Origin of the sequence: Bacteroides pyogenes DSM 20611 = JCM 6294 (assembly GCF_000428105.1) — a bacterium.
Lineage (GTDB): Bacteria > Bacteroidota > Bacteroidia > Bacteroidales > Bacteroidaceae > Bacteroides > Bacteroides pyogenes.
This window is the reverse complement of the sequence record NZ_ATZH01000009.1, coordinates 1-57,671: the sequence shown is the minus strand read 5'-3', so window position 1 is coordinate 57,671 and position 57,671 is coordinate 1. Positions and strand designations below refer to the sequence as shown.

At 47.9% G+C, this 57,671-nt stretch carries 41 protein-coding genes and 3 pseudogenes (1 of these 44 running past the window's edge); 13 read left to right on the top strand and 31 right to left on the bottom strand.

Annotation, left to right across the window (positions count from 1 at the left end; genetic code table 11):
• Both C234_RS0102105 and C234_RS0102095 read right to left on the bottom strand, forming a co-directional pair.
• On the bottom strand, positions 1-680 hold the beginning of the coding sequence (locus C234_RS0102105; RefSeq protein ID WP_027324407.1) for a butyryl-CoA:acetate CoA transferase. The gene continues 823 nt to the left of window position 1, outside the view; only the first 680 of its 1,503 coding nucleotides appear in the window; it begins with the start codon at positions 678-680; its stop codon lies off the left edge, out of view.
• Positions 681-914: 234 nt separating this feature from the next.
• Positions 915-1,556, bottom strand: coding sequence for a hypothetical protein (locus tag C234_RS0102095; RefSeq protein WP_027324406.1), 642 nt, complete (start codon positions 1,554-1,556; stop codon positions 915-917).
• A 459-nt stretch (positions 1,557-2,015) separates the two neighbouring features.
• On the opposite strand from C234_RS0102095, the gene miaB reads away from it, so the two are divergent.
• The 5 genes from miaB (at position 2,016) to C234_RS0102055 (ending at position 11,024) form a co-directional block, all read left to right on the top strand.
• A complete protein-coding gene (gene miaB, locus C234_RS0102085) occupies positions 2,016-3,383 on the top strand; it encodes a tRNA (N6-isopentenyl adenosine(37)-C2)-methylthiotransferase MiaB (protein ID WP_027324404.1) in 1,368 nt (455 codons plus the stop codon).
• Between the two features lie 506 nt (positions 3,384-3,889).
• A complete protein-coding gene (mutS, locus tag C234_RS0102075) occupies positions 3,890-6,532 on the top strand; it encodes a DNA mismatch repair protein MutS (protein ID WP_200865069.1) in 2,643 nt (880 codons plus the stop codon).
• 245 nt (positions 6,533-6,777) lie between these two features.
• On the top strand, positions 6,778-8,121 hold the full coding sequence (locus C234_RS0102070) for a histidine-type phosphatase (RefSeq protein WP_051290122.1): 1,344 nt from the start codon (positions 6,778-6,780) through the stop codon (positions 8,119-8,121).
• 267 nt (positions 8,122-8,388) lie between these two features.
• Positions 8,389-9,627, top strand: a complete 1,239-nt coding sequence (locus C234_RS0102065) for a porin (RefSeq protein ID WP_027324401.1) — start codon at positions 8,389-8,391, stop codon at positions 9,625-9,627.
• A gap of 602 nt (positions 9,628-10,229) precedes the next feature.
• Entirely contained in the window at positions 10,230-11,024 is a 795-nt protein-coding gene (locus C234_RS0102055) for a gluconate 5-dehydrogenase (protein WP_027324400.1), read from the top strand.
• Here C234_RS0102055 and C234_RS17330 read toward each other — a convergent pair.
• A complete protein-coding gene (locus C234_RS17330) occupies positions 11,000-11,188 on the bottom strand; it encodes a hypothetical protein (protein ID WP_148295105.1) in 189 nt (62 codons plus the stop codon). The genes C234_RS0102055 and C234_RS17330 overlap by 25 nt on opposite strands.
• Positions 11,189-11,600: 412 nt before the next feature.
• Here C234_RS17330 and C234_RS0102045 point away from each other — a divergent pair, with 412 nt between their 5' ends.
• Positions 11,601-12,842 carry a DUF4861 domain-containing protein gene (locus C234_RS0102045; protein WP_027324399.1) on the top strand — a complete coding sequence of 414 codons (1,242 nt, stop codon included), beginning with the start codon at positions 11,601-11,603 and terminating at the stop codon, positions 12,840-12,842.
• Positions 12,843-12,845: 3 nt separating this feature from the next.
• On the opposite strand, the gene C234_RS0102040 is transcribed toward C234_RS0102045, so the two are convergent.
• From C234_RS0102040 to C234_RS18175, 3 genes and pseudogenes are all read right to left on the bottom strand, one after another.
• Positions 12,846-13,463, bottom strand: coding sequence for a polysaccharide deacetylase family protein (locus C234_RS0102040; RefSeq protein WP_021644190.1), 618 nt, complete (start codon positions 13,461-13,463; stop codon positions 12,846-12,848).
• A 49-nt stretch (positions 13,464-13,512) separates the two neighbouring features.
• Positions 13,513-14,892: pseudogene (locus C234_RS18180) on the bottom strand (tetratricopeptide repeat protein); the annotation flags it as partial.
• A gap of 186 nt (positions 14,893-15,078) precedes the next feature.
• A pseudogene (locus C234_RS18175) lies at positions 15,079-17,034 on the bottom strand (glycosyltransferase family 117 protein); the annotation flags it as partial.
• Positions 17,035-17,417: 383 nt separating this feature from the next.
• Between C234_RS18175 and C234_RS15715 the strand changes: the two are divergent.
• Positions 17,418-18,962: an alpha-galactosidase D gene (locus tag C234_RS15715; protein ID WP_034538108.1), complete on the top strand. Its 1,545-nt coding sequence runs from the start codon at positions 17,418-17,420 to the stop codon at positions 18,960-18,962.
• A 74-nt stretch (positions 18,963-19,036) separates the two neighbouring features.
• On the opposite strand, the gene C234_RS0102020 is transcribed toward C234_RS15715, so the two are convergent.
• The 13 genes from C234_RS0102020 to polA all read right to left on the bottom strand — a co-directional run bounded on the left by C234_RS0102020 (position 19,037) and on the right by polA (position 37,044).
• Positions 19,037-21,064, bottom strand: coding sequence for a glycoside hydrolase family 97 protein (locus C234_RS0102020; protein ID WP_034538101.1), 2,028 nt, complete (start codon positions 21,062-21,064; stop codon positions 19,037-19,039).
• 226 nt (positions 21,065-21,290) lie between these two features.
• Positions 21,291-21,674 carry a hypothetical protein gene (locus C234_RS0102015; RefSeq protein WP_027324396.1) on the bottom strand — a complete coding sequence of 128 codons (384 nt, stop codon included), beginning with the start codon at positions 21,672-21,674 and terminating at the stop codon, positions 21,291-21,293.
• 498 nt (positions 21,675-22,172) lie between these two features.
• The gene (locus tag C234_RS0102010; RefSeq protein ID WP_027324395.1) at positions 22,173-22,925 is read right to left on the bottom strand and encodes a metal ABC transporter ATP-binding protein; all 753 of its coding nucleotides are present in this window, start codon (positions 22,923-22,925) and stop codon (positions 22,173-22,175) included.
• Positions 22,922-23,863 carry a metal ABC transporter solute-binding protein, Zn/Mn family gene (locus C234_RS0102005; protein WP_027324394.1) on the bottom strand — a complete coding sequence of 314 codons (942 nt, stop codon included), beginning with the start codon at positions 23,861-23,863 and terminating at the stop codon, positions 22,922-22,924. Before C234_RS0102005 ends, C234_RS0102010 begins: the two co-directional genes overlap by 4 nt.
• An 80-nt stretch (positions 23,864-23,943) precedes the next feature.
• The gene (mnmC2, locus tag C234_RS0102000; RefSeq protein ID WP_027324393.1) at positions 23,944-24,639 is read right to left on the bottom strand and encodes a tRNA (5-methylaminomethyl-2-thiouridine)(34)-methyltransferase MnmC2; all 696 of its coding nucleotides are present in this window, start codon (positions 24,637-24,639) and stop codon (positions 23,944-23,946) included.
• Between the two features lie 27 nt (positions 24,640-24,666).
• On the bottom strand, positions 24,667-25,146 hold the full coding sequence (locus tag C234_RS0101995) for a YqaA family protein (protein ID WP_027324392.1): 480 nt from the start codon (positions 25,144-25,146) through the stop codon (positions 24,667-24,669).
• Entirely contained in the window at positions 25,131-26,141 is a 1,011-nt protein-coding gene (locus C234_RS0101990) for a hypothetical protein (protein WP_027324391.1), read from the bottom strand. The genes C234_RS0101995 and C234_RS0101990 overlap by 16 nt, the downstream gene beginning before the upstream one ends.
• 7 nt (positions 26,142-26,148) lie before the next feature.
• On the bottom strand, positions 26,149-27,426 hold the full coding sequence (gene purD, locus C234_RS0101985) for a phosphoribosylamine--glycine ligase (protein ID WP_027324390.1): 1,278 nt from the start codon (positions 27,424-27,426) through the stop codon (positions 26,149-26,151).
• 66 nt (positions 27,427-27,492) lie between these two features.
• Entirely contained in the window at positions 27,493-29,685 is a 2,193-nt protein-coding gene (locus tag C234_RS0101980; protein ID WP_027324389.1) for a S9 family peptidase, read from the bottom strand.
• A 470-nt stretch (positions 29,686-30,155) separates the two neighbouring features.
• Entirely contained in the window at positions 30,156-31,808 is a 1,653-nt protein-coding gene (locus C234_RS0101975; RefSeq protein WP_027324388.1) for a THUMP domain-containing protein, read from the bottom strand.
• Positions 31,809-31,878: 70 nt separating this feature from the next.
• Positions 31,879-32,781 carry a serine O-acetyltransferase gene (locus C234_RS0101970; RefSeq protein ID WP_027324387.1) on the bottom strand — a complete coding sequence of 301 codons (903 nt, stop codon included), beginning with the start codon at positions 32,779-32,781 and terminating at the stop codon, positions 31,879-31,881.
• Between the two features lie 363 nt (positions 32,782-33,144).
• Complete coding sequence (locus tag C234_RS0101965) at positions 33,145-33,537, bottom strand: DUF3836 domain-containing protein (RefSeq protein ID WP_027324386.1); 393 nt, start codon at positions 33,535-33,537, stop codon at positions 33,145-33,147.
• 342 nt (positions 33,538-33,879) lie between these two features.
• Complete coding sequence (polA, locus tag C234_RS16960) at positions 33,880-37,044, bottom strand: DNA polymerase I (RefSeq protein ID WP_081688093.1); 3,165 nt, start codon at positions 37,042-37,044, stop codon at positions 33,880-33,882.
• 88 nt (positions 37,045-37,132) lie between these two features.
• Here polA and C234_RS0101950 point away from each other — a divergent pair, with 88 nt between their 5' ends.
• On the top strand, positions 37,133-38,110 hold the full coding sequence (locus C234_RS0101950; protein WP_027324385.1) for a polyprenyl synthetase family protein: 978 nt from the start codon (positions 37,133-37,135) through the stop codon (positions 38,108-38,110).
• Between the two features lie 195 nt (positions 38,111-38,305).
• Here the strand turns inward: C234_RS0101950 and deoC are convergent, their stop codons facing one another.
• The 3 genes from deoC to dtd are packed head-to-tail and all read right to left on the bottom strand — an operon-like array spanning position 38,306 to position 39,988.
• Complete coding sequence (gene deoC / locus C234_RS0101945; protein WP_027324384.1) at positions 38,306-39,208, bottom strand: deoxyribose-phosphate aldolase; 903 nt, start codon at positions 39,206-39,208, stop codon at positions 38,306-38,308.
• Entirely contained in the window at positions 39,195-39,533 is a 339-nt protein-coding gene (locus C234_RS0101940) for a nucleotide pyrophosphohydrolase (protein WP_027324383.1), read from the bottom strand. Before C234_RS0101940 ends, deoC begins: the two co-directional genes overlap by 14 nt.
• A 2-nt stretch (positions 39,534-39,535) precedes the next feature.
• Positions 39,536-39,988, bottom strand: a complete 453-nt coding sequence (dtd, locus tag C234_RS0101935; protein WP_027324382.1) for a D-aminoacyl-tRNA deacylase — start codon at positions 39,986-39,988, stop codon at positions 39,536-39,538.
• A gap of 27 nt (positions 39,989-40,015) precedes the next feature.
• Between dtd and C234_RS0101930 the strand changes: the two genes are divergently transcribed.
• Positions 40,016-40,228, top strand: a complete 213-nt coding sequence (locus C234_RS0101930; RefSeq protein WP_027324381.1) for a hypothetical protein — start codon at positions 40,016-40,018, stop codon at positions 40,226-40,228.
• A 191-nt stretch (positions 40,229-40,419) separates the two neighbouring features.
• Here the strand turns inward: C234_RS0101930 and C234_RS0101925 are convergent, their stop codons facing one another.
• The 9 genes from C234_RS0101925 to C234_RS0101870 all read right to left on the bottom strand — a co-directional run bounded on the left by C234_RS0101925 (position 40,420) and on the right by C234_RS0101870 (position 52,533).
• The gene (locus tag C234_RS0101925) at positions 40,420-41,265 is read right to left on the bottom strand and encodes a PepSY-like domain-containing protein (RefSeq protein ID WP_027324380.1); all 846 of its coding nucleotides are present in this window, start codon (positions 41,263-41,265) and stop codon (positions 40,420-40,422) included.
• A gap of 84 nt (positions 41,266-41,349) precedes the next feature.
• On the bottom strand, positions 41,350-41,796 hold the full coding sequence (locus tag C234_RS0101920) for a PepSY-like domain-containing protein (RefSeq protein ID WP_027324379.1): 447 nt from the start codon (positions 41,794-41,796) through the stop codon (positions 41,350-41,352).
• Between the two features lie 95 nt (positions 41,797-41,891).
• Positions 41,892-43,184: a sensor histidine kinase gene (locus tag C234_RS0101915; protein ID WP_027324378.1), complete on the bottom strand. Its 1,293-nt coding sequence runs from the start codon at positions 43,182-43,184 to the stop codon at positions 41,892-41,894.
• Positions 43,181-43,858 (bottom strand): response regulator transcription factor, encoded by a 678-nt coding sequence (locus C234_RS0101910; RefSeq protein ID WP_027324377.1) that lies wholly within the window; start codon positions 43,856-43,858, stop codon positions 43,181-43,183. The genes C234_RS0101915 and C234_RS0101910 overlap by 4 nt, the downstream gene beginning before the upstream one ends.
• Before the next feature lie 1,285 nt (positions 43,859-45,143).
• Entirely contained in the window at positions 45,144-47,009 is a 1,866-nt protein-coding gene (gene uvrC / locus C234_RS0101900) for an excinuclease ABC subunit UvrC (RefSeq protein ID WP_034538097.1), read from the bottom strand.
• A gap of 460 nt (positions 47,010-47,469) precedes the next feature.
• On the bottom strand, positions 47,470-48,000 hold the full coding sequence (locus tag C234_RS0101890) for an adenine phosphoribosyltransferase (RefSeq protein WP_148295100.1): 531 nt from the start codon (positions 47,998-48,000) through the stop codon (positions 47,470-47,472).
• Positions 48,001-48,050: 50 nt separating this feature from the next.
• The gene (mnmG, locus tag C234_RS0101885) at positions 48,051-49,937 is read right to left on the bottom strand and encodes a tRNA uridine-5-carboxymethylaminomethyl(34) synthesis enzyme MnmG (protein ID WP_027324373.1); all 1,887 of its coding nucleotides are present in this window, start codon (positions 49,935-49,937) and stop codon (positions 48,051-48,053) included.
• Between the two features lie 898 nt (positions 49,938-50,835).
• Positions 50,836-51,282, bottom strand: coding sequence for an rRNA maturation RNase YbeY (gene ybeY / locus C234_RS0101875; RefSeq protein WP_027324371.1), 447 nt, complete (start codon positions 51,280-51,282; stop codon positions 50,836-50,838).
• A gap of 18 nt (positions 51,283-51,300) precedes the next feature.
• On the bottom strand, positions 51,301-52,533 hold the full coding sequence (locus C234_RS0101870; protein WP_027324370.1) for a nucleoside recognition domain-containing protein: 1,233 nt from the start codon (positions 52,531-52,533) through the stop codon (positions 51,301-51,303).
• A gap of 402 nt (positions 52,534-52,935) precedes the next feature.
• Here C234_RS0101870 and ruvB point away from each other — a divergent pair, with 402 nt between their 5' ends.
• From ruvB to C234_RS17935, 4 genes and pseudogenes are all read left to right on the top strand, one after another.
• Positions 52,936-53,964: a Holliday junction branch migration DNA helicase RuvB gene (ruvB, locus tag C234_RS0101865; RefSeq protein ID WP_021646678.1), complete on the top strand. Its 1,029-nt coding sequence runs from the start codon at positions 52,936-52,938 to the stop codon at positions 53,962-53,964.
• A 300-nt stretch (positions 53,965-54,264) separates the two neighbouring features.
• Positions 54,265-55,713: a lipopolysaccharide biosynthesis protein gene (locus C234_RS0101855; RefSeq protein ID WP_027324368.1), complete on the top strand. Its 1,449-nt coding sequence runs from the start codon at positions 54,265-54,267 to the stop codon at positions 55,711-55,713.
• Positions 55,714-55,715: 2 nt separating this feature from the next.
• Positions 55,716-57,077 carry a TIGR00341 family protein gene (locus C234_RS0101850; protein WP_027324367.1) on the top strand — a complete coding sequence of 454 codons (1,362 nt, stop codon included), beginning with the start codon at positions 55,716-55,718 and terminating at the stop codon, positions 57,075-57,077.
• 350 nt (positions 57,078-57,427) lie between these two features.
• A pseudogene (locus C234_RS17935) lies at positions 57,428-57,671 on the top strand (IS982 family transposase); the annotation flags it as partial.

Below are 57,671 nucleotides of genomic sequence, written 5' to 3'. Positions count from 1 at the left end.
AACGGATCGGAATCAGCAAAAGAACGCGCCTCATCGGGCCAATCGGTTTCCACTACCGCCACTATTTTTTTTGGATCTACTTGTATATAAGGCAAACCGATACGGTCGCTCGGCTTATAAATAGGAATTTCCCGGCGATAAGGCGGGTCGAGAGGTTCGTATACATCGTGAAGCCCCATGCCTGCTTTGCTATGCGCGCTGTTGAGTTCTACGATAATCCGATCGGCCAAACGGCAAATGGTAGGAGAGATACCTCCGGCGGCAGTCAGATAAATCTTTCCGTCGGGAGTCAGTTCGCAAGCCTCAATAATAGCTACGTCTACTTTTCCCATGAATCCATATCTCACCTCCTGCGCCATCTGCGACAAATGGATATCGTTATAAGCTATTTCTCCATTATTCACCGCTTTGCGGAAGTCGGGGTTGGTAGTATAAGGGGCGCGGTATCGGATGGCTTTGGCACGTGCCAAAATACCGTCGCATGAGTCGCCCGTAGAAGCTCCCGTGAATATTCCCACTTGAAAAGGATTTCCTTTGGCATGTTCTGCTACCGCTATTTTTGCAAGTTCGGCTGTAACAGCCTTAGCTGTCCCTGCAGGAGTAAATCCGCTCAGACCGATGTTATAGCCATGTTTAATGAGGCTTGCAGCTTCTGCTGCCGAGATACGATTGAATGACATAGTTTGTTAGTTTTTGAAGTTATTAGTTTTTTGAGGTTGTTTATTTCTTAAGCTTTCTTTTTTATTTGGATACGGAAGTTGCTACTCTCAAGAAAAACTTTCCGCATTCTGTCAAAAGAATGCGGATGAAAGCAAAACGGAGGTTCGGGTAACCGCTTTGCCTGTAAATGGAATGTGTTTCCGGATTTATAGAAGCAGCTGTATGAAGCATGTTCATATAATAGCTTTTAAAGATTAAAAATGTTTCCTTTGCAGAATTTCTCCCCAGACAATCGCTTTCCGTACTTCTTCCACAGTGCGAATGACAAAGTTCTCGTCTTCGGTCTTTGCATCGGCAAACGGGTGGTTGCGGTCGTACAATTCATGTGTATCCTTGCTTACGCGTTCGCCCTCTTGCCTGAAACGGCTTTCTTCTTCCCAACGAGAACTCTTCTGGCTTTCTAATATTTTTCTATCAGTCGTTCGCCTTGAAGTCTCTCTTTGCACTTGAGGAAATCTCTTGTCTCTTTTCGGATTGTAAAGGTCCCTGCCTTTTCCCGCATGCCTCTTTGCCTGGCTTCTCTCTGTTTCAAAGGGGGAGGGACCTGCCGGACGATAACCTCTTCCGCTTCTATCCGCTTCGCGTTCCGCCAAATCCCTTTGTTCTCGCACAGATTCTTTTTTCACTTCGGTTTCATAAGGAATAGGATTTAGAAGATCATCTAAAGAAGAAGTTTGTCCCCATGGTTCGGACACAGGAGAGGCATCGGGAGATATCTCCGGTTCCGGAGGAACGGAAAGGTTGCGACGGCTGTCCGCCTCGCTGTTCTTTTGAGCTTGCCGAATTACCCAATAAGCGATTCCGCCAACAAAAAGAAGAAAAGTTACGACATTCATAACAATGTTTTCATTTCTGATAAAGTTGTTCGCCAAAGGTATGATTTAATCTTATTTTACCCAACTTTTTGGCACGAAAAAAGGGCAGCTTCACAGCTCCCCTTAATTTTTTTAACCTAAACCTTAACTATGAAAAAATCTAATGTTTCTTTCACCATGCAAAATTGTAAATTAAACTCAGATTTACCAAGAAATGAAGAGTAAATATGTCTATCGTTAACAATTATTATAAGTATTGGCATTTTACTGCAACTTTTTTCTGTGTTTTTTATCATTCCATCTCCGTCATTCGCAAGAAGAAAGCAATCGTTTGAATTCACCCTTTGCCTGCCTTCTGACTCTATGTCAGAAAAAAGCGCTGTATTTATACCTTTTATTCACATTTAAACTTCTTCCAATCACTCGCATTTCCCGATTTTCTGTTATATCTTTGCAGCCTAATTTTAAAAGAAACTGAATATGAATGAATTGACGGGAGCGGACTTTAAATCCGCAACTGCCGATAACAACAAAAAGTTGTTTATCGAAACCTACGGCTGTCAGATGAACGTGGCCGACAGTGAGGTGATAGCCTCTGTAATGCAAATGGCTGGGTATTCTCCGGCCGAATCGCTTGAAGAAGCCGATGCGGTATTTATGAATACCTGCTCCATCCGCGACAATGCCGAGCAGAAGATTCTGAACCGCCTTGAGTTTTTCCACTCGCTGAAGAAAAAGAAGAAGAATTTCATTGTGGGCGTATTGGGCTGTATGGCCGAACGGGTGAAAGATGACCTCATCACCAACCATCACGTCGATTTGGTAGTAGGCCCCGATGCTTATCTCACCTTGCCCGAACTTATCGCTTCGGTAGAGGCAGGAGAGAAAGCCATCAACGTGGAGCTTTCCACTACCGAAACTTATCGCGATGTGATTCCCTCGCGTATCTGTGGAAACCACATCTCGGGTTTTGTTTCCATCATGCGCGGCTGCAACAATTTTTGTACTTACTGTATCGTGCCCTATACCCGTGGACGCGAACGGAGCCGCGATGTGGAAAGCATCCTGAACGAGGTATCTGATCTGGTAAGCAAAGGCTACAAAGAGATTACGCTGTTGGGCCAGAACGTCAACTCCTACCGCTTCGAGAAGTCTTCGGGTGAAGTGATTACTTTTCCGGTATTGCTGCGCACAGTGGCGGAAGCCGCTCCGGGCGTTCGGGTTCGTTTTACCACTTCGCATCCTAAAGATATGAGCGACGAAACGCTGGAAGTCATCGCTCAAGTGCCAAATGTGTGCAAACATATCCACCTGCCTGTGCAGAGCGGAAGTTCGCGCATCCTGAAACTAATGAACCGCAAATACACCCGCGAATGGTATCTGGAACGGGTAGCGGCTATTAAGCGCATCGTCCCCGATTGCGGTCTGAGCACCGATATATTCTCTGGTTTTCACTCAGAGACGGAGGAAGACCATCGGATGTCTCTCTCGCTCATGGAAGAGTGCGGATACGACGCAGCTTTTATGTTCAAGTATTCCGAACGTCCCGGTACGTATGCGTCGAAACATCTCGAAGATAATGTTCCCGAAGAAGTGAAGGTGCGCCGACTTAATGAGATTATCGCTCTGCAGAATCGTCTTTCCGCAGAATCGAATGCCCGCTGCATTGGAAAAACGTACGAAGTCTTGGTGGAGGGTGTTTCCAAACGTTCGCGTGAGCAACTTTTCGGACGCACGGAACAGAATCGTGTCGTAGTATTCGACCGTGGCAGTCACCACGTGGGTGATTTCGTAAATGTCTGTATCACTGAATCCAGCTCTGCCACATTAAAAGGTGTGCTTGTCTGATGCGCGTTAATACTTTTCGAAAGAAGGTTTATCGAGGTCGTAAATGTAATCAAAGTGAATCTTTCAATTATGAACCGAAGTCACTGATAATTCCTTTGTATGGGGTTGAGAGTCGCTTACCGTTTATCTGGTATAGATAAGCCTCTTTAAGAAATAGGTATATACCGTCCACAAGGTTGTTGGATTGACTCAAAAAAATAGCGTAAGGAGGAAGCGTACGGGCATAAAAAAAGGAGTACCGCTGTACTCCAACCTTTGTTAACCTTAAATCTAATACTATGAAAAACACATTGCAAAGGTAGGCACTTTTGCGAAAACTGCAAATTATCCAATCGAAAAAATGTGTTTGATAACATGTTTTAGTATTTTCGACTGCTTTGTTAAGAAAATGACCGCTTTTCTTTGAAGCTTTGTAACACTTATTTGGAAAAATAGGAAGCCGCATCCGGTTGAATCTCTGTCAGAAAATCGTATCTTTGTTTTTTAAAAAAGATGGGTATTTTAAAATGAGAAAAGAGAAAGAAATTACAGTGAATGATAAAGATATTGTCCTCACGCCCATGATGAAGCAATTTCTGGATTTGAAAGCCAAACATCCGGATGCAGTGATGCTGTTTCGTTGCGGCGATTTTTACGAAACTTATTCTACAGATGCCATCATTTCATCCGAAATACTAGGAATTACCCTGACCAAGCGCGCCAATGGAAAAGAGAAAACCATCGAGATGGCGGGATTTCCTCATCATGCGCTCGATACTTATTTGCCTAAATTGGTTCGCGCCGGTAAGCGCGTTGCCATTTGCGATCAGTTGGAAGACCCTAAACTTACCAAGAAGCTCGTGAAGCGGGGCATCACGGAGCTGGTTACGCCCGGGGTATCTATCAATGACAATGTGCTGAATTACAAGGAGAACAACTTTCTTGCTGCGGTTCACTTCGGCAAAGGGAGTTGCGGAGTAGCTTTTCTCGATATATCTACCGGCGAGTTTCTCACGGCTGAGGGACCGTTTGATTATGTAGACAAGCTGCTTAATAACTTCGCGCCCAAAGAGGTGCTTTTCGAACGCGGAAGAAGAGGGATGTTCGAGGGAAACTTCGGCAGCAAATTCTTTACTTTCGAACTCGACGATTGGGTGTTTACCGACAGTTCGGCGCGTGAGAAATTGCTGAAGCATTTCGAAACCAAGAATCTGAAAGGGTTTGGCGTGGAGCATCTCAAAAACGGTATTATCGCATCGGGTGCTATTCTGCAATACCTCACCATGACGCAACATACGCAAATAGGGCACATCACTTCGCTGGCACGCATCGAAGAGGAAAAGTACGTTCGGTTGGATAAGTTTACCGTTCGCAGCCTCGAACTCATAGGCAGCATGAACGACGGGGGAAGCAGTCTGATAGATGTGGTCGACCGTACAATCAGTCCGATGGGAGCCCGCCTGCTCAAGCGTTGGATGGTGTTTCCGCTGAAAGACGAGCGTCCCATCAACGACCGCCTGAATGTGGTGGAATACTTCTTCAGGCAGCCCGACTTCAAGGAGCTTATTGAAGAGCAGTTGCATCTCATCGGCGATTTGGAGCGCATCGTTTCGAAGGTTGCCGTAGGCAGGGTTTCTCCTCGCGAAGTCGTGCAGTTGAAGGTGGCTTTGCAGGCCATCCAACCCATCAAGCAGGCTTGTCTCGAAGCCGATAATGCGAGCCTAAACCGCATCGGCGAGCAACTGAACCTTTGCGTTTCCATTCGCGACCGGATAGACAAGGAGGTTCAGAACGACCCTCCCCTATTGATAAATAAAGGCGGAGTGATAAAGGACGGCGTGAATGCCGAGCTCGACGAACTGCGTCGGATTTCGTATTCGGGAAAGGATTACTTGCTTCAGATTCAACAGAGAGAAAGCGAACAGACGGGAATACCGAGCCTGAAGGTGGCTTACAACAATGTATTCGGTTATTACATCGAAGTGCGCAACGGGCATAAGGATAAGGTGCCGCAGGAATGGATACGCAAGCAGACGTTGGTGAATGCCGAACGCTATATTACGCAGGAGCTGAAGGAGTATGAAGAAAAGATTCTCGGGGCGGAAGACAAAATCATGGCGTTGGAAACGCGGTTGTATGCCGATCTGGTACAGGCTTTGGCGGAATTTATTCCACAGATACAGATTAATGCCAATCAAATAGCGCGTATCGACTGCTTGCTTTCGTTCGCCAATGTGGCGCGTGAGAACCATTACATTCGTCCGGTGATTGAAGACAGTGATGTGCTCGATATTCGTCAGGGACGCCATCCGGTGATTGAAAAGCAGCTGCCGATAGGAGAAAAGTATATAGCCAATGATGTGATGCTTGATAGCAGTACGCAACAGATCATTATCATCACCGGTCCGAACATGGCAGGTAAGTCGGCGCTTCTGCGACAGACCGCCTTAATCACGTTGCTTGCTCAGATAGGTTCGTTCGTTCCGGCAGAGAGCGCGCGTATCGGATTGGTGGATAAGATATTTACCCGTGTGGGTGCGAGCGATAACATTTCGGTGGGAGAATCTACATTTATGGTGGAGATGAACGAAGCGGCGGATATACTGAACAATATTTCTACACGTAGCTTGGTGCTGTTCGACGAGCTTGGACGCGGAACTTCCACTTACGACGGAATCTCCATAGCGTGGGCTATTGTGGAATATATTCACGAGCATCCCAAAGCCAAAGCGCGTACGTTGTTTGCCACGCACTACCACGAGCTGAACGAAATGGAAAAGTCGTTCAAGCGGATTAAGAACTACAATGTGTCGGTGAAAGAAGTGGATAACAGGGTGATTTTCCTTCGCAAGCTCGAACGGGGCGGAAGCGAGCACTCCTTCGGTATCCATGTGGCAAAGATGGCGGGTATGCCGAAAAGCATCGTGAAGCGTGCCGACGAAATATTGAAGCAACTTGAATCGGACAGTCGCCAGCAAGGCATTTCGGGTAAACCGCTGGCGGAAGTAAGCGAGAATCGCGGGGGCATGCAGCTTAGTTTCTTCCAACTGGAAGACCCCATTCTTTGCCAGATACGCGACGAGATACTGAATCTCGACGTAAACAACCTTACTCCCATCGAGGCTTTGAACAAGCTGAACGATATTAAGAAGATAGTCAGGGGGAGGTAGGCTGCATACTCTTTCATGCTTCGCACATACTCCCCTATGCCTTTTCCGGATGTTTTTGTGATCTTATCAGTAAATCTTTAAATCAGGAATGATTTTTCCGGCAATCCGGCGGCATTGCTGTGGACAATCTTTTTTTGTTTTTATTTGTTACTTAAAATAGGAATAGACGTGCGACAATGCAGGGATTTGAGTTCTTTCTCTTTTTGCCGTAAATTCAGTTAAGAACTCTCTAAAACTTTTCTATTATGGATACAAATTGTTTTTTCAGACTTGGTTTGCCGGATTCGGATGGCAAACGCTTCTTTAAAATTCTTTGGGTAATCGCAATACTTGCGTTGTATCCTTCGTTATTGTTTGCGCAGACGAAGCGCACCGATGACTTCAAAAACCGTTATCAACTGAAAGAGGTTGTCGTATTGAGCCGGCACAATATTCGTGCTCCGCTTTCCACCAAAGGCAGTGTGCTGGAGGAGATCACATCGCATCCTTGGCACGATTGGAGTGCGGCAGCCAGTGAGCTCACTTGCCGGGGAGGCGCGTTGGAGACCATGAACGGACTTTTCTTCCGCAAGTGGCTGGTCGGTGCGGGACTCTTTCCGGAGAATGCCGTTCCCACGCAAGATGAGGTGAACATATACGCCAACAGCATGCAGCGATGTATCGCTACGGCGCATTATTTCACGGCGGCGTTTCTGCCGGTTGCCAATGTGAGGGTGAATCATCGCTTTACACCGAGTAAGATGGATCCGGTGTTCTTTCCGCGGTTGACGAAAGCCGGTCCTCGTTTTGAGGCGGAGGCTTTGAAGCAAATTGCCGCTTTCGGCGGGCCAAGAGGGATTGTCGGCATCAACGAAGGGCTGAAAGAGTCGTACGACATAACGGCGAGGGTGCTCAACCTGAAAGATTCTCCGGCATGTAAATCGGGACAGATTTGTGCGTTCGACGACTATAATACCCGCATTATTCTGAAGAAAGGCGATGAGCCTAAGATGAAAGGCTCGCTGAAAGTGGCGAACACGGCGTCCGATGCTTTCATCCTTCAATATTACGAGGAACCGGATGTGAAGAAAGCGGCTTTCGGACACGATTTGACAATTACAGACTGGGAAAAGATAGCCAAGATTAAGGACGTTTATGGCGATGTACTGTTTTCGGCGCCGATTGTGGCAGTCAACGTAGCCCATCCTTTGTTGGTTTATATGTACGACGAGCTGAATGCCGACAACCGTAAATTTACTTTCCTCTGCGGGCACGATTCCAATCTGGCATCGGTTGCGGCGGCTTTGGGAGTGGAAGATTATGAACTCCCCCACTCTATCGAGAAGAAAACGCCTATCGGCAGTAAGATGGTGATAGAAAAATGGGCAGACAAAGAAGGGAAGCTGTATGTGACCATCAACCTTGTTTATCAGTCGACGGCGCAGTTGAGAAACATCGAATTGCTCACCCCGGATAATCCGCCGATGATTTTTCAGGTATCGCTGAAAGGGCTTTCTGTAAATACCGACGGACTTTATACGCTGGATGCCGTGAACGGACGGTTCATGGAAGCCATCCGCGCCTACGAGAGTATTGAGGACGAACAGTAGTGAGGTGCGCGAAGTTATCGCGCCTGAGGCTGTAGCCCCTACGAAAGCATCGAGGACGAACAGTAGTGAATATGCTTCGAATCATTTATCGGTTTTCTCCGTGCTACGAAGAAATCGGAAACGAACGAGGCCCGTTTGCCATATGCGATGCCGCCCGATGCTGTCTTCTCCGTATTACGAAGACGCCGGTGACGGACAATAGCCGGTTTGCTGAAACATTGCTGCTACGAGATAAAGATTGATAAAACAATATATAAATAGAAGAATATGAAAAAAATTATAGTTTGGGGTATTGCTGCTTTGTGGACGATACAGGCAAGCGCACAAGAAGGTGTACAAGGGAACTTCTCCATGAAACCGGGCGCAGGGAAAGAGACTTCAACGGGTGTTGTGGAGTCCATGCAAGATAAGTTTTCGGTGAAATTAACCGGACGCGCTCTGTTCGATGCAGCTACGTATGCCCAAAATGATGCTTCCGAGCAGCAAATAGGGAAAATGAACGAAGGTGTTTCCGTGCGCGACATGCGTATCGGATTCAAGGCTTTTTACGGGAAGTGGTCGATACGGGGTGATGTCAGCCTTGCGAACAATGTGGTATCGTTGAAAGATACTTATCTGCAATATAGTTTTGAGAAGAACAACTTTGTGCGTGCGGGACATTATACCGTACCTTTCGGCCTGTCTTCGGCTTACAGCTCGGCAAAGAAAGAATACATGGACGAACCGGAAGCGAACATCTATCAGCCGGGACGCCGTATCGGCGTCATGCACACGATTTATAACAATCCTCTCTGGTTTCAGTACGGTCTTTTTGCCGATAACTCCGCGCTTAGCAAGAGTACCGACAAGTCAGGACCTCAGGGATATACTGCCGCCGGTCGGTTTGTGTGGCGCCCCGTTATGAAAGAGCGATACGGATTCCATGTCGGTTTCTCGGCGATGCACGTAAAAGCCGAATCGAACAATGGAGAGCATGCCCGTGTGCTTTATGGAAAAGGTTTTCTGACTTCGGTAGATAAGCGGAAGGCGGTAGAGATAGACGTCACCGATGCCCGTTGGGAGAACAAGTTTACGGCGGAGTTGCAGGCCATCTACCATAACTTCCAGTTGAGCAGTCAGTACTATTGGTCACACATTTCGCGTGATGAAGGGAAAGAGTATAACACTGGGGGATTCTATGTATCGGCGCGCGGCATCGTGGTGAATCCTGCGGATTATAAATACAATTACGCAGGTTCGGGAGTGGACAACCCCGACCGGAAGAATCTGGAGCTTGCTCTCGGATACGGCTATCTCGACCTGAGAGACAACGATGCCTTGGCAGGTTCGTACATCGACGGATTTGAAAAGGCGGGGAAGATGCAGGACATTACGGTGGGACTTTCTCTGTTCTGGAATAAGAACGTGACGTTCCGCGCCGGTTATCACCATATTACTGTGAACAGGTATCAGAAAGAGAAGCAAAAAGTAGATGTGTTCCAGTGTCGGGTACAGTATCTTTTCTAAGGGAAATCCGATACCTCTTGTCTAAGAACGTTTCATGCGGTAAACGGCATTTTCACCCGTGCATTCGAAACTTGAAAACATGCTCTTTTTATCAGTGTTCTCTAAAAGCTATTCTGCATTATTATACCATTTTGCATCCGGTAGCTAAAGAAAGCGGGAAGTTGCTAATAGTTTCCGTCTTGCCGAAAAAGCGGGCTTTTCATAAATTACTCTCTTGCTTTTTCGACATGTAACGGATTTCGGAACTTTTGATCTATTCTTAGTAGATTGCTTTAAAAATACTTGAGTTAAAAAGCTGCATAGAGTTAATTCTGTACGTTTTTGGCAGTAATTGGAACAAAAACGCAAGGTTTCCCCGTTTTCTTTTGCTATTTTTGCATCGTGTGCGTAAACGAACAGCTTCTTACAAAGAATTTGTTCAGAGAAGATAGAAGCACCTTTATTAGTGGAATAGGCGGTGAACTTCGATTGCAAACGACAGGAGTTCTCCCCTATCACGGATTTAAAATAACAATTTATAAACTCAACCGTGCCTGCCGTGCCATCTTGCATCGTCTGCTACCGATGCCCGGCACATCGGCACATTAAAAAAATTCAATCTTATGGTAAACTTTTCATTGGAAGGCAAAGTAGCGCTGGTGACAGGCGCTTCTTACGGAATCGGTTTTGCTATTGCGAGTGCTTACGCGAAAGCCGGCGCTAAAATCGTGTTCAACGATATCAAACAAGAGTTGGTAGATAAAGGTATGGCTGCCTACAAAGCCGAAGGAATCGACGCGAAAGGATATGTGTGCGACGTGACGAACGAAGAGCAGGTGAACGCTATGGTAGCCCGCATTGAGAAAGAAGTTGGAGTAATCGATATTTTGGTAAACAATGCGGGCATCATCAAACGTGTTCCGATGCACGAAATGAGTGCGGCAGAGTTCCGTCAGGTGATCGACGTCGATCTGAACGCACCGTTTATCGTTGCCAAAGCGGTCATTCCTTCGATGATGAAGAAAGGACACGGCAAAATCATCAATATCTGCTCGATGATGAGCGAGCTGGGACGCGAGACGGTTTCTGCTTACGCAGCAGCCAAAGGCGGATTGAAGATGCTGACCCGCAACATTGCTTCGGAGTACGGCGAATACAACATCCAATGCAACGGCATCGGCCCGGGCTACATCGCTACTCCGCAAACTGCGCCGTTGCGCGAGATCCAGCCCGACGGTTCGCGCCATCCGTTCGACCAGTTCATCATTGCCAAAACTCCGGCTGCCCGTTGGGGAACTCCGGAAGATCTGGCAGGTCCTGCGGTATTCCTCGCTTCCGAAGCCTCTGACTTCGTAAACGGACATGTGCTTTACGTGGACGGCGGAATTCTGGCCTACATCGGCAAACAGCCGAAATAAACGCCATCTTCCGGCAAATGAAGAGAAGGGCTGAGGCTCTCGGCCCCTCTCCTGCCCGCTCCCGCATCATCTATTTGCAGCAGGGCGGAAGCTCTTTCCCGGATGGCCTCGTGTTTATTCTCATCGCCGGCATGAACAAAGGAGAGATTCTGTAGTGAGTACATGACAACTCGGACGTTTCAGAAAGTACCGGGATGAAAATGACTATACGGAGCCGTTCAATTGGTATGTTGTGCCGCCCTTGATAGAAGCCGGGCGGGACGAAAACGCAATATACGGGTCGTATCGGAGTTTTTATTGTTGCTCTACAGGCCTTGCCCGGAGATATAGCTGAATATACAGGGTGATATTGTGGCGGATTGTTCTTGCTGCTTATCACCCTTTTTATTATGTTTGCATACGATGCCGGATATTGTTTTGCCGAAACCGCATCGTTATGATGCCCGCAGTATTCATGAGTGCAGGTAAACCGTTTGCGGGAGATGGAATATGAATAATAAAATTCTTCGGAACAAGAAACAGCGCCATCGATTCTCAAAGCTCTGAATTTTTGTCCGATGTAACACCTGATGAATAATGAAAAAGACTCTTTTATTGTTTGCCGTCGCTTGGATATGTTATTCTTGCGCCGGCGGTAACCGTACGATGACTGTCACCGTTACGAACCCTTTGTCGATAGAACGTGCCGGCGAAATGGTGGAAATCTCCATGAATGATGTGACGGCAAAGTTGCAATTGCCCGATACGGCACAGATCGTAGTGCTCGATGCTAACAGACAACAAGTGCCCTATCAGCTGACCTACGACCAAAAGCTGATTTTCGCCGCTGCCGTAGAAGCGGGCGGTACGGCTTCGTATACCATCCAAGCGGGTGAACCGGCTCCGTTTGACGTTCTTGCATGCGGGCGCCAGTATCCCGAGCGAATGGACGATGTGGCGTGGGAGAACGATCTGGTGGCTTTCCGCGCTTATGGGCCTGCCCTGCAGGAAAAGGGCGAACGGGCATTCGGCTACGATGTGTTCACCAAATACAACACCACGCAGCCTGTGGTAGAGGCCCGCTATGCGGAGGAGCTGAATGCGGAAAAGCGTGCGAAGATTGCAGAACTGAAGAAGACCGACCCCGAAGCGGCTGCCGAAATGCAACGGGCTATTTCGTATCATGTAGACCATGGCAACGGGATGGACTGCTACGCCGTAGGTCCTACGTTGGGCGGCGGCGCTTCGGCGTTGATGGAAGGGGATACAATTATCTATCCCTACTGCTACCGTACACATGAGATTTTGGATAACGGGCCGTTGCGCTTCACGGTGAAGCTCGAGTTTACTCCGCTTGTGGTGCGCGGCGATTCGAACGTGATAGAGACACGCCTCATTTCGCTCGACGCAGGCTCTTACCTCAACAGAACCGTGATCACATATACCAATCTGAAAGAAACCATGCCTGTGGCCACGGGAATCGTTCTACACGAGCCTGACGGTGTGGTGAAGACCGATGCGGCAGGCGGTTATATCACCTATGTAGATCCTACTACCAACCCCGGCGGTGATAACGGTAAGATGTTCATGGGAGCTGCGTTCCCCGTAGAAGTAAAAGAGGCGAAAACAGTTCTCTTCCCCGAACAGGAAAAGAAAGAATTGCGCGGCGGCGCTGATGGACATGTGTTGGCAATCAGCGACTATCAGCCGGGCAGTGAATACGTGTATTACTGGGGATCCGCATGGGACAAAGCTGCCATAAAGAGTGTCGATGCGTGGAACCGATATATGGCGGAGTATGTACAGAAGCTGCGTTCGCCGCTTGTTGTAAGCTATTGATTGCTAATCGAACACTTTAAATGCGTACCCTTCTTCTTTCAGAAAATCAATAGAACGGGGAAGGGCGTATTTCAGGTTTCCGTTGTTCCATGACTTTAGGGAGTCGTGAAAGGTAATGATGGAGCCGTTCCGCGCATAGCGTTTCACATTCTCCAAGACTTGTTCGGGGCGCACCCGTTTACTATAGTCGCGCGTCACCAGGTCCCACATGATAATCCGGTAGTGATGCCGCAAAGTATAATACTGCCGGAACCCCATGTGTCCGTGTGGCGGGCGGAACAGGTCGGAGTGAATCACCTTGTCCACTTGCTTGGCGTTGGCCAGATAGTCGGGGTTTGAGTAATTGAATCCGCGGATATGATTGTACGTGTGGTTACCGATACGGTGCCCATGCTCCACTACCATCCGATATTCCTCCGGATGCTTACGGATATTGTCGCCCACCATGAAGAAGGTGGCTTTTATGCCGTGCTTTTCCAGTAAGTCTACTACCCAAGGAGTCACTTCCGGAATCGGACCGTCGTCAAAAGTCAGGTAGACGGCCCGTTCGTTCGGATCCATCCGGAAAATGGCCTGTGGATATAAAGCCCGGAAAAGACAAGGGGGTTGTTCTATAAACATTTAATCTCAGCGTTGAATGTTTTTTTCTTCAGGGTCGAGAAGCTAACCGTTAGTTCCCCATTCTTTTTACGTATTCTTTGTACAACGTATCGAATTGCACCGAATAATGCTTAGCCAATTCCTGCGAGTCGTATTTCTGCAACAGACGGATGTAAGCGTCGAGAAGACTCGCGTTATATACGAAGTTCTCACCCGCAATAGCAAGCTGAGCGTCACTCATGCTCAAATACCATATCATGTATTCCAAAGACTTGTTAGCCAGTTCATCCATTATCTTGTCGGCTTTTTCTTTCTGTCCCAGCTGATAGTAAGCTTCCGCCATTTGGAAAGCGCCGTTCGCCCAATCGTACGGAACGTTGTATGCCGGAATCTTTTTCTCCGCATAGTCGAGGGCCTTAAGAGCTTTCTCTTTTTCTCCTTCTTTCACCAATTGGCTGACTAATTGGGAGAAGATACGGCGATGCGTGTAACACATGCGCATCAGATTTTCGTCGATATATATTCCGGGCTTGTCGATACCTCCGAACTTGAACTTGTTCATCAGGTTGTCGTACATCTTTTCGCTGTCTATCTTTACCCCCAGTTTATCCGTATCGAACGGAGTAAAACGATAGGCCAGCCCCTCCTGAATGAAGTGTTTGTTCATGCCCAGCTGATTGTCGACTCCCACCGTGATAGCCATGTAGATGGGGCGTTCCCAATTCGCATTGGCAAGCATTTCGAGCATCATCAGCTCGCTTTTGTAGAGCGCGCGCTTAGGTTTCCCGTTCGAATCCTTCAGGCTGATCGTCATATAGTCGGGGATAGAATCGCCCAATGCGGCCGGTATCTTCATACCCGAACGGCGAACAGCTTCTTTGTCTATCTTTACTACGATGCTGTCTGTCGGAATCACCCGAAGTCCTTCTTTGTCAGAACGTACCCAGTATTTGAGGATATTCTTCAGTTCGTAAGGATTTTCTCCAAACTGATTCTTCAGTTCGTTCATCGCTTCCGGATTTCCTCCTTTGAGGGCATTCTCGGCTTGCGCATACATTTCGTCGATATGTTTTCTTACTTCCGGACGAATCGGGATGTATTCGTTCTGTCCCTCTACGTATTCGGCCCGTTCCCAAGTGATGGGGAGCGAAGGAGAGTCGTAGGCCGGACGCTTCATTTGGTCGATGTACCAGTCTGTTTGCAAATAGCTCAGATTGCAAGTACGGGCGTCGGTACGGAAACCTTCCACCTCTTGATTGTACCACAACGGGAAAGTATCGTTATCGCCATTGGTATAGATAATCGGATTGCCCTTTTCCTGAAGCGTCATCAGATAGTTCTGTCCGAAATCGCGTGCTACATAACGTCCGCTACGGTCGTGGTCGTCCCATGTCTGTCCGGCCATCTGTATGGGAACCAGCAAGCAAAGCAACGAAACGAGACCCGCCACCGTCGGAGTGGGGTTGAACGGGATGTAAGTCTCGTACAATGAGGCAAGTTTGTCCTCCAATTCCTCTTCTTCCTCTTTGGTGATGAATGTCGCCCTTTTCGCCTCCAGCGTCTTTCTTATCTTTTCGGCTTCTTCTTCCGTTGCACCGTCGATCAACCTTTTCTGAGGCTTCATCCGCGAGCACCACTGTATCAGTCCCGCCACTCCCATACCTATCCAAATGGAGAAGGCATAGAACGAGCCGGCATACGCATAGTCGCGTTCACGCGGCTGTGCCGGAGTCTGGTTGAGGTAGAGCACGATGGCGATACCCGTCATGAAGAACAGGAAGAATACTACCCAGAACTGTTGGATACCTCGCTGGCTGCGGTAAGCCTGCCAGAACAGCCCGATGAGTCCGAGCAATAACGGGAGGCAATAGAATACGTTACGCCCCTTGTTCTCTTTCAGCTCTTTCGGCAGCAGCTCCTGATCACCTACCAACATCTTGTCGATGAACGAAATGCCGGTGATCCAATTGCCATGCTCTATCTCTCCGCTACCCTGAATGTCGTTCTGCCTTCCGGCAAAATTCCACATGAAATAGCGCCAATACATGAAATTCAGCTGGTAGGTGAAGAAGAACTTGATGTTTTCCCATTGCGTGGGTATGTTCACCATAATGTTCCGTCCGCATTCGTCGTAGGCGACGTCTTTTCCTTTGATGTCCACCCATTGCTTGTAGAGTGCGGCATGCGAGGAACTGTACATACGTGGGAAGAGCATATTCTGCGCGTATTGGTACTCTACCCGTCCGGTGAGTTCCATGTACGAGTCCTTCTCGTCGGGCGAAGTTTTCTCTTTGCGGATGTATTTCGATGCTTTCTCGGTTTGGCGGGGTACGCAATATCCGTCTTTTACGTCGAGCGCCACTTTCGAAGAAAAGGCAGGGCCATAAAATAGCGGGCGGGTTCCGTACTGTTCGCGTCCGAGGTATTCTCCCAGCGTGAAGATATCTTCCGGAGAGTTCTGGTCCATCGGCGTATTTGCTGTGGAGCGGATCACAATAAGCGCGTATGAAGAATAGCCGATCACAATCATCATCGTACAGAGCAGCGCCGTGTTGAGCGTGCGCGCAGATATGCGGGCTTTTTCTTTCATCTTCTGCTGCATCTTCGGAGCCAGATAGAAACCGAGCGCGGCGATGACCAGTATGCCTATGAGGACACTGCTTGTGCCGTGTCCGTAGAACGGAATACCCAGCAGGGCGATAGTAAGGACGAAAGAAACCGCCATGCGCGTTTTGTTCTTTTCCGTATAGCTTTCGTACACTCCCCAGATGAGGGCGGCTGCAAGCACTATGATGTAGACTACCACACCGGTATTGAAAGGCATGCCCAGTCCGTTGACAAACAGCAGTTCGAACCATCCGCCTACTTTCACGATGCCGGGAACGATACCGTAGAGCACCGCAGCCACCAGTACGCCTGAGCCCAGCAGGGCGATAAGCGAACCTTTCGCTGTGGCGTTCGGAGTTCTTTTATAGTAATACACCAATACGATGGCAGGCAGGCAGAGCAGGTTCAGCAGGTGTACGCCGATACTCAAACCCGTAAGGTAAGCAATCAGGATAATCCAGCGGTCGCTGTGCGGTTCGTCAGCTACATCTTCCCATTTCAGAATGAGCCAGAACACGATGGCCGTGAAGAGTGAAGAAAAGGCGTAAACCTCAGCCTCCACAGCAGAGAACCAAAATGTATCGCTGAATGTATAGACCAATGCGCCCACCAGTCCGCTACCCATAATGGTGATAAGCTGTCCGGAAGTGATATGATTTTCGTCTGTAATCACCAGCTTGCGGACAAGGTGCGTGATGCTCCAGAAAAGAAAAAGGATACAGGCGGCACTCATCAGTGCGCTCATATAGTTCACCATCTTCGCCACAGTCGTCACATCCGAAGCGAACTGAGAGAACAGATTCGCCACCAGCATGAAGAACGGTGCTCCGGGCGGATGACCGACTTCCAGCTTGTATCCGGTAGTAATAAACTCCGGGCAATCCCAGAAACTGGCAGTAGGCTCTATGGTCAGGCAATAGACGGTTGCCGCAATGATGAAAGTAAGCCAACCCATCAGGTTGTTTACGGTTCTGTACTGTTTCATTGTCAGTATGATTATCGTAGTTTATTCGTTAAAAACAGATTATGCGAGGCAAAGATAGCGATTTGGGGTATAAAGCGGGTATAAAAGCCCAAGAAAGTAAAAAGTTTTAGCGTTCTTTTACTTGGGAGAGACTTTCAGTGCCGATGACTACTCGCCGATTTATCCTTTTTGCACCGAAATCATTGGGATAGTTAAGAAATTCCATACATTTGTGATTGATAATCTGATAACCGAAAAGTTGAACTGCGCGTAAAGCACCTTTCGCGCCAATGAACCATAAAAATATGATAAACAAACTGATTGACCATGGAGCATGGATGTTGCTCGCAAGTGCTTTGGCGCTATTCCCCCAAACTTCTCCGACTGAATCGCTAACCCAGCCTATGCCTAGCCCATCCTCCGGAGTCTTTGAGCAAGAAACAGGGCGTTCATTTCTCCCTCCACTTATGGGCTGGAGTTCATGGAATACTTATCGTGTAAATATCAGTGAAGAACTTATTAAGAATCAGGCGGATGCTTTGGTTAGGCAAGGATTGAAAGATGTCGGATATATTTATGTCAATATCGACGACGGATTTTTCGGCGGACGAGACGAGCAGGGACAGATGACATATCACAGGGAGCGTTTTCCCAACGGGATGAAAGTTGTATCGGATTATATTCATTCTCTCGGATTGAAAGCCGGAATCTATGCCGAAGCGGGAGACAACACTTGCGGTTCTATTTATGATGACGACAAAAAGGGAATCGGCTCGGGCCTGTATGGTCACGAACAAGCGGATATGAATCTCTTTTTAAAAGATTGGAACTACGATTTCATTAAGATAGATTATTGCGGAGCGCTTGAACTGGGGCTTGAAGAGGAGCAGCGATACCAGACCATTTGCGATGCCATTCGGCAGACCGGGCGTACGGATGTTTCTATCAACATTTGCAGATGGGCGTTTCCCGGTACTTGGGCAGCGCGTCTGGCGCGTTCTTGGCGTATCAGCCCAGACATTACACCTCATTGGAATTCTGTGAAAAACATTATCCATAAGAACTTGTATCTCTCTGCGTATGCGGGAGAAGGTCATTATAATGATATGGATATGTTGGAGATAGGGCGTGGACTAAAGTTTAATGAGGAAATCGTACACTTTGGTATGTGGTGTATTATGAGCTCGCCTCTGCTCATAGGTTGCGATTTGGCTACTATTCCCGAGCCTTCTCTCCGACTACTGAAGAATCGGGAGCTTATTGCTCTAAATCAGGATGTATTGGGATTGCAGGCGCACGTGGTACAGCACGACGGAGAGAGTTACGTGCTGGTAAAAGATATCAAGCGGAGGCGCGGGCGGGAAAGGGCTGTAGCGCTTTATAATCCTTCCGATACGGCACACACGTTTGTCATATCCTTCGAGACTTTGGGCTTGGGGGGTAAAGCGGCTGTTCGCGATGTGGTGAACTGTAAAGATCTGGGGATATTAGAAGAGAGGATTGAGTATACCGTGGAGCCTCACAGTGTGGCTATCTGGACTCTTAAAGCGGACAGAAGGGTGGAAATTTCTCTTTACGAGGCTGAACAAGCCTATTTGCCCTGTTATAACGACTTGGGAGTGAATCCGAAACAGGTGCGCTATGCCGTATCTTCCAATTGTTCCGGAGGTATAAAAGTAGCATACTTGGGCGGTCGTCCGGAGAACTATGCCCAATGGAAAGATGTATACAGCGATAAAGGCGGGGAATATAAAATGACTGTAGCCTATTGCGCCGAAAGGGATTGCAGGTTGGAGGTCACTGTCAATGGTAAGAAGCGTGTTGTTAGCGTGAAGAGTTCCGGCGGTAAAGACCGTGTAGCTTCCATCGTACTGCCGATAGAGCTGAAAGCCGGATACAATGATATTCGTATGGGGAATGCTTACTCTTGGGCACCCGATATTGATTGATTGCTTTACGCTGACCAAAGAATAAACGTTTAGTCCTGTGTGTTTTGCGTAGAACTATTCACACCGCTTGCTGTTCAAAGCGGTGTGAGAGGCGTAAAACTGATTGCTTGTCCTCCTCCTGCCGCCATTCGAACGGTTAATGTATCTTCGGCGGTCACTGTCTGTTCCGTAATCGTATAATCCGTCGGATTGGATTTCCAATCGGCGTTCTCTCCGTCGGCATATATCACGGCTTTGTATTGTTTTCCAGATTTCAGAAAATCGAGTTTGATAGATATTTTGCGTGCCTCTTCATTGGTAGAAGCTCCCAGGAAGTATTTTTCTCCCGCTTTGCGTACGATGGCGATGAATTCGCCGGGCTCTCCCGCCAAGGCTTCCGAGCGGTCACAGTCGGGGTCGAAGTCTCGGAAGAACTGGAAGGCGGGATGTCCTTGATAGTTCTCTATCAGATCGGAAGCCATCTGCATGGGGGAGTAAAGAATTACCCAATTGGCAAGCTGTTTGGCCAAAGTAGTATTTACCCGGCTATTCCCTTGGTCCAATTCGTTCCATTTCTTCCGCCGGGGAGAGTGGCGTGTTTTCAGAAACAAAATGTCGAATACGCCCGGTGTGTAGTCCATGGGACCTGCCAATAAGCGGGTAAAGGGTAGCGTGACGTGGTGAGCGGGCGGATTTCCTTCGCTCCATGCGTTCCACTCCATACCTCTGGCTCCTTCGCGGGTCATCATGTTGGGCCATGTACGGCGGATGCCGGTATCTTTGATGGGTTCATGGGCGTCCACCATCATCCGGTAGCGGGCAGCTGTTTCTACTACACGCTGATAATGATTGACTCCATACTGTCCGTGGTGCGACAACCCGTAAGGAAAGCTTCCGGCATAGCCGGTCTTTACATAGCGGATGTTACGATCGGCATACCACTGCATCGCTTTGTCGAGCTGGCGTTCGTAGTTCGGGATGTTTCCGCCCGTTTCGTGATGCCCGATAATGACAACTCCTTTCTCCTTGGCGTAGCGCACAACTTCATCAATGTCAAAATCGGCACACGGTTTGGTGAAATCAAAATTCTGCGAACTACCCCAACTTTCCCAACCGGCATTCCATCCTTCGAACAAAACGCCCTGAATTTGATTGGCGGCTGCAAAATCGATGTACTTCTTCGCATTGGCAGTGGTAGCTCCATGTCTTTCATCCATTTTCCACGTCTCTACTCCCAAATGCATCCCCCACCACACTCCTACATATTTCAGGGGACGAATCCACTCGGTGGAAGCAAGCGCGGATGGTTCGTTCAGATTTAATATGAGGGCGGAATTGATTAGCCCGACCGCTTCGGGGGCTATCTGGAGGGTACGCCACGGAGTGGTGAAGCGGTTTGCTTTACGTGCTTTGATGCCGTCGGGATAGGGTGTCAGCTCTGCTTTGAACACTCCGTTGCCCTGTTGGCGAAGCGTCATTTCGGGAAAATCGTAAAGAGCAGCTTCGTGGATGCTGGCATACATGCCGTTTGCCATTTTCAAAGTGAAAGGAGTATTCGCTGTTTCCACTTCCGAGAGTGGAAGCTTCCGGTATAGCAATTCGTAAGTCTCGGCACTGGCGGGAATCGACCAGGATATACCCTCCTGACGGAAGTTGAAAGCGGTTAGTTCATCGGTAATAAGCAGTGAGTCTGTTGAGGGAATGTCATATTCGTACCGAAATCCTATCCCATCGTCGAATAGGCGAAAGCGGAGCGTAAGCCGCACTTTCTCCCGATTCTTCAGGTGGATTGCCATCTCATTGTAGTGGTTTCTGTTGGTTTTGTTCTCTCCCCACGGTTGTTCCCAAATTTCATCCTTGCTGTCGGAGACAGTTTTCTCTATTTCGAAGCCTTCGGACAGGTTGATTTCTTGTTTTGCGGTAAGCCCCAGAGCCGAACGGGTAATGAACAATGAATCTTTCACGGTAACTTCGTAAAACGGTTGTCCGTTTTCGTTCAGACTCAAGTTCAGTTTGATTTGTCCGTCGGGTGACAGAATTTCGACTTGTGAGGGCTTGCTGCATGAGCAGAGGCTACAGATGCAAATGCCGACAGCCAGAAAAGAAAAGATTTTTCGTGTCATTTCAGTATCTAAAGTTTCTTAATCAAACTGTATTATCGGGGTCTGAATTTGTATCGGATGGAGCACTTCAGGAGTTGATGTGTGCCTATCGTTCGACAAGCATTCGGACTGAACTGGTGCTATATGCGTTTTTTACTCGATGCGAATGTACGATATAAACTTGGTTTTTCTACCTTTTTAGGGTGGGAATTTTGTTGAGTGTGTGAATATTTTTGCCCCTATGTTTTCAATACACCTTTGTGAGGGTAAGTACCGAATATTTCGGCAGTCCTATGCCATAAGTCAGTTGCAGTGTGTTTTGGGTTCTGTTTGTTATTACCCAATCGCCCACCAGATATTTTGTATTTAAACCGAAATGTACGACTTTGTTTTTGAATGAGTAGTCAAGATTGTTATATCTCCCCGCTTCCCCGAATTTTATGTCTACTTCGCTTTCCGTTTTAAAAAACAGCCATAAATTATCGACCCTTACTTCTTCCCCGTCCTCATAGGAGATACGCTCCCCATTCCAAACAGTTTGTACGAGCGATAGTTCTCCCAATTCTTCTTCTTTTTTATCGCAACCGATGAAAAGGAGAGTAAGCAATATCAAAAATGTATATTTTTTCATAAGTTGTTGATTATAGCCCAACGATAGTGAATAGTTTTTTTAATGTGCCAAAATTAGACACTTCTTTTGTAAAAAGCAAAAGTATCTTTTTCTTTTTGACAGAAATGTTGATCGGTGTGATTTTTAAGTTGCCCGATGACATAGTAGCAGGAAATTATATAAAAGAGCATAGTTCTACATAAGTTGTAGAAATGAAAATTGAGTTCCCTATCCGAAAGTTGTTCCCTTTCGGAATGGCTTTCTTGTTATCATCCTTTCATTTTTTATAAGAAGAGAGAAAAGAGCCCGTTTGATTATGGTGTCTATGTCGGCAAAATCTTATTCCGAAGGGTACTTTTTATTGCAATGAGATGAGTATATATGCCCAGCGTGGTGAGTATATATAGCTACCTCGGTAGCCATATATGGCTACCACCCATGACTATATATGCCTACCACGGTGACTATATATGTCTACCACCCATGACTATATATGCTCAGCGCGAGGGATATTAAACGTTACTTGTGCGTGCAGTGATGGTGCTCTCCGAGAATGCGGTGGGGCAGCGTGCCGTGCCCCAACAGCTCGATGGGGCAATGGAAATTCCGCTCCAGCCATTCGGTGGTGATACCCGTGTCGGGGTGGTAATCCAACGTTTCGTTCACGCAGGCGATAGACTTCACCTGCTGGAGCACGGTGCCGATGTCGTGGCTCACAAGGATGATGGCGCACTCTTTGTTGATTTCCGCCAACAGCTCGTAAAGGCGCGCTTCGAAGCGTTTGTCGATGTACGTGCTCGGTTCGTCGAGAATCAACGCAGTGGGAGAGGAGATGACGGCTCTTCCCAGCAAGGCGCGTTGCAGTTGCCCGCCGCTCAGCGCCCCTATGGATCGGTGTTCCAGTCCTTCGAGCCCCATGCGGGCAATGGTCTGCCGTCCTTTTTCCCGCTCTTCGGAAGTAAAGCGGGAGGCGAGGGGTTTCTGTATGCTCAGCCCCGAAAGAATCACCTCTTCCACCGAGATGGGGAATTTGCGGTCGATGCTGTTGTACTGCGGCAGATAGCCGAGCGAAGGGCGCGAGGCAAAAACGATTTCTCCCTTGGTAGGCTTGAGCAGACCAAGTATGCACTTTATCAGTGTGGTCTTTCCGCCTCCGTTAGGACCGATGATGCCCAGAAAGTCACGCTCGTATACGGTAAGATTCACATCGTGAAGCACGGTGCGTCCGTCGTATCCGGCAGAAAGGTTCTTTATTTCGATGATGGGCTTCATGGCTTTGTGGTATCTGCGGTAGGCGAGAGAGCTTGCGCGATTCGAAGCATTTCTTCTTCCCAATGATAGTTCAGCGGATTGATGGGAATGATTTTCGCTTCGGTTTGCGCCGCAATGGTCTCCGCATTCCGTTTGTCGAACTCAGGCTGTATGAATATGACGTTTACTTTCTTCGCCCTCGCCTCGTCTATAAGGTGTTTCAGGTAGGCGGGCGAAGGCTCTTTGCCATTCTCTTCGATGGCTATCTGCTGCAAGCCATAGTCGCGCGCAAAGTAGGAGAGGGCAGGGTGGTATATCATGAATGCCCGTGCTGCTCCGGGTACGGCGAGCCGGTGGCGGATGAGGCTGTCGGTGTGTTGTATGCGGTGGGAGAGAGAGTCGAAACGGGTTTTGTAATATACTTCGTTTGCCTGATCCAATGCACACAACGCTTTGCAGGTGTTTTCCGCAAGAATAAGTGCGTTGGCGGCAGAATTCCAGACATGAGGTTCTACGGCGTGCGAGTGGTTTCCATGCTCGTCGCACGATTCGCTCGCATGTGAGCTTCTTTCGTCGGTTTCAATCAGGTCGATTCCTTTTGATGTGTCGAATACCAGTATATGCGGAGTATTGTCTATCAAGCGGCTCATCCAAGTTTGTTCGAATCCGATGTACCCGATGCGAAGATACGCCTTGCTCTCTCCCAACGATACGAGTTGCTGGGGGATGGGATCGTATGTTTCCGGACTGGATCCCTGCGGAACCATGCTTACCACCGTAAACTTATCGCCCGCGATGGCTTCGGTAAAGTATCGCTGCGCTTCTATAGTGACGGTGATGACAGGTTTTTTCTTTTCCTCTTTTTTCCGGATATGTGAGGAACGGCTTGTACATGCGGTCAAACACAAGATACATGCTATGAGGAAAAGATGATTTCTCTTTGGAGTCAATATATTCATTTTTTGTTCTTTTAGTTGTATGCTCTTTGTTATCTAAAGAGTCGGATTTACAAGAAATTAGGCAGACAGGCAGTAAGAGGTCAAAGCTTTCTGCCTCGCAGTATCTCTCGTTTTCCGCCCGGAGGTCCCGGAAGGCGTTCCACAACGAATCCGGCGGTTTGCAGCATCCGGCGTACCGCTCCTTTGGCACAGTAAGTCGTCAGTACGCCTCCATCGTTTAATAAAACGTATAAACCGTGAAATAGTTCTTGAGACCACATCTCAGGTTGCTTATCGGGAGCGAAAGCGTCGAAATAAATCAAGTCGGCTTTCCATGTATTATCCCCTTCTGCAAGGAGGCTGTCTGCTTTCAGTAACCGGTTGATGTCTCCCTGCATTTTTCGTAGCGTGAAGTAAGGCGTCAGTTCCACTTCTTTTTCCCAAGGAGAGGTGTGCATGCGCTTAAAGAGTTCCCACCTTTCGTCTACATAGCGCAATTGCTCTACTGCTTCCCACGCCAGCGGGTACAGCTCCACCCCGGTGTAGCACACTTCTCTTCGGCTCCTTTCGGCCTCTTCGAGCGTGAGCCATGCGTTAAGCCCTGTGCCGAATCCGACTTCCAGAATCTGAGGAGAGACCGCCGTACAGGCTTTCAATCCCGTATCCACAAAGATGTGTTGCGACTCCGTGCGCGCACCCTTTGTGGAGTGGTAGTGCTCGTCCAATTGCGGCACAAACAAGGTGGCGCTTCCGTCATCTGTTTTTTCTATCAGTCTTGAAAACTCTTTATTTTTCATTTTTAATGACTTGTTATAATGTTTTCGCTAACCGACAACAACTTCCCAGGCGCTCTCCAATACGTAGAGTATGAATATGTAGCGCACCAGTTTTCCCACGAACATGGCTCCTGTGGTAATCCAGATATTGCTTCTCATAAACCCCAGTGCAATGGAAATCACTTCTCCTACGGCAGGAAGGAAAGAGAAAAAAGCCATCAAAGCTCCTTTTCCTTGTAGGAAAACCATCATTTTATCAATCTTTTCTTTCTTTACCTTGAAATATTTTTCTATCCAACTGGTCTTTCCCAAACGACCTACGTAATAGCAGGTCAGGCTGCCGGCGGTATTGCCCAACGTAGCGGAAAGCAGGCAGGCGGTGGGGTTCAGTCCCAGTTTTACAAGCGTGATGAGAACGAGCTCCGAACTGAAAGGCACAATGCTTCCGGCAAGCAAAGCGGAAATGAATAATCCCGGTATGCCCCACTCGATGAGCAGTTGGATAGTAGATTCTATAAAAGCGTCCATATATTAAAGCCGAATAAAAAGAAAAGGAAAAGCATGGAAGCTATAAAGAATAAGTTTGATGCTTTACTGTCGGTTAAAACAAAAAGATGTCCTGTGAGTATACTGTTGCTGATGATGAGCGACGGCAGCAGGCTGAGCGTATGTCGGGGTTGCAGCGCAATAAAGATAAAGCAACAGAATGCCCAGTCGATGAGAAATTGCAAATAAGCCTGTGTCCGTATCTTGTCTTGATGGCTGGATGCGAAGTAGTGTCCTGTGCTCACGATGAACAGCAGAAACAGATATCCGAGCATGCCCAGCTCCCAAGAATGCAACTGCTGAAACTGAAAAGCTTGTTCGAAAGTTGCCAGTTCGATGAAAGGGCGATAGAACAGCTCCATCCGGTCGTAGAAGAAAGCATGCCCGAAGAGTAGCCAATAGGGAGTCATCCATCCCAGTATGGCAGCACAGAAGCTGCGTAGATTGAGCGATTGGAAACGTTGAGCTTCCAATAGCCAGAGTACGCTGAAGAAGGTGAGTTGAGGAAACAATAGGCTACCTGCTCCGATAAAAAGAAAAGAGTAGTACAAATCACTTGCCGCGTGTGACTTCTGATAACTATTAAAAAGGAAAAATATAGAGATCAGTGAAGCTATGGCTGCCAAATCTCCGGAATGGAGCAGATGCATTTCCGGACAGACGGTGACCAGCAAAAAATAGATGGAGGTCTGTACGGAGGCGCGCATGCGGATGATGGTGAATCGGTTGTTCAGTTCTATCAGTGAATAGCCGATGACCGCATAGACCAGAAAGCTCGCAAGGCGTTCGCTCCAATAAGATGTCAATAGTGTATGGAAAGACGGCCAGAGAGAATTTCCCCGGCTCAATTCTTCCGAACGGATAAGGTCGGGTAGTAGGAGAGAGGTCAGTACCCAGCAAAGAGTACAGACGAATATAACAGTGGGCAATGTCCATCGCCATGCCGTTATTTGCCCTTGTAATCGTTTATTCCTCATTCTTCCTTTATTTCAAATCGAACCCGATGTCGCGGCGGAAATACTTCTTGTCGTACCGGATCCTATCGGCCGTTTTGTAGCTTTGAGCCAGCGCTTCTTCTCTCGTTGCCCCGTAAGAGCATACGGCAATGACACGTCCTCCGTTTGTGACAATCTGCCCGTCTTTCATCGCGGTTCCCGCATGGAAGATGATGCTGTCTGTTGCCGAAGCTTCTTCCAGTCCGCTGATAGGGAACCCTTTTTCATAAGCCTCCGGATAGCCTCCGCTGACAAGGATGACACAGGCGGCTACCCGTGGGTCTTCTTTCAGTTCCTTTTCGTTCAGACGTCCTTCAGCTACGCCTTCCATCAGCTCCACAAGGTCGCTTTGAATGCGGAGCATTACGCTTTCTGTTTCCGGGTCGCCCATACGGACATTGTATTCAATCACCATCGGTTCGCCTTTCACACGGATCAGTCCGAGGAAAATGAAGCCTTTGTAGGTGATCCCCTCTTCTTTCAGACCGTTGATGGTAGGCTCTATGATGCGGGTGCGTACTTTCTCCATGAATGCTTCGTCCGCAAATGGTACGGGAGTAACGCTTCCCATTCCGCCGGTGTTCAGCCCGCGGTCGCCTTCGCCGATGCGTTTGTAGTCTTTTGCCACCGGAAGCACCTTGTAGTGTTCGCCGTCGGTGAGTACAAACACAGAACATTCGATACCGCTCAAAAACTCTTCGATAACTACTGTTGCCGATGCAGCGCCGAACATGCCGCCCAACATCTCTTTCAGTTCCTTTTGGGCTTCATCCAGCGTAGGGAGTATCAGAACACCCTTGCCGGCGCACAAACCATCGGCTTTCAGCACGTAGGGAGCTTCGAGCGTTTCGAGGAAGGCCAGCCCCTCTTCGATGTTGTCGGATGTGATGCTCTTATAGCGGGCTGTGGGTATGCCGTGACGCATCATGAATTCTTTGGCAAACTCTTTGCTTCCTTCCAGCTGTGCTCCTTGTGCCGAAGGACCGATCACTGCAATGTGTTTAAGTTCAGGCCGGTCATGGAAATAATCATAGATTCCTTTTACGAGCGGATCTTCAGGACCTACCACAATCATATCCACCGATTCTTTCAAGGCGAAGGCGGCTATGGCGGGGAAGTCTGTCGGCTTGATGTCGACGTTCTCGCCTGTTACTGTCGTGCCGGCATTTCCCGGCGCGATATAGAGCTTCTTTACTTTCGGACTTTGGGCAATTTTCCATGCCAGCGCATGTTCACGGCCTCCTGAGCCAAGCAATAGTATTTTCATGAGTTGTATCTTTTGAGATTTTTAGTTCTTTCCTTTTTACGTTCGAGGGATGCACGGCAGTTTCCGTTACAAATGCTCTTCGAAATAGCGGGTGATTTTCTCGTACAGATGCACCCGGTCGCGCCCCGATACGTTGTGCTTGTGACACGGATAGATAAAGAGATCGGGATAAGTGCGCGCGTCTACGCAGGCTTTCATGAACGACAAGGTGTGTTGTGGCACACACGTGTCGTCGTGATCGTCATGAATGATGAGCAAATGCCCTTTCAGCTGTCCGGCAATATTCTTCAAATTACATGCCTTGTATCCCTCCGGATTGGTTTGCGGAGTATCCATATAGCGTTCACCGTACATTATCTCGTAATAGGCCCAATCGATTACCGGCCCGCCCGCTACTCCTACCTTGAATATTTCAGGGTAACGTAAAAGAAGAGCCGTACTCATGTGTCCGCCGAAGCTCCATCCGTGCACACCGATACGGTTTCCGTCTACATAAGGCAGCGACTTGAGGAATTCTACTCCCTTTACCTGATCTTTTCCTTCCTCAATGCCCAATTGGCGGAACGTACAGTTTTCGAACTCCAGCCCGCGATTGGAACTGCCCCGGTTGTCGAGCGTAAACATCAGATAGCCTTTGTTTGCCATGTAGATGTCCCATCCCCGTGTACCGTTCTGCCATCCTCCGTTGATTAACTGCGCATGCGGTCCGCCGTATACATAGACGATAACCGGATACTTCCTGCCCGGATCGAAGTCTGATGGCTTCACGAGCCTATAATGCAGGTCGGTCGTTCCGTCGGCGGATTTAATTGTTCCCGTTTCGATAGAGGGCATTCGGTAACCTTCGTAAGGATTGCGGGCAGCAAGCAGACGAACGCTTTTGAAGCTGCGCGTGTCTGTGAGATCGATATTGCGGGCTTCCGTCCGGGTGGAAGAATAGTCGATGAGATATGTGCCGGAGCTGCTCAATGTGCCGTAATGACTGCTCTCCACGGTTTTATCGAACGGACGGTTCATCTTTCCATTCGATACATTCACGGTGTAATGCCCGCTGCTCAGTCCGTTTACTGCGGTGAAAACCACCTCTTTCCGTTTGGCGTTGAAGCCCAAAACATCGCTGACCAGCCATTCGCCTTTGGTCAACTGTCGGGTCTTCAGGTATTCACGATACTTGGCTCCGCTTTTCCCCTGTTGTGTGTCTCCGTAGAGGGGCGTTTTCAAATCCATCAGATAAAGATGGTTGAAACCGTCGCGCTGGCTTTGGTAAATAAACTTAGTGTCGTCCCACGGAAGAAAGAGGATGGGATGCTGAGGCTCTACGTACTTCTCGTGCATCTCTTCGTAGAGCACTCTGACGAGTCTTCCGTTTTCTGCATCATACTGGCAAAGCTTGGCGTGATTCTGGTCGCGGTTGACCTCGATGAGGAAGAGACTTCTCTCATCGGGCGACCAGCTGATATTGGTGAAGTAGCGGTCGGTGGGATCGCCCATTTCCAGATAGATGGTTTCTCCGGTGGACGGGCGGTATATGCCGACTTTCACCTGATGACTCGTCATTCCCGCCATCGGGTAGCGGATATTGTTCGTTTCGGCAATACGGGCGGTTACATCTACCAATGGATATTGAGTCACCATACTTTCATCCATCCGGTAGAAAGCCAGCAAGTTTCCTTTCGGGCTCCAGAACGTTCCTTTCGATATACCGAACTCATTGCGGTGTACAGATTGTCCGCAGACGATCCCCGCAGGCTCGTTCGTCACCGCACGGTTGTCGACATATAGATTGTTTCCTACGGTGTATGCCACTCTTCTACCGGCTGCGCAATAATCCTTATTGGCTGCCTTTGCCTGTATCTCGAGTGTATGAACCACTTGATTCGTCTTGAAGTCGTATGCGATGTATTTGTTTCCTGTATTCAGCAACACCTGAGTCTTGTTCGCCCACGGAAACTGAACATGGTAAAGACTTGGAAGCTTCCCCGACCGGTTTTTTTCAAGCGCTTCGTTTATCCGTTCCCTCGTTACGAGCACCGTTTCTTTTCCCGTTTTCGGCTCAACAGCATAGATCGTATCCATGCCCGGTTTGATACACTCGTCCCCCCACCATTGCAGCCCGTACAGGTTTTCTGCGTAACGATAGGTCTCACCGCCGGGGATCAAGTCTTCCAGTGTGAGTGTCTTAACTTCTTGTGTCATAACATTGATTGCGATTGGTAGCGCCGATAATAGCATCATGGCTCTTGTTCCAATTTTACTCATTGCTTATTCCTTATTTATAATGTTTTCCAGTCTTATCCACCTTGTTTTAGCGGAAGTTTTTAGATTCAGATGACTCTCTTCTTCAAAAAACTTTTTCTTTTCAGAAAACGTTCACCTTCAAACAATAATTACCTCCAAAAGAAAGCCAATCTTAACAAAAACAATCTTCAAAAAACAACTATGTTCAAAAGACAACCATTTTCAAAAGAAAGTCATCGTCGAATGATATTCATCACATTCTTTTCGCAGTGCAGCAACGTTCATTCGTCAGTGTTTAGGGTTTGTACTTCCCTTATTTACCATTGAAGAGTTCACATACGACTTCTGCTTGTGTCGTATTCCGGATTCATGCTGTCCTACTCCCTTTTTCACGGTAAGAAATCTTGGCTTGTCAATGCCCGAAATACGGTAACCTCTTCTCTTTTTGGGGTGGACAATGTTGATTCACCTACATCTCCGGGCATGATAGCCTATTCCTTTTCCGGTTCCGGTATTCTCGGTTCGCGATGTCCCTTATATTCTCTCAGAACTTTGGGATCTCTCTTCTCACGAAACTCTCCGCGCGGTTTTCTTTCTCTATCATCCCCCCTGGAGTCCCTCTCGTCTCGTCTGAAACTTCCTTCTTCTCTCCGAAAAGATTTTCCTCCTTCTCTGCGGGGCTTTTCTGCTCCTTCGCGTCGGAACGTCCGCTCTTCTTCCCGCCTTGCATTGTATCCCCCGCCTCTTTCTCTGCGGAATGGTCTTTCTCCTTCTCGGCGGGGTTTGTATTCTCTTTCCCGGCGGAATGTTCTATTTTCTTCCGAACGGGAATCATATCTGTTGTCTTCTTCTTTGCGAGACTTGTACTCACTTTCCCGGCGATAAGTCCTTTCTCCCTCTTTCCGAAACTTGTGTTCGCTGTCCCGATGAGGCTTGCGTATTTCATCTCTGTAAGGGGCGGACTCATCTCTTCCTTCTTCTTTCTCGGCTTCCTGCGTCTTAAATTCTCTGTATTTTCCGTCGAATATTTCGTATTTACGGAACTGGCATTCCAGCGCTCCATTGAAAAGAGGAATCTTTTGGCTGGCTTTGAGTCCTATCTGGTCGAAGCATTCATCGCGATAGGAGAGAACCCATGCTTCATTTCCCACGAAAGCATGTTTCAATCGTTCGCCGATGGTTTGATACAACCCAAGCAGGTCGTTTGTAGAAATCCGCTCTCCGTACGGCGGGTTGGTGATGATGATCGACTTGTTTCCCGGTTGTTCGAACTGCTGAAAAGGTTGCAGCTTCAGTGTCACGTCTTTGGAGACTCCCGCCGCTTTGATGTTGTAAGCGGCTATTTCATGCGCTTTAGGATTGTTGTCGTATCCGTAAATCTTATGCTCGAAGTCACGCTCCTGCGTATCGTCATTGTATATCTCGTCGAAAAGGTCGGAGTCGAAATCCGTCCATTTCTCGAAAGCGAATCCTTTCCGGAATACTCCCGGAGCAATGTTACGGGCAATCAATACTGCCTCGATGGGTATGGTTCCGGAGCCGCACATCGGATCGATCAGATCGCACTCTCCGCGCCAGCCCGTCATCAATATCATCCCTGCGGCAAGTACTTCGTTCAATGGCGCTTCCACTGCTTCCTGACGGTAGCCGCGACGGTGGAGAGATTCTCCCGAAGAGTCGAGCGACAGCGTACAGGTAGTCTGCGCAATGTGAATATTCAGCAAAACGTCGGGTTTGTTGATGCGCACAGACGGACGTTTACCGCTCTTCTCGCGAAAATAATCCGCGATCGCGTCTTTTACCTTATATGAAACGAACTTCGAATGCCGGAACTCTTCGCTGTACACCACCGCATCTATGGCAAATGTCTTATTTTCATCAAGATATTCTTCCCATGGGATGGCTTGTATCTGCTCATATACCTCATCGGCATCCTTGGCTGTGAAGTGCTTGATGGGTTTCAGGATGCGGATGGCGGTTCGCAGGCAAAAATTGGCCTTGTACATCATCTTTTTGTCTCCGGTGAATGAAACCATCCGTCGGCCTATTTCGATGTTGTCGGCTCCTAATGCGGTTAGTTCTTCGGCAAGAGTCTCTTCCAATCCCTGGAAAGTCTTGGCTATCATTTCGAATTGTTCGCTCATATATATTTATCTGTTTCTATTCTTTGTATTGTTGAGATGCCCGTTATCGCAAACCATGTATTTCCGTTTCCTATTTTTTTGCTTTTGTCTGCACAAGTCTGGCACCTGACGGAACGTCTTCCGTCACCCAGATATTACCTCCTACGGTCGCGTCGCGTCCGATGGTAATTCTTCCTAAGATGGTGGCGTTGGAGTATATAATGACATTGTCCTCCAGAATGGGATGGCGTGGGATACCTTTGATAGGCTTCCCGTCGGCATCGAGCGGAAAACTTTTGGCTCCGAGCGTAACGCCTTGATAGAGCTTGACATGATTGCCGATGACGCTGGTTGCCCCGATAACGACACCCGTTCCGTGGTCGATGGTGAAATGGCTGCCTATTTTTGCTCCCGGATGGATGTCTATTCCTGTTTCACTGTGCGCCATTTCGGTAATGATGCGCGGAATCAGCGGTACTCCCAACTCCAAAAGTTCGTGCGCGATGCGATAGTTGCTGATAGCTTTGATGGCCGGATAACAGCAGATCACTTCACCGTAACTTTCGGCGGCGGGATCTCCATTGTAGGCAGCCTCCACATCGGTTGCGAGAATTCTTCTCATGGCAGGCATCTTGCTGATGAATGTAGCTGCCAGACGCGAAGCTTCCTCTCTCTTCGAATCGGAACAGGAAGAACATTTTTCACCGCCACTGACGAAACAAAGTCCGGCAAGTATTTGCTCCGAAAGTAAATCGAACAGCTTTTCGATATTTACTCCGATGTGATAGTTGATAGTCCGGCTGTTGATGGTTGAATTGCCGTAATATCCGGGAAAGAGGATGGAACGAGAGAGCTCGATAATGTCATACAGTACTTTGGCAGAGGGAAGCGGTTCACCATCTTTGTGTTGATGAAACAGTTCTTTGTAAGATTCGCTTTCCGATAGCTCATCGACTGCCTGTGTCAGAATGTGGGTGAAGTTCAGTGGACTCATTAAGTCATTGCTCTTTTTGATACGGGGACAAAGATATTAAAAAAAAGTGAGAAGTGTTGCTGTACATAGCTAAATAATGGTTTATTCTTCATAAGCTTCACAGGCCGGAGAAATTTCGCCTGTGCGGAAGCCTTCTTTTGCTAAGAAAAAATGTATCCTCCTAAACACGAGAATCTTTTAGGTAGACCCGAAAACTTTTCAGTCAGGCGCAAACTTCTTTTTAGGTAAATAACTTTTCAAGCAAGGTGTTTTTCGAACCGGTCAGGTTCTCTTTTCTGGCAGAAGAAAAATGGAAAGCGCTGCTTCCGATGAGAAACAGCGCCTGCCTCGTTTGTTGTTAGAATTTAGAATGAGAGGATTTATTTACAGATCTGTGTCCATGGTTACCGTCATTTCGGGAACCAAAACGTATGCATTTTTTTTGTTGTTCCACTTATAGTAAGTAGTGGTTACAGTTTTTCCGCTATAAGCGTATTCGATGCGTAATTCGTTTTCCCACTGCTCCTTTACAACGTTCCATTTCAGTGTCTCGCTTTCAACCATGCGCTTTTGGTCGTCGTACTTGTAGTTGTACTTCATATAGTTGGCAAGTGTGTTTCCGTCTTTTTTGTAAACGGTTTGGCCTACCATCATACCGTTTTCTTCTATCGGATTGTAGATGAGCTGACCGTCGAAAACGCGGGCAGAAGCTGCTATAGATACAACGAAAAGAACTGCGGATAAGATTACTAATTTAAAAGAGAAATTTGTTTTCATGACTATTTTATTTTTATATTAAACTTTCATTTGTCTATTGATTCTCTTGAATCACGCTGCAAATTTAGGCATTATTTCTTTATGACACCCTATTTATGTGTAAAATAGTGTCAATATGTCAGTTTTGCTCTTTTCTATTGCTTCCTTTTTGTCAAAGGAGAAGACAAAAAAATATCCGGCAGTAGGCTTGCCGGATATGGAATGGAGCAATAAGTTTGCTAAAGCGAACTTTCTTCTTGCTTTCTGTTTCTATGGTTAAAGATTGTTATACTTTGATTTAGAGTCTGTTTGCTACTTTTCTTTGCTTGCATTCGGGCTCATTTTCATCTGTTTTTCTCTCTTTTAATGCGCCTCGAGCCAGTTTTTTCCCCATCCGCAATCGGCTTTTAAGGGTACGTGCATTCGGCAAGCACGCTCCATTTCCTCGATAACGATCTCTTCCACCCGTTCTTTTTCGCTTACGGGCACACTGAAATTCAATTCGTCGTGCACTTGCAGAATCATTTTGGCCTGAAGCCCTTCGGCAAGGAAGCGATTGTAGATGCGCGTCATGGCTACCTTTATGATGTCTGCGGCGCTGCCCTGAATAGGCGCGTTGATGGCGTTACGTTCGGCATATCCGCGTACAATGGCGTTGCGGGAGTTGATGTCGGGCAAGAAGCGTTTGCGGTGGAAGATAGTCTCTACATAACCCTGTTCGCGTGCTACCTGAATGCTTTCGTCCATGTATGCCTTTACTTCGGGATAGGTTTCGAAGTAACCGTCGATCAGCGTTTTGGCCTCTTTCCTTTCGATACCCAGCCGATCGGCAAGCCCGAATACGGATATGCCATATATGATACCGAAGTTGGCAGTCTTGGCCTTGCGCCGCATGTCGGCATCTACCTCTTTCAAATCAGTCTTGTAAATCTTTGCGGCGGTAGCAGCATGGATGTCGTGATTGCTCAGGAAAGCATCGATCATCTCCTTGTCTTTGCTCAGGTGCGCCATGATGCGGAGCTCTATCTGCGAGTAGTCGGCAGAGAAGAACAGGCAACCCTCGTCGGGGATGAATGCTTTGCGTATCTCCTTGCCGTTCTCGTCGCGGATGGGGATGTTTTGCAGGTTCGGGTTGCTCGAACTGAGGCGTCCCGTAGCCGTGACCGTTTGGTTGAACGATGTATGCACCCGTCCCGTGCGCGGGTTGATAAGCTGCGGCAGGGCGTCTATGTATGTGCCCAAGAGTTTTTTCAATCCGCGGTGTTCCAATATTTTCTCCACCACCGGATGTTTATGCCTCAGGCTTTCGAGCACCTCTTCCGAAGTGACGTATTGCCCCGTCTTTGTCTTTTTCGCTTTTTCCACGATTTGCAGTTTGTCGAACAGCACTTCGCCCACTTGTTTCGGCGAGGCGATGTTGAAAGATTCACCCGCCATTTCGTATATCTCTTGCTCGATACGTTGCATCTCAGCGGTGAAATGTGCGGACGATTGCTTCAAGGCTTCCGTGTCGAGCAGCACTCCGTTTCGTTCGATATGAACCAGTACGGGTACGAGCGGCATCTCGATATCGTAGAACAAGGTTTCGGCATCGTTTGCTTTCAACTCTTTCTCCAACACGTTTTTCAGCTTGAGAGTCACATCGGCATCTTCGCAGGCATAAAGGTAAACATCTTGCGGGTCGAGGTCACGCATGCTCCTCTGGTGTTTTCCTTTCGGTCCGATAAGTTCTTCGATAGAAATGGTTTTGTAGTGCAGATAGATTTCCGCCAAATAGTCCATGCCGTGCCGAAGTTCGGGTTGCAACACATAATGCGCTATCATGGTATCGAAGAGCCGACCTTTTAACTCCGCTCCGTAATTTTGGAGCACGATCATGTCGTACTTGATGTTCTGTCCGATTTTTAACGAATCTTCGTTTTCAAACACCGGGCGGAATTGCGCGACTATTTTTGCCGCTTCTTTCCGGTCGGGGGGCACCGGAACATAAAACGCTTCGTTTTCGGCGATGGAAAAGCTCATTCCCACCAATTCCGCCTCCATAGGTTCGGTTCCTGTGGTCTCAGTGTCTAACGAGAGAATTTTCGATGTAAGTAACTTTTGAATAATTCTCTTTCTTTTTTCTTCTGTATCAACAAGTTGATAGTCTGTATTAATGGTTTTTAACGTGCTTAGGCTCGTTTTTTTCGGCACACCTGCTCCGTTGCCTGCAAAATTCGCAAACAAATCGCCTTGTACGGCTTCCTCTTCTTCAGGAAAAAGAGAGAGCGACAATTCTCCGTCTTTGCCTTTTGCCGAACCACCGCTTCCTTTTGCCAAGCGGTCACTTCTTCCTTTTGTCGGATCATTTTTCCCTTTGAGCGAAAGATTATTTCCTTCTTGTGCGGACTCATTGCCTCCTCTTGCGGAAAGGTTACTCTCTTGTTGTGCAAATTCACTATTGCCTCTTGCAAAAAAGTTGCTCCCCTGTTGTTGAGACTCATTGCCTCCTCTTCCGGAAAGATTGTTTCCCTGTTGTGCAAATTCACTGTTGCCTGTTTCGGAAAAAATATTTCCTTCTGCAAAACCGTTTTTTCGGTTTGAGTCTGTTCCGATGTTTCTTCCTGCATACTCGTTTCTTCCCGCAGATGATAATATCCCGCTTCCCGCACCGTTTTTTTTCAGTACCCGGTTGATAAGCGTTCGGAACTCCAACTCTTCGAAAATCCGGCGGAGCGAATCCTCATCCGCTTCTTCCCGTACCAGTTTGTCCATCTCCAGCGCAATGGGGACGTCCGTTTTGATGGTGGCGAGGAATTTGGAGAATTCAATCTGTTTGCGGTTGGCCTCTACTTTTGTTTTCAGCGCACCTTTGAGCCGGTCGGTATGATCGAGCAGGTTCTCGATGCTTCCGAACTCCGCCACCAGCTTTTGAGCGGTTTTCTCTCCCACACCGGGACAGCCGGGGATATTGTCCGACGAGTCGCCCATCAGCCCCAATATGTCTATGACCTGTGCGGGCGATTCGATGGCGAACTTGGCTTTTACCTCTTCGATGCCCATCACTTCAAACCCTCCCGTATGTCTGGGTCGATACATAAAGACGTTTTCGCCCACCAACTGCCCGTAGTCTTTGTCGGGAGTCATCATATAGGTGGCGATTCCGCGTCGTCCCGCTTCGGTGGCGAGCGTGCCTATCACATCGTCCGCCTCGTATCCCGGCACTTCGAGGATAGGAATGCGGTAGGCACGGATAATCTCTTTGATGAGAGGTACCGACAGACGGATATCTTCGGGCGTTTCCTCACGTTGAGCTTTGTACTGCTCGAAAGCCTCATGGCGAAACGTTGGGCCGGCAGGGTCGAAAGCCACTCCTATATGAGTGGGGTTTTCTTTTTTCAACACTTCTTCAAGCGTGTTTACGAAGCCGAGGATAGCCGATGTATTTAGTCCTTTGGAGTTGATTCTCGGGTTTCTGATAAAGGCGTAATAAGCCCGGTATATGAGCGCGTAGGCGTCTAAAAGGAATAATTTGTTGTCTGATTCCATAGAATAACTTAATTTTTCATGGTAAAAGTACAAAAAAAATACGGTATTAACCGTTTTATTATTACTTTTGTGTCCAAATAGTGTATGGATGGACAGTGTCTCTCTCATCAAGAAACCGATTATTCATGAACTGGCCGACTTCAAAAAGCTTTTTGACAGTTCTCTTTCCAGCTCGAACACATTGCTCGATAATGTGATTGCTCACATACGTCAGAGGAATGGCAAGATGATGCGCCCTATACTTTCTTTACTGGTGGCACGCCTTTATGGTCCTATACGCCTTTCCACGCTTCATGCCGCCGTTTCGCTCGAACTTCTTCATACTGCAAGCCTTGTGCACGACGATGTGGTGGACGAAAGTTCCGAACGCAGGGGGCAGCTTTCGGTAAACGCCAGCTTTAACAATAAAGTGGCGGTACTTACCGGCGATTATCTGTTGGCTACCAGTTTGGTGCACGCAGGGCTTACGATGAACCACGATATCATTCAGGTGATTTCTTCATTGGGGCAGGAGCTTGCCGACGGTGAACTACTTCAACTGTCGAATGTAAGCACACATACCTTCTCCGAGACCGTTTATTTCGATGTAATTCGCAAGAAGACAGCTGCGTTGTTTGCCGCTTGTACCAAAGCCGCTGCTTTGTCGATGGGGGCGGGAGAGAAGGAGGTTGAAAAAGCGCGTTTGCTGGGCGAGTATATCGGAATCTGTTTTCAGATCAAAGACGATATTTTCGACTATTCCGATAGCAAGGAAATCGGTAAACCGACAGGAAACGATATGGAGGAGGGGAAGCTGACGCTTCCGGTGCTCTATGTATTGAATACCACCGAAGATCCGAAAGCAGTGGAAACGGCTATCCGGGTGAAAGACGGTGTGGCTACTCCCGAGGAGATAGAGTTTCTGGTATCTTTTACCAAAGAAAAAGGAGGTATCGAATATGCTTTCAGGACGATGGAGGGATATAGGCGAAAGGCTGCGGACATTCTTGCTTCCATGCCCTCATTGCCCGATGTGTCGGAGGCTTTGAACAGCTTCTTGGATTATGTGGTCGAGCGCGAAAAATAGCGTTGTTGCGGAAGCGATAAGACTTTCGTTGTAGAAGTCATAAGACTTTCTTTGCAGAAAAGCGATAAGATTTTCTTTGCCGATGAGGCGGATGTGATTGGAAAGCCCGTGCGGCATGTTCGGGTGTGTCGCGTATAAATTGTGCAAGCCTGTTTGAGCCGGTATAGGTAAACGGCTGAAACAGGCTCGCATTGTTTAGAAGAATTTGATTTCCTCTCCTTTGATGTCCGAGAGCAACAGGTTTGCCAAGCGGCTTGTGCCCAGGCGGAACAGCTTGTTCGTCAGCCATTCTTCTCCCAGCAATTCTTTTACGATGGTGTAGTAGACAATGGCGTCGTGCACCGTATTGATTCCTCCTGCGGGCTTGAATCCCACTTTACGCCCTGTTTTCTCGTAATAGTCTCTGATGGCTTCGCACATCGCGTAAGCCGCTTCCGGAGTGGCTGCCGGCTGTTGTTTGCCTGTGGAAGTCTTGATGAAGTCGGCTCCTGCATACATGGATAGGAGAGAGGCCTTTTTGATGTTGGCCGCACTCTTCAGCGCACCCGTTTCGAGTATCACTTTCAAATGGCTTTCTTTGCAAGCTTCCTTTAGTTCCTCAATTTCGTCGCACATTGTTTCGTAGTCGCCGCTCAGAAACTTGCCAACCGAGAGAACGATATCTATTTCGTCCGCTCCGTCGGCAACGGCGAGCGATGTCTCGGCTATTTTCACCTCGATAAAGGTCTGCGAAGAGGGGAATCCCGCTGATACGCAAGCGATGTTTACTCCGTTCACTTGGAGTGTGTTCTTTACGATGGCGGCAAAGTTGGGATACACGCAGATGGTTGCCACGTTTTTCAGATCGGGGAATGCATTGTCAAATTCGTTCACTTTCTCGGTGAATCGCATTACGCTTTCATCGCTGTCCGTGCTGTTCAGTGTAGTAAGATCGATGCAGTTGAACAGGAATTTTTTCACTTCTTCGGTATTGTTTTCCGTGACATTCTGTTCTGTCAGTTCGGCTACGCGGGTTGCTATATCCGCGTCTTTCAGATCGGTGTTATACTTGGCTAAAGTAGCCAGATATTTGTTGTCTTTTAAGTTATTTTCCTCCATGATCTTTCAGTTTTGGATTATTAATATGTCTTTGATTATCTCGATTCGTTTTCTTTTCCATGCTTTTTCTTAAAGCGTCGGTAAGGTCTACTCCCGTCTGATTGGCAAGGCAGATGAGTACCCAGAGCACATCGGCCATTTCCTCGTCCAGATTCTCCTTTTCGCCCGGTTTGAACGACTGGTCGCCGTATTTGCGCGCCATGACACGTGCCAGTTCGCCGACTTCCTCGGTCAATACCGCCATGTTGGTCAGTTCGCTGAAATAGCGCACTCCGTATTGCTTCACCCATGCGTCTACTTGTTGTTGAGCTTCTTTTATCGTCATCTCTATTCTTTGTTTTTACTGTCTATGCAAATCGTTACCGGTCCGTCGTTCAGAAGCTCCACCTTCATATCGGCTCCGAAAGAGCCTGTGCCCACTTCTTTTCCCAGCGCAGCACTCAGTTTCCGGCAAAACGCTTCGTAGAGAGGGACGGATACCTCCGGTTTGGCGGCTTTGATGTACGAAGGGCGGTTTCCTTTGCGGGTAGAGGCGTGCAGTGTGAACTGACTGATGACGAGTATGTCTCCTCCCGTTTCCAGTATCGACTTGTTCATCACTCCGTTTTCATCGTCGAATATGCGGAGGTTGACGGTCTTCCGGCAGAGCCAGTCGATATCCTCCGTCCCGTCGGCTTCTTCGATACCCACTAATATCAACATTCCCTGTTCGATAGCCGATTTACATTCCCCATTGATGGTGACCGATGCACGGCTTACCCGTTGAATTACGATTCTCATTGACTCTTTCCTTCGTATATTTACGTTATGAAAGACAAAAATACAAAATCCGGGAGAGAAAACGGAAGATTGATCCGCTTTTTCTTTGCCGCAGCCGTCTATTTATCTTTAAGTGGAAAGAGAATGCTGCTTTTACTGCAACCAAACAGCGCATTGCTTCCGGTGATTGGCTTTAGATGGAAAGAGAATACTGCTTTTACTGCAACCAAACAACGCATTGCTTCCGGTGATTGGCTTTAAATGGAAAGAGAATACTGCTTTTACTGCACCGCAAACAACGCATTGCTTCCGGTGATTGGCTTTAAATGAAAAGAAAGTACCGCTCTGCCCCCCCCGGCTTGCGGCGGGTTGAAACGGTACTTCCCATATTTCTTTATACACGCAGGTTCTCTACTGCATGAAGTGGTGTATTAACCAGCCGTTCATGGCTTTTATACAACGATTGTTCCGTCTGTTAGTATCTTTACAAGAATATCTTCAGGCTCAGCTTCAAGCTCGAAGAGATAGTACTCTTCATCCGGAGTTTCAAAGAAGTCGACATCGTCAATCGGGTAGATCCCGAATTCCGATTCCTTCAATAGGTGGAAAATTTTGTGCGGAACATCCTTAACCTTTATTTCTGTCTTTGTACGCAGCCATGCGCCGTCGAGGCTCAGAAATACTTCGCGGCGGGCGATTCCGTCGATGATTTCCACTTCGATCATCTTGTCTTCGTATTCGATGTCGAGGATTCTTGCCTGCGGATATCGCTTGTTGATTGCCACGTGTATCTTTGCGGTGGCTTGTCCGGAGATAAACTTGTCTCCATCGTTCTCATCCTTATCGGGAACAGCTTTCACTAATACGCCTGCTGCCGTGAAATAGAGGTCGTATTCTTCCGCCTTCTGTTCTACCTCTATCACGTAGATCACTTCCATATTGTTTCGTTCCACCATTTTGATGTCGTCGATACGCCATTGGGCATACGGGCTTGCTTTGAGCGCGTTGATGACTGCCTGCGGCAAGGATTGATAGTTGATTTCCGTCACCGTCATCTTCCATTCGGCAAGTAAGTCGAACCATGATTCGGCTTCGCCTTGCGGGTCGTTACGGCGGAATTCCGCCACGAAATAATCGCCTTTCTTCTCCCAGCTTATCTGCTGTGCATTCGGGTGTTTGGCTTTAAGCGCCTCCTGATACTTTGCAGAGGCTTCTGTCTTCTTGTTGTCGTCACTGTCGCATCCGTAGAGCGCAAAACCGCCCAACATTACTGCTAATAAAAGAATTTTAGCTTTCATAATTCAATGGTTTTTAGGGTTAATTATCATATTCTATCACGTTAAGCGATGACGTGGTAACCGATTCGGCTGTGTGCCGGTTGGTTAATTATCATATTCTATCACATTAAACTTCTTGTCGAACTTGATTTCTATGCCATTGTTCAGTTTCACCTCATACTCTTTGCTGTTCCGGCTGATTTTCACGATTTTCATTCCGGCATGGTTCCGGTTTATGTAGGTCGTGATGGCGGCGGGTACGATAGCGGCGGGAACCTCGTCTCTCATACAGTCTACTTCTTCCCAATTTCCTTTCCGGTCGAACTCTATTTTGCTTCCGTTGACGAAGAAGAGATCGTATGACTTCCATAAGAAGAAGTCGCTTTCCTGTTTTATGTACGATATCTCGGTCCCTTTAAAGTGGGTATGGACGAATTTCTGCGAATTTTCGGGCAGGTTTTCAAAGCGTACGGGTTTTGAGTTGTCGGCTTTGGCTGTGAAAGTAAATGTCATAGTTAAAGCGGTAATGGCCAATAGAATAATTCTTTTCATACTTTGTTCTGTTTAATTGTTTATGATGCAAAGTTGTGAGGCAAAACTGAAAAGATTTTGGAATTTCGGTCCCTTTTGCTTCAAATATGATGTTTTTAACTATTTTTATTGCATTTCGCTTTTCTCAGCTCGAAATGATGATATCCTTCTTCGAAGAAGTAGTCGATCTCGATGTTATAGGTTTTGCAGATGGCGTGTACAAGCGCCAATCCCAATCCAGTACCCGGACCGCTTGAGGTTTTCCGGTAGAACCTGCGGAAGATAAGTCCGGCGTCGAGCGGTTCGCCCGCAGCGGTGTTCGAGAAGCGTATGGCGCGGGCGGTCAGCAACACATGTATGCTGCCGTTTGGGCGGTTGTGGACGTATGCGTTCTTTATCAGGTTGTTGAACAATATGGTTGCGAGCATCTCGTTCATGCGGATGTTTGTTTTCTCTTTTTCCTCCACCGTGCACCGGATGCCGAGATGCCGGTACGCATCGGCGAAGTTCTCCAATATGGGGGCAAGGAACTTTTGCACGTCGATCTGTTCGCTTTCCGGGAATTGCTGGTTCTCTATCCTGGCGAGTAACAGCAGTGTTTTGTTCAGCTTCGACAGGCTTTCTACGGCCTGCTTCGTCTTGAGTATCTGCGACAGTTGCGCTTCGGTCAGGGCGGAATCGTTCGATAGCATTTCGAGGCGGTTCTGTGCAATGGCGATAGGCGTTTGCAGCTCGTGCGAGGCGTGTGCGATGAATAAGCTTTGCTGCTCGTATATCTCCGCATTCCGGCAGGCGTTCCGGGTCAAGGCTTCCGAAAGTTTGCGGAATTCGGTGATGTCGGTGTCCACCTCGAGCAGGGGAGGAGTGTTGGAAAGCTGCACGCTGTCGAGCCATTTGAGCATCGTGTATAAAGGTTTCAGGCTGCGGCGGTGCACGAAAACATTAAGGATGATTATAGAGACCAGTAGCAACACATACAGCAGGATTAGCCAGTATAAGATCGTTTCTTTCAGGTCTTTTTTCTCGAATGTGGGGAATGTCACGGTAAGCTGATAGTAGTTGTCTTCCTTGTCTCTGAAGATGGTTTTGTAGATGCGTGCCGGCTCCGTTTCATTCTTCGACCGGATATAAACCGTTTGGTCGAGAAATTCTGTGGAAGGTGTCTGTAAGGCATATTCGCGAGTCACTTTGCTGATGTGATAGCTGTTGTTTGTGCCGTTGTCGTTTTCCGGCAGCTTTTCTCCGGTGAGGGCGCGCCTGATGATGTATTCGGAGTATTCTTCGAGCGAGTCGTCGGTTTCGTCGTTGATTTCGTCCACGATGATGTAGTAGAACAACGTAGCCCATACGGCAAAGAGCAGCAGCAGGGCGATGGATATGTGCAGGGTGATGCGGTGGAGCAGTCTCATCGTAGTGCGAGTTTGTAGCCAAGTCCGTAGACGGCCTTGATTTCGATTCCGGCTCCGGCTTCGTTCATCTTCTTCCGGAGATTTTTCACTTGGGTATATATGAAGTCGAAGTTGTCTGCCTGGTCGATGTGGTCTCCCCAAACGGCTTCGGCAAGCACTGCTTTGTCTATCAGGTGGTTGGGCCTTGTCATAAAGTATAACAGGATATTGTACTCTTTCCTGTTCAGCTCGAGCCTGTTTCCGTCTACATAAGCTTCGTGCGTGGTGGGGTTCACCGTTACGTTTTCTAACCTGACGAGCGTATCTCCCTGCAGATCTTTCCGTCTGAATACGCTTCGTATGCGGGCGTTGAGTTCGGCCAGATGGAAGGGTTTCGACAGGTAGTCGTCCGCTCCGATCTCCAGTCCGGCTACTTTATCCTCCACCGAATCTTTGGCGGAAATGATGATGACGTTCTGGTTTTTCTTTATTTTCTGCAACTCTTTCAGCAGGTCTATCCCATCTCCGTCGGGCAACATGATATCCAGTAAAATACAGTCGTAATCGTAGTCTGCTACTTTCGAGAGAGCGCCTTGATAGGTGTTTGCGCTCTCTACCACATACTGTTCTTTTTCAAGGAAGGAGGTCATTACTTCCAGCAACGATGCTTCATCTTCGATGATTAGAATTTTCATTTCTTCGGGTTTAAGTTTCTGTAATATCTGTTATGCTCTAACTCCCTTCAGCAGCTTTAAATCCGTTGGTTCTCAATGTTTTGTCCCGTTCGGCCTTGCAGCTTTGGCTTGTTCGGCTTGGGTTTTGTTCCGTTCGGTCTTGCAGCTTTGGCTCGTTCGCTTGAGCTTTGTTCTGTTCGGTCTTGCAGCTTTGGCTCATTTGGCTTGGGCTTTCTTCCGTTCGGTCTTGCTGCTTTGGCTTGTTCGGCTTGAGCTTTGTTCCATTCGGCTTTGCAGCTTTGGCTCGTTCAACTTGGGCTTTCTTCCGTTCGACCTTGCAACTTTGGCTTGTTCGCCGGGGCTTTCTTCTGTTCGACCTTGCAGCTTTCGCTTGTTCGCCGGGGCTTTGAGCTTTCACAATGTCGGCGTCATGCCACTTCGGGCTTGTCGGCCGGTGAGCCTTGCCCGTGTTTTGCCGGAAAACTGTTTCGTTCCGGCGGTTGAAAAGATGCGGTGGCGGCTGTTGTTTCCGCGTGCCGCTCTTTTCTTCTTTCGCAAAGATAAATAATTGAGAATGATATGAAAAGGTTTTGGCCCGAAAAAGCTCAAAACCTGTCCGAAATGTTGCGGGAAGCGATGGGTACGCGGGTATAAATGACCGATGCAAGGCCTAGCGCGCGGCGGACGTCCCTCTCGGTTTTGGAGTACGCGGGTATAAATGGTGGATGCAAGGGCGGTTTGTTGATTCGGGCGTGGTGTCTCATCGCTTTCCTTCCGGTGAAAAGCCACGCTCTCCGAAAGGGGCATGGCTTCCGAAAAAAACGCCTGTATGGGTGGGATGCGTTGAAAGCAGACGCAGGGCACCCGCCATAACGAGGGAAATGGGCCGTAAGCACAGGGAGTATCTGACGGGGCGTATAGCGATACGGAGGGGGTATAGCGCGCATACGCCGGGACATACAAGACATCACCGGGACGTACAAGATATACGCCGGAATATATGGATATACGGCGGGTATATATGGGGCATACTACGCCGGAACATATAGCACATACGCCGGGCGGTATAGGGCGTAGGCATATAGGCGTAGCGTCGCAGGCATATAGATTTCGCTTTGTTTCCCACTGGGGAAACAAAAGTTTCCCCGAAGGGAAAATAAAGTTTCCCCAGTGGGAAACTTTTGTTTCAATAGTGGGAAACTGAATGAAAACCTGTGGTTTAATGTCTCGGCTGTACGGTTTAAGGTTTCTGGCACGACTTTTTCGGCTTATTTCTGAGCATGACTGACTCCGGCCGATACTCTTCTTATTTGGGGGCGAATGTCTTGTTTTCCCTCTCTGTGCCCGTTTTGTCCGCCTCCATTGCCTGCTTCACAATTTTGGCTTTCGCCTCTCCAATAACTCCGGCAATGCTTTCGAAAGGTGCTTCCTTGATGCGTTTCACGCTTTTGAACTCTTTCAGAAGGGCGGTTTTAGTCTTTTCTCCAATCCCTTTGATGTTGTCTAAAGCCGATGCTACCTGCCGCTTGCTTCGCTTATCGCGATGGAAGGTAATGGCAAAGCGGTGCACTTCGTCTTGTATCTGGGTAAGCAGCCGGAAGAGCCGGCTTTGCTGTTTGATACCGATGGTTTGCGGTGGAAAACCGAATAGGAGTTCCGACGTGCGGTGGCGGTTGTCTTTGGCAAGTCCGGCGATGGCTATGTTCAGGTGCAGTTCGTCTTCCACAACTTCTCTCACCGCCTCCATCTGTCCTTTTCCTCCATCGGTGATGATGAGGTCGGGCAGGGGAGCGTTCTCTTCTATGGCTCGCCGGTAGCGCCTTCTTACCACTTCTTTCATCGAAGCGTAGTCATCGGGCCCCTCTACCGTTCTGATGTTGTACTTCCGGTAATCTTTTTTCGACGGCTTTGCCTTTTTGAACACCACGCAGGCGGCTACTGCGTCGGCTCCCTGTATGTTCGAGTTGTCGAAACATTCGATTTGCATGGGCAGGCGTTCCAAGCGCAGCTCCTGTTGTATCTCTTTCATCAGACGCATGCTTCGCTGCTCCGGATTGAGCTTCTCCGCTTGTTTCAAACGGTCGGCTTTGTATTGCTTTACGTTTAGAAGCGAGAGTTCCAGCAGCTTTTTCTTGTCTCCCCGCTGAGGGACGGTGAATACGACGTTGCTCAACTCCATTTCCACTTCGAAAGGGACGATGATTTCGCGCGAAAGGCTCTTGTATCGCTCCCTCATTTCGATGATTCCCAGTGTCAGCAATTCCTCTTTCGATTCGTTGAGTTTCTTCTTGTATTCGAATGTGAAAGCCTGATTGATGGCGCCGTTGGTGATGTGCAGGTAGTTGATGAATGCGGAGTTCGACTCGTCTTCTTCGATAGAGAATACGTCGATGTTGTGAAGTACGGAGCTTACCACTTCCGATTTGGAGCGGTAGTTTTCCACAAGCTGGTACTTTTCTTTTATTTTCTGCGCCTCTTCAAACCTCATCTCTCCTGCCAGCTCTTCCATTCTTTCCAGCAGCAGGCGGCTGATTTCGTATGTATTGCCTTTGAGTATTTGCTTGATTTCTTCGATGTTTTTCAGGTATTCTTCGTGCGATTGCAGGCCGACACAGGGGCCTGCACAGTTTTTTATATGATACTCCAGACAGACTTTGAACTTGCCTGCACGGATGTTCTCCGGACTGAGGTTGAGGTTGCAGGTGCGCAGCGGATACAAGCGTCTGATAAGGTCTAATACCGCATACATAGACGGCAAATGGCTGTAAGGCCCGTAATAGGAAGAACCGTTCCTGATTATTTTCCGTGTCTTGAACACTCTCGGGAAGTATTCGTTCTGTACGCAGATCGAAGGATAGGTTTTGTCGTCTTTCAGCAATACATTGTATCGAGGTTTGTACTTCTTTATCAGATTGTTTTCGAGCAAAAGGGCGTCTTCTTCCGTATGCACGACGATATAGCGTATGTCTGCAATCTTGCTGACCAACACGCGTGTTTTCCCCGGTTCGTGTTCTTTGCTGAAATAAGAATATACTCTTTTCTTCAGGTTTTTAGCTTTTCCAACGTATATGATCGTGCCTTCCGCATTCAGGTATTGATAAATGCCCGGCTTCTCGGGGAGGTTCTCCACGATTCCTTTCAGATATTGGTCGGTTTCGGATTTCGTTTTCATGCTTATGGTCTATTCGCTTTACGGGTTTACGGAAGCTCTTGTCGTATGGATAAAAGAAAAGAAACAGTACGCCTCATTGCCAAAGCCGGCTCGTCGCTCTTGTTGCATAGATGAAAGCAAAGTTGGGATAAGTGCGTTTGTCATGAACTTACCGTTAGGTTGCTCTTGTTGCATAAATGGAAGCAAAGGGCGTTTACTTTTACCGTCAGGTCTTTGTTTACATAGTTGTTCTTGTTGCATAGATGAAGGCAAAGTTGGGATAAGTGCGTTTGTCATGAACTTACCGTTAGGTTGCTCTTGTTGCATAGATGAAAGCAAAGAGGAGAGAAGGGAGTGAACGGAAAGATGGTTTGTGGGCGTTCTTTCTGTCCGGATATTCGGTCCGATGCGCATCTCGTACCCGCCGGATTGTCTTTGTGTGACGATTCTTTCTCCCCGGCGGGCGCTTCCTTTCTTTCGGTCACAGGTTTAAAACGGACTCCACCTCTATGTCATCGTCGAACTTTACTTTGCCGTTCAACCCTTTCAACTCGATAATGAAGTTCACATACACCTTCTTTGGTTTCAGTTTCTTCACCAGATCGCAGGCTGCTTTCATTGTGCCGCCTGTAGCCAATAAGTCGTCGTGTAGTAACACTATGTCGTTTGAGTCTAATGCGTCTTTATGAATCTCTACGGTGTCTTCTCCGTATTCTTTTTCATAGTTTTCTTCGATTGTTTCTGCCGGTAGCTTGCCCGGTTTGCGTATGGGGATAAAACCGGCATTCAGGCGTGTAGCCAGAATAGGTCCCATAATAAAACCTCTTGATTCGATGCCTACTACTTTGGTAATGCCTCTTTCTTTGTACATTTCGTACATTATATCTGAAAGTTCTTGCAGACACCATGGGTCTTTAAACAAAGTAGTAACATCGTAGAATAAGATTCCCGGTTTGGGGAAATCGGGTATTTCCCGGATACTTTTAATCAGCGTTTCTTTACTCATAATCATTTGTTTATCTTAATTCTTTAAATTTCTTGTTTCACGTGAAACGTACCCTTTTATCGTCCCGAAAGAACGAGTAATACATTGATGTCGCTCGGGGATACACCGGGTATGCGGCTTGCTTGCGCAATCGTCTCCGGGTCTATTTTTGTCAGTTTCTGCCGGGCTTCGGTCGATAGAGATTGTATGGAAGAGTAGTCGAATTTCCCTTTTATTTTAATGCTCTCCAGACGAGACAGCTTTTGTGCGATCATTCTTTCTCTGTCGATATAGCCTTGATACTTTATTAAGATTTCGGCAGCTTCCAGTATCTCTTCCTTGCGGTTGGGGTCTGTTTCCGTTGCTTTCTCCAATTCTTTCCGGAATGCCGGAATATGTGGCGCTATGTTGTGAATGGTCACCTGCGGACGGTTTAATATTTCGATCAATTTACATCCTTGGCGCAGAGGGGTAGTTCCCATCTTTTCGAGCGCATCGTTGATGAGCGCCGGCTTCATCGAGTAGTTTTGCGCAAAAGATACGATATGCTCTACCGCTTCCCGCTTCGTCTTCAACAGCTGATATCGGTCTTCTTTGGCTAATCCCAAATGATAAGACCGTTCGGTCAGTCGCATGTCGGCGTCATCCATTCGAAGAAGAATGCGGTATTCCGCACGCGAGGTAAACATACGGTAGGGTTCGTCGACTCCTTTTGTTACCAAATCATCAATCAATACGCCTATATAAGCTTCGTCTCTTCCCAATGTGAAAGGTTTTCCGCCGTGACAGTTGATATGAGCGTTTATACCTGCGATGATGCCCTGTCCTCCCGCTTCTTCATATCCGGTTGTTCCGTTTACCTGTCCGGCAAAAAAGAGATTGCGAATAATCTTTGATTCCAATGAATGCTTCAACTGAGTAGGGGCAAAGAAATCGTATTCGATGGCATATCCCGGGCGATAGATGACCACATCTTTGAATGCGGGAATCTTTTTGAGAGCGGCAATCTGTATGTCCATAGGCAGCGATGAAGAGAATCCGTTCAAGTAAAGCTCTTGAGTCGTTTCACCTTCAGGCTCGAGGAATAACTGGTGTTGTTCCTTGTCGGGGAAGGTAACTATTTTCGTTTCGATGCTGGGGCAATAGCGCGGACCGATGCTTTGAATTTGTCCGTTGAATAGGGGAGAATCCGCCAATCCCTCGCGCAGGATGCGATGCGATTCTGCATTGGTGTAGCACGTCCAGCACCGAAGTTGTTTTAAATGGCGTACGCTTGTGTCCATGAATGAGAATTTATGAAAGTCTGATTCCCCATCCTGTGTCTCCATAAATTCGAAATGAACGCTGCGAGCGTCTATACGTACAGGAGTACCGGTCTTCATCCGGTCGTATGCGATGCCGTGACGGGCGATGGATTCGGTTAAATGGTACGAAGCCGGATCAGCCATTCGTCCACCCGGGAGTTGATGGCTACCTACGTGCATCAATCCGTTAAGGAAAGTTCCGGCAGTCAATACGATGCATTTAGCATGAAATGTAACCCCCCATAAGGTGACAAGCCCGATTACTTCTCCGTTTTCCACAAGAAGTTCGCGTACGGTGTCTTGCCAGATATGAAGGTTAGGAGTATTTTCTAACCTGTCGCGCCATGCGTTGATGAATTTCGCACGGTCGCATTGCGCACGGGGACTCCACATGGCAGGCCCTTTGGAGCGATTCAGGATGCGGAACTGGATGGCTGTTTCGTCTGTCACCAATCCCATTTGACCACCCAATGCATCTATTTCTCGAACGATCTGTCCTTTGGCGATACCTCCCACGGCAGGGTTGCAACTCATTTGCGCAATCTTGTTCATATCCATTGTGATGATACAGGTTTTTGAACCTAGCTTGGCTGCCGCAACGGCGGCTTCGCATCCGGCATGTCCTGCTCCAATCACAATAACATCGTATTTGAAATTCATGTTGTATGATTTTTCCTTATTACCTTTATTTATTGTTTATTATTATCACAACGCTGCAAAGTTACGGAAAAGTTGTGAGAGTTTCATCTTTCGCTCGGTTTTGCTGCCGAAATTTCGGACGGGAAGTAAGGGGAGAGCAAAAAACGCCGTAATTTTGCATTTTAAAATGATTGATTGCCTGTCGGATACTCTGTTTGTAGTGCTTTTGTCTATCGGATTCTTTTATTGTTTTCTTTTTGCTCTTATTTTGGGCGTACTAATTTCTTTATGTCGTTTTTCTCTCGATTCGTTTTTCTACCGTAATAGACGCCGAAAGTTGATTTATGTCAATAAAACGATGCCGAGAATCATTTTGGGGGCTTTAAGTTTGGCGTTTCTCCGAAACAATCATAATTTTACATCGTGGTTGTGAAACCGCTTCGATTTTTAGGTATTAGATAAATATAAGTATCAGGTATTAGGAAAAGTAAAAACGATAATGGTATTAGTTTAACCGTTGAAGTATTGAGCTTCAGATTTGATTTGAGTGAAGATTGTTTTGAGTATTAGGTATTAGTAGAAGATCGTTTTTCAGGTAACAATTAAGATGAAAAAAAAGAATCCCATTCATGGGGGATTCTTTTCTGAGGGGCGGAGTTGTTCGCTCTTTTTTTGTGCCTTTGCGTTAGATCTCTTCGAGGAGTAATTATTACAGCTCAGCGGAATATCAGCAGGGATACGCATAAATCGTGGAAAGTCTGAAGGGGAAAGAACTTTATATCCTTTGGCAGCGTTCCGTTTTATAATAGTAAAGGTTTGTCGATAAAGATTCTGGCGCTCTTTTATGTCGTTTTCACTGTTTCGCTTTATAATAGTAGGGGCTTGTCTTATGTTCGTTTCGACGGCCCTTCTTTTTCGTTCATGGCAAGTGCGTCGGATTGCTGTCTCCTTTATCTCGCATGGCGAGCGCTTTGTTCTCGGCGGCTTCCATCAGCTCCCGTTCGCCCGGTCCCTTGTCGTTGATGCCGCAAAGGTGCAGGATGCCGTGGATGATGACGCGGTGCAGCTCGTCTTCGTACGATGTGCCGAACTGTTCGGCATTGGTGCGTATGGTGTCCAGGCTGATGAACAAATCGCCCGAAAGACGGTTGCCCTCGCAATAGTCGAATGTAATGATGTCCGTATAGTAATCGTGTTCGAGATACCGGCGGTTCACCTCCAGAATCTTCTCGTCCGAGCAAAAGATGTAAGCAATCTCTCCCAACCGTTTCCCGTACGAAGCGGCCACTTGCCGGATCCATTCGGTAGTTTCTCGTTTTCTGATATCGGGCATCTTTGTGCCTTCCGTTTGATAAGTTACAGCCATGATAAAGCGTATAAATGGTTAATAGAAAAATAAATAACTGATAAGGATGGCGGCGATTACTCCCGAAATGTCGGCAATGAGTCCGCAGGTCACTGCGTTTCGTGTGCGTGTGATGCCCACGCTGCCGAAATAAACGGCAAGGATGTAGAACGTGGTGTCCGAGGCTCCCCGTACCACACAACTCATGCGCCCCACGAAAGAGTCGGCTCCCAGCTCCTTCATGGTGTCTATCATCAGCCCGTTGGCTCCGCTGCCGCTGAGCGATTTCATCAACCCCGTGGGCAGAGCGCCCGCAAACTGCGTATCGAGTCCGAACCATCCGGCAACAGATGCGATGCCGCCGACCATATAATCCATTGCTCCCGATGTGCGGAAGACGGCGATGGCAACCAGAAAAGCCACCAGATAGGGAATGATGCGTACGGCGGTGGTGAATCCGTCTTTCGCCCCGTCGACAAAAGCGTCGTATACGTTGATCTTTTTGCGTACTCCCGTCAGGATGAACAGTACGATGACACCGAACAGAATCACGTTGGCTGTCAGCGTGGAGTAAGTACCCATTGCTTGGCGTGAGATATGCAGGAACACCCAGATGAGTGCGGCAAAAAACAGGCTGACCGCTCCCATCAGGATGAGTATCGGTTTATTGATGAGGTTGATTCTCTGGGCGATGCTCACCGCAACAACCCCCATCAGCGTGGAGACGAACGTGCTTATCAGAACCGGGATAAAGACGTCTGTCGGCTGTGCCGCACCCATCTGCGCCCGATACACCATGATGCTGACGGGAATGAGTATCAGTCCCGAAGTGTTGATCACCAGAAACATGATCATCGGATTCGAAGCCGTATCTTTCTGCGGATTCAGCTCCTGAAGCTCTTTCATCGCCTTCAGCCCCATCGGTGTGGCGGCATTGTCGAGCCCCAGCATATTGGCGGACATGTTCATGAAGATGGAACCCAGCACGGGATGTCCTTTCGGGATGTCGGGGAAAAGCCTGCAAAGCACCGGGCTCAGGAAGCGTGACAGCGATTCGATAAGTCCGCTCCGTTCGCCGATCTTCATCACTCCCATCCATAGAGCCAGCACTCCCGTCAGTCCGAGCGAGATTTCGAACGCCGTCTTCGACGAGTCGAACGTGGAGTTCATGATGGCGGTGAATATCTCCGTATCTCCCATGAACACTACCCGGCAACAGGCGATGATGAAGGCTATGACGAAGAAGCCGATCCAGATGTAATTTAATACCATAAGCGGTGTGTCGATAAATATACTGCGACAAATGTAGCGATAAGTTTTGAAATATGGTATAAGAGGCGGTGATTGAAACCTCTCCGGAGGGTATGTTTTGCTTTCGAGGCACGTATATATGGGCGTGTGTCGGATACATATATGGTCATGGGTGATGAGCATATATAGTCATGGGTGGTAGCCATATATACTCAGCGTGGTAGCCATATATAGTCATGGGGGATGAGTATATATACTCACCACGGTGGATATATATGTTCACCACGAGGGGGGTATATACCCTGTACGATGACTGCTTCTGCAATGCTCGCTCCCGCCTTCTGCAATAAATTGCGATACATATTATCCGTTTCGTGCGAAATTCCTTATCTTTGTCCGGTTAGATACTTGGATAGAAAAGACATGGAAGAAGATTTCGATATACGCAACCATCAGCTCAGTCCGAAAGAGCGCGACTTTGAGAACGCTCTTCGCCCGTTGAGTTTTGAAGACTTCAGCGGACAGGACAAGGTGGTGGACAACCTTCGCATCTTTGTGAAGGCGGCCCGTTTGCGCGGAGAAGCGCTCGACCACGTGCTGCTTCACGGACCTCCCGGATTGGGTAAAACGACGCTTTCGAACATCATTGCCAACGAACTGGGTGTGGGTTTTAAAATCACTTCGGGGCCTGTGCTCGACAAACCGGGCGATTTGGCAGGAGTCCTCACCAGCCTCGAACCGAACGATGTGCTCTTCATCGACGAGATTCACCGGCTGTCGCCCGTGGTGGAGGAGTATCTGTATTCCGCTATGGAAGATTACCGCATCGACATCATGATAGACAAAGGTCCTTCGGCGCGCAGCATCCAGATCGACCTGAGTCCTTTCACGCTTGTGGGCGCAACCACACGCAGCGGGTTGCTTACGGCTCCGCTTCGCGCGCGTTTCGGCATCAATCTGCACTTGGAGTATTACGACGACGATGTGCTGAGTACGATCATCCGCCGTTCCGCTTCCATCCTCGATGTGCCTTGCTCCATTCCTGCAGCGTCGGAAATAGCGTCGCGCAGCCGCGGCACTCCGCGTATAGCCAATGCCCTGCTTCGCCGTGTGCGGGACTTTGCGCAAGTGAAAGGGACGGGCTCCATCGATACGGACATTGCCCGGTTCTCGCTCGAAGCGCTGAACATCGACCGCTACGGGCTCGACGAGATAGACAACAAGATTCTGTGCACCATTATCGACAAGTTTAAAGGAGGTCCTGTGGGGCTGACTACCATCGCTACCGCGCTGGGCGAAGACGCCGGAACCATCGAGGAGGTCTATGAGCCTTTCCTCATCAAAGAGGGTTTTATGAAGCGTACACCGCGCGGCAGGGAGGTGACGGAGCTTGCCTATAAGCATTTGGGACGCAGCCTGTACAGCAGTCAGCAAACGCTTTTTGCCGATTGATTTTGTCTACAGGACAGAAGCGGAGAGAAGCAACACTTGCTTTTCAGACATTCGTGATAACAGTGCGTCTGAGGATACCGGGTTTGAGCAAACAACGCTCTCTCTTCAGGCAACTTACGACAATGCTGCATCCGGAAATCCCGGAACCGGGAAAAGTACCGCTTCTTCCGGCCTGAAAGAGGCAGCAGGTTTTTAGATAGAAAGGGCAATGCCTTCGGCAGCCTTGCTTTTGCAAGTCCCACCGCAAGCATCGCCTGATGACCGGCAGCTCAAGGCTGCATATAACGTGTAAAGTACAATATGGGGAATTTAAAATCGTTAGCTAAAGATACCGCCATATACGGGGCCAGCAGTATTATCGGAAAGTTTCTGAACTACCTTCTGGTTCCCATTTATGCTCTTTCATTGCCCGCTTCCGGCGGAGGATACGGAATCATCACCAATATGTACGCCATTGTGGCTCTGCTGCTCGTGATGCTTACCTTCGGCATGGAAACGACCTTCTTCCGTTATGCCAACAAAGGAGAAGACGATCCGAACCGCGTATATTCCGTGTCGCTGCTTATGGTAAGCACGGTCTCCATCGGCTTTCTGTTGCTTTGCATGGTTTTCCTCCGCCCCATAGCCGGATTGCTGCGTTACGCCGACCACCCGTGGTATCTGGGGATGATGCTGATTGTGATTTCCATGGACGCCATACAGGCGGTTCCGTTCGCTTATCTCCGATACAAGCAGCGTCCGCTTAAGTTTGCCGGACTGAAGTTGCTGTTTATCTTCCTCAGCATCACACTCAATATCATCTATTTTGTGATACTGAAAGGTACGGACGTAGGAGCTGCGTTCCTTATCAACCTCATCTGCTCCTTCATCGTCATGCTGGGGCTGATTCCCGAATTCCGCGACTTCCGTTATTGCATAGATCGTCCGTTGATGAAGCGGATGTTGCGTTATTCGTTCCCGATACTCATATTGGGCATTGCAGGTATCCTCAATCAGGTGGCGGACAAGATTATCTTTCCTTTCGTCTATCCCGATGAAACCGAAGCATCCGTCCAGCTCGGCATCTATGGAGCCACCAGCAAGATAGCCATGATTATGGCCATGTTTACGCAGGCTTTCCGTTTTGCGTACGAGCCTTTTGTATTCGGCAAAAGCCGGGAGAAAGACAATAAGCGGATGTATGCGCAGGCGATGAAGTTCTTCATTATCTTCACCCTGCTCGCTTTTCTGGCGGTGATGTTCTATCTGGACATTCTTCGCTACCTCATCGGGCGCGACTATTGGGAAGGGCTTCGTGTGATTCCCATCGTTATGATTGCCGAAATCTTCATGGGAGTTTACTTCAACCTTTCTTTCTGGTACAAACTTACCGACGAAACGAAGTGGGGCGCATACTTCTCGCTCACTGCCTGCGCGGTAGTGATTCTGATGAATATCTTCCTGATTCCCCTGTACGGATATATGGCCTGCGCATGGGCGGGCTTCACGGGATATGCCGTTGCCATGATTCTTTCGTATGCGGTGGGGCAGAAGAAGTATCCCATATCATACGACTTGCGTGGGATAGGTTGTTACGTCGTTCTGACAGCGCTCTTATATGTAGCGGGCATGTGGATGCCCATAGATAACTTCTTTTTGCGGATGGTTTTCCGCACATTGCTTTTGTTGCTGTTTGCGGCCTATATCCTCAAGCGGGATATGCCTGTGAGTGAAATACCGTTTATCAATCGATTTGTAAAAAGAAAATAATTATGGAAGCAGAGAGTAAAAATAAGAAAATATTTGCGATCAAGTCGTTCCTGAAGGAATACTTGGATTTGAGAAAAGACAGAGAGAATGAGTTGGCAACGGTCGATTCCATCCGGAAAGGAGTGGAGTTTAAAGGCGCTAACCTGTGGATTCTTATCTTTGCCATTTTCATGGCTTCTCTGGGGTTGAATGTCAACTCTACGGCAGTCATTATCGGTGCCATGCTTATCTCTCCGTTGATGGGGCCTATCATGGGAGTAGGGCTTTCGGTGGGTCTGAACGACTTCGAACTGATGAAGCGTTCGCTGAAGAGTTTCTTGATAACAACAGCTTTCAGTGTAGCCACTGCTACCATCTTCTTCCTCATCACTCCGTTGGTGGAAGCCCGTTCGGAGCTGCTGGCCCGCACCTCGCCCACCATCTACGACGTGTTTATCGGTTTGTTTGGCGGTATGGCAGGTGTAGTAGCCCTTTCTACCAAGGAAAAAGGCAACGTGATTCCCGGTGTAGCCATCGCCACAGCACTGATGCCTCCGCTTTGTACGGCGGGATACGGTCTGGCTTCGGGCAATCTGATTTATTTCTTCGGCGCTTTCTATCTTTATTTCATAAACTCGGTTTTTATCAGCTTGGCTACTTTTATCGGAGTGAGGGTGATGCATTTCCATCGGAAAGAGTTTGTAGACAAGGCGCGGGAGAAAACAGTTCGAAGATATATTATTTGGATAGTCGTCCTGACCATGTGTCCGGCAGTGTACCTTACTTATGATATCGTCAAAAGCACTTTCTACGAAGCTTCTGCCAACCGCTTTGTCAATGAGGAACTGAGCTTTGAGAACACTCAGGTGCTCGACAGGAAAATAAGTTACGAGAAGAAAGAGATACGGGTAGTGCTGGTAGGTCCCGAAGTGCCCGAAGCTTCTATTACCATTGCCCGGAGCAAACTGGATAACTATAAGTTGAAAGATACCAAACTGACTGTATTGCAGGGGATGAACAGCGGGATGGTGGATGTTTCGTCTATACGCGCATTGGTGATGGAAGATTTTTATAAGAACAGTGAGTTGCGCCTGTTGGAGCAACAGAGGAAGATAGAAGGACTCGAAACCAGCCTCGAACAATATAAATCGTATGAAACGATCGGGCGTGATCTGGTTCCCGAACTGAAAGTCCTATATCCGTCCATCGCTTCTCTTTCCATTTCGCATTCGGTCGAAACACGGGTAGATTCGATGAAGGCAGACACGCTGACTTTGGCTGTACTGAAATTCAACAAACGCCCGTCGGATACCGAGAAAGAAAAGATTGGCGCTTGGCTGAAAGCACGGTTGGGAGCGAAGAAGTTGAGGCTGATTGCCGAATAAGAAAAAGATGCAATCCGCTTTTTGAAGAATACTTGTATATAACGTGTCTTGAAACAAAAGGTAAGTAAGAAAACCATCGGTTATGCTTTCTTGTAGAAGGTTGAGGCCATTTCTTCAGAGGTCGGAATCTAATAATAATCACGAATAGAAAGCCCTGTGGACTTCCAGCCTTGTCGGAATCCGGTAAATTTGAATAATAAGAGCATTCGGAATGTATCGCCTTTAATCTCGAACCAAGTCCGGATGAAAAAGAAACTTGAATGACAAACAAATGGCCGTGTGTAAATGACCCGCAATAAAGTAAATCTGGATATACCCGTTGGTTGAATTAAAAATCTAAATATTTACAAATGAAAAAGTTGCACATATCACTGATTTTTAGTAATTTAATGGTAGCTAAACCGTTGAATACTATTTATCTGCATATGCGCAACTTCATAGCAAATTTCGTCAGAATTCTCGGAATCTGCAAGGATTTCGCCGGAAATCGTGTTAATGAGCTCGGAAATATACCCCGTTGTGGTGTAGTTCCCAAGTTTTCCGACCTTGAGGTCATCGCTTTGAGCATAACAGCCGAAGCGTTCCATATTGACA

Coding starts and splice junctions, on each gene's coding strand:
- C234_RS0101995 (WP_027324392.1), bottom strand. CDS start 25,146: ATGGACGCTTTTATAGAATCTACTATCCAACTGCTCATCGAGTGGGGC.
- C234_RS0102055 (WP_027324400.1), top strand. CDS start 10,230: ATGGTAAACTTTTCATTGGAAGGCAAAGTAGCGCTGGTGACAGGCGCT.
- C234_RS0101925 (WP_027324380.1), bottom strand. CDS start 41,265: ATGAAAGCTAAAATTCTTTTATTAGCAGTAATGTTGGGCGGTTTTGCG.
- uvrC (WP_034538097.1), bottom strand. CDS start 47,009: ATGAAAACGAAATCCGAAACCGACCAATATCTGAAAGGAATCGTGGAG.
- C234_RS0101930 (WP_027324381.1), top strand. CDS start 40,016: ATGAAAGACAAAAATACAAAATCCGGGAGAGAAAACGGAAGATTGATC.
- mnmC2 (WP_027324393.1), bottom strand. CDS start 24,639: ATGAAAAATAAAGAGTTTTCAAGACTGATAGAAAAAACAGATGACGGA.
- mutS (WP_200865069.1), top strand. CDS start 3,890: ATGAGAAAAGAGAAAGAAATTACAGTGAATGATAAAGATATTGTCCTC.
- purD (WP_027324390.1), bottom strand. CDS start 27,426: ATGAAAATACTATTGCTTGGCTCAGGAGGCCGTGAACATGCGCTGGCA.
- ruvB (WP_021646678.1), top strand. CDS start 52,936: ATGGAAGAAGATTTCGATATACGCAACCATCAGCTCAGTCCGAAAGAG.
- C234_RS0102070 (WP_051290122.1), top strand. CDS start 6,778: ATGGATACAAATTGTTTTTTCAGACTTGGTTTGCCGGATTCGGATGGC.
- miaB (WP_027324404.1), top strand. CDS start 2,016: ATGAATGAATTGACGGGAGCGGACTTTAAATCCGCAACTGCCGATAAC.
- C234_RS0102015 (WP_027324396.1), bottom strand. CDS start 21,674: ATGAAAAAATATACATTTTTGATATTGCTTACTCTCCTTTTCATCGGT.
- C234_RS0101975 (WP_027324388.1), bottom strand. CDS start 31,808: ATGAGCGAACAATTCGAAATGATAGCCAAGACTTTCCAGGGATTGGAA.
- ybeY (WP_027324371.1), bottom strand. CDS start 51,282: ATGGCTGTAACTTATCAAACGGAAGGCACAAAGATGCCCGATATCAGA.
- deoC (WP_027324384.1), bottom strand. CDS start 39,208: ATGGAGGAAAATAACTTAAAAGACAACAAATATCTGGCTACTTTAGCC.
- C234_RS0101970 (WP_027324387.1), bottom strand. CDS start 32,781: ATGAGTCCACTGAACTTCACCCACATTCTGACACAGGCAGTCGATGAG.
- mnmG (WP_027324373.1), bottom strand. CDS start 49,937: ATGAATTTCAAATACGATGTTATTGTGATTGGAGCAGGACATGCCGGA.
- C234_RS0101990 (WP_027324391.1), bottom strand. CDS start 26,141: ATGAGGAATAAACGATTACAAGGGCAAATAACGGCATGGCGATGGACA.
- C234_RS0101950 (WP_027324385.1), top strand. CDS start 37,133: ATGGACAGTGTCTCTCTCATCAAGAAACCGATTATTCATGAACTGGCC.
- C234_RS0101980 (WP_027324389.1), bottom strand. CDS start 29,685: ATGAGTAAAATTGGAACAAGAGCCATGATGCTATTATCGGCGCTACCA.
- C234_RS17330 (WP_148295105.1), bottom strand. CDS start 11,188: ATGTACTCACTACAGAATCTCTCCTTTGTTCATGCCGGCGATGAGAAT.
- C234_RS0102095 (WP_027324406.1), bottom strand. CDS start 1,556: ATGAATGTCGTAACTTTTCTTCTTTTTGTTGGCGGAATCGCTTATTGG.
- C234_RS0102040 (WP_021644190.1), bottom strand. CDS start 13,463: ATGTTTATAGAACAACCCCCTTGTCTTTTCCGGGCTTTATATCCACAG.
- dtd (WP_027324382.1), bottom strand. CDS start 39,988: ATGAGAATCGTAATTCAACGGGTAAGCCGTGCATCGGTCACCATCAAT.
- C234_RS0101940 (WP_027324383.1), bottom strand. CDS start 39,533: ATGACGATAAAAGAAGCTCAACAACAAGTAGACGCATGGGTGAAGCAA.
- C234_RS0101910 (WP_027324377.1), bottom strand. CDS start 43,858: ATGAAAATTCTAATCATCGAAGATGAAGCATCGTTGCTGGAAGTAATG.
- C234_RS0101920 (WP_027324379.1), bottom strand. CDS start 41,796: ATGAAAAGAATTATTCTATTGGCCATTACCGCTTTAACTATGACATTT.
- C234_RS0101965 (WP_027324386.1), bottom strand. CDS start 33,537: ATGAAAACAAATTTCTCTTTTAAATTAGTAATCTTATCCGCAGTTCTT.
- polA (WP_081688093.1), bottom strand. CDS start 37,044: ATGGAATCAGACAACAAATTATTCCTTTTAGACGCCTACGCGCTCATA.
- C234_RS0102065 (WP_027324401.1), top strand. CDS start 8,389: ATGAAAAAAATTATAGTTTGGGGTATTGCTGCTTTGTGGACGATACAG.
- C234_RS0102020 (WP_034538101.1), bottom strand. CDS start 21,064: ATGACACGAAAAATCTTTTCTTTTCTGGCTGTCGGCATTTGCATCTGT.
- C234_RS0101855 (WP_027324368.1), top strand. CDS start 54,265: ATGGGGAATTTAAAATCGTTAGCTAAAGATACCGCCATATACGGGGCC.
- C234_RS0102010 (WP_027324395.1), bottom strand. CDS start 22,925: ATGAAGCCCATCATCGAAATAAAGAACCTTTCTGCCGGATACGACGGA.
- C234_RS0102005 (WP_027324394.1), bottom strand. CDS start 23,863: ATGAATATATTGACTCCAAAGAGAAATCATCTTTTCCTCATAGCATGT.
- C234_RS0101890 (WP_148295100.1), bottom strand. CDS start 48,000: ATGATTATGAGTAAAGAAACGCTGATTAAAAGTATCCGGGAAATACCC.
- C234_RS0101915 (WP_027324378.1), bottom strand. CDS start 43,184: ATGAGACTGCTCCACCGCATCACCCTGCACATATCCATCGCCCTGCTG.
- C234_RS0101850 (WP_027324367.1), top strand. CDS start 55,716: ATGGAAGCAGAGAGTAAAAATAAGAAAATATTTGCGATCAAGTCGTTC.
- C234_RS15715 (WP_034538108.1), top strand. CDS start 17,418: ATGCCTAGCCCATCCTCCGGAGTCTTTGAGCAAGAAACAGGGCGTTCA.
- C234_RS0102045 (WP_027324399.1), top strand. CDS start 11,601: ATGAAAAAGACTCTTTTATTGTTTGCCGTCGCTTGGATATGTTATTCT.
- C234_RS0101870 (WP_027324370.1), bottom strand. CDS start 52,533: ATGGTATTAAATTACATCTGGATCGGCTTCTTCGTCATAGCCTTCATC.